General features: G+C 73.7%; 50 protein-coding genes and 3 pseudogenes (1 of these 53 only partly in view). 33 read left to right on the forward strand and 20 right to left on the reverse strand.

Annotation, left to right across the window (positions count from 1 at the left end):
• Both ribA and KCH_RS35070 read right to left on the reverse strand, forming a co-directional pair.
• Positions 1-666, reverse strand: a 666-nt coding sequence (ribA, locus tag KCH_RS35065; protein WP_244305576.1) for a GTP cyclohydrolase II RibA, incomplete at its 3' end; no start/stop codon positions are given.
• Between the two features lie 8 nt (positions 667-674).
• Complete coding sequence (locus KCH_RS35070) at positions 675-2387, reverse strand: WD40 repeat domain-containing protein (protein WP_035870047.1); 1713 nt, start codon at positions 2385-2387, stop codon at positions 675-677.
• A gap of 559 nt (positions 2388-2946) precedes the next feature.
• Between KCH_RS35070 and KCH_RS35075 the strand changes: the two genes are divergently transcribed.
• Together KCH_RS35075 and KCH_RS35080 are read left to right on the forward strand one after the other, a co-directional pair.
• On the forward strand, positions 2947-3978 hold the full coding sequence (locus KCH_RS35075) for a questin oxidase family protein (RefSeq protein ID WP_051653791.1): 1032 nt from the start codon (positions 2947-2949) through the stop codon (positions 3976-3978).
• Between the two features lie 45 nt (positions 3979-4023).
• Positions 4024-5625 carry an alpha-amylase family glycosyl hydrolase gene (locus tag KCH_RS35080; protein WP_051653792.1) on the forward strand — a complete coding sequence of 534 codons (1602 nt, stop codon included), beginning with the start codon at positions 4024-4026 and terminating at the stop codon, positions 5623-5625.
• Between the two features lie 75 nt (positions 5626-5700).
• Here the strand turns inward: KCH_RS35080 and KCH_RS35085 are convergent, their stop codons facing one another.
• On the reverse strand, positions 5701-7110 hold the full coding sequence (locus tag KCH_RS35085) for a M1 family metallopeptidase (protein ID WP_051653793.1): 1410 nt from the start codon (positions 7108-7110) through the stop codon (positions 5701-5703).
• Positions 7111-7139: 29 nt separating this feature from the next.
• Entirely contained in the window at positions 7140-8084 is a 945-nt protein-coding gene (locus tag KCH_RS35090; protein WP_035870050.1) for a M28 family peptidase, read from the reverse strand.
• 156 nt (positions 8085-8240) lie between these two features.
• On the opposite strand from KCH_RS35090, the gene KCH_RS35095 reads away from it, so the two are divergent.
• From KCH_RS35095 to KCH_RS35105, 3 genes and pseudogenes are all read left to right on the forward strand, one after another.
• Positions 8241-8957, forward strand: coding sequence for a response regulator transcription factor (locus KCH_RS35095; protein WP_035870053.1), 717 nt, complete (start codon positions 8241-8243; stop codon positions 8955-8957).
• Positions 8947-10773 carry a sensor histidine kinase gene (locus KCH_RS35100; RefSeq protein WP_051653794.1) on the forward strand — a complete coding sequence of 609 codons (1827 nt, stop codon included), beginning with the start codon at positions 8947-8949 and terminating at the stop codon, positions 10771-10773. Before KCH_RS35095 ends, KCH_RS35100 begins: the two co-directional genes overlap by 11 nt.
• A 98-nt stretch (positions 10774-10871) precedes the next feature.
• Positions 10872-11911, forward strand: a pseudogene (locus tag KCH_RS35105) (LacI family DNA-binding transcriptional regulator).
• Between the two features lie 53 nt (positions 11912-11964).
• Here KCH_RS35105 and KCH_RS46910 read toward each other — a convergent pair.
• Positions 11965-12342, reverse strand: coding sequence for a hypothetical protein (locus KCH_RS46910; protein ID WP_341865461.1), 378 nt, complete (start codon positions 12340-12342; stop codon positions 11965-11967).
• Positions 12339-14837, reverse strand: coding sequence for a glycosyl hydrolase (locus KCH_RS35110; protein ID WP_341865462.1), 2499 nt, complete (start codon positions 14835-14837; stop codon positions 12339-12341). Before KCH_RS35110 ends, KCH_RS46910 begins: the two co-directional genes overlap by 4 nt.
• Positions 14838-15135: 298 nt before the next feature.
• Here KCH_RS35110 and KCH_RS35115 point away from each other — a divergent pair, with 298 nt between their 5' ends.
• The 4 genes and pseudogenes from KCH_RS35115 (at position 15136) to KCH_RS35130 (ending at position 19888) form a co-directional block, all read left to right on the forward strand.
• A complete protein-coding gene (locus KCH_RS35115; protein ID WP_035870055.1) occupies positions 15136-16440 on the forward strand; it encodes an ABC transporter substrate-binding protein in 1305 nt (434 codons plus the stop codon).
• Between the two features lie 92 nt (positions 16441-16532).
• Positions 16533-17474 carry a carbohydrate ABC transporter permease gene (locus tag KCH_RS35120; RefSeq protein ID WP_035870069.1) on the forward strand — a complete coding sequence of 314 codons (942 nt, stop codon included), beginning with the start codon at positions 16533-16535 and terminating at the stop codon, positions 17472-17474.
• Positions 17475-17478: 4 nt separating this feature from the next.
• Positions 17479-18381, forward strand: coding sequence for a carbohydrate ABC transporter permease (locus KCH_RS35125; RefSeq protein WP_035870071.1), 903 nt, complete (start codon positions 17479-17481; stop codon positions 18379-18381).
• Between the two features lie 56 nt (positions 18382-18437).
• Positions 18438-19888, forward strand: a pseudogene (locus tag KCH_RS35130) (glycoside hydrolase family 1 protein).
• A gap of 89 nt (positions 19889-19977) precedes the next feature.
• Here KCH_RS35130 and KCH_RS35135 read toward each other — a convergent pair.
• A complete protein-coding gene (locus KCH_RS35135; protein WP_051653795.1) occupies positions 19978-21183 on the reverse strand; it encodes a serine hydrolase domain-containing protein in 1206 nt (401 codons plus the stop codon).
• Positions 21184-21374: 191 nt separating this feature from the next.
• Here KCH_RS35135 and KCH_RS35140 point away from each other — a divergent pair, with 191 nt between their 5' ends.
• The gene (locus KCH_RS35140) at positions 21375-22325 is read left to right on the forward strand and encodes a hypothetical protein (RefSeq protein WP_035870075.1); all 951 of its coding nucleotides are present in this window, start codon (positions 21375-21377) and stop codon (positions 22323-22325) included.
• Between the two features lie 65 nt (positions 22326-22390).
• Here KCH_RS35140 and KCH_RS45585 read toward each other — a convergent pair whose 3' ends face one another.
• The 3 genes from KCH_RS45585 to KCH_RS35150 all read right to left on the reverse strand — a co-directional run bounded on the left by KCH_RS45585 (position 22391) and on the right by KCH_RS35150 (position 24037).
• Positions 22391-22852 (reverse strand): hypothetical protein, encoded by a 462-nt coding sequence (locus KCH_RS45585; RefSeq protein WP_244305577.1) that lies wholly within the window; start codon positions 22850-22852, stop codon positions 22391-22393.
• The gene (locus KCH_RS45590) at positions 22843-23166 is read right to left on the reverse strand and encodes a hypothetical protein (protein ID WP_244305578.1); all 324 of its coding nucleotides are present in this window, start codon (positions 23164-23166) and stop codon (positions 22843-22845) included. Before KCH_RS45590 ends, KCH_RS45585 begins: the two co-directional genes overlap by 10 nt.
• A gap of 106 nt (positions 23167-23272) precedes the next feature.
• The gene (locus KCH_RS35150; protein ID WP_035875282.1) at positions 23273-24037 is read right to left on the reverse strand and encodes a class I SAM-dependent methyltransferase; all 765 of its coding nucleotides are present in this window, start codon (positions 24035-24037) and stop codon (positions 23273-23275) included.
• A 414-nt stretch (positions 24038-24451) separates the two neighbouring features.
• On the opposite strand from KCH_RS35150, the gene KCH_RS35155 reads away from it, so the two are divergent.
• The 8 genes from KCH_RS35155 (at position 24452) to KCH_RS35195 (ending at position 30768) form a co-directional block, all read left to right on the forward strand.
• The gene (locus KCH_RS35155; protein WP_035870077.1) at positions 24452-24679 is read left to right on the forward strand and encodes a hypothetical protein; all 228 of its coding nucleotides are present in this window, start codon (positions 24452-24454) and stop codon (positions 24677-24679) included.
• On the forward strand, positions 24657-25175 hold the full coding sequence (locus KCH_RS35160; RefSeq protein WP_208866024.1) for a DUF6879 family protein: 519 nt from the start codon (positions 24657-24659) through the stop codon (positions 25173-25175). The genes KCH_RS35155 and KCH_RS35160 overlap by 23 nt, the downstream gene beginning before the upstream one ends.
• Before the next feature lie 4 nt (positions 25176-25179).
• Complete coding sequence (locus tag KCH_RS35165; protein ID WP_035870078.1) at positions 25180-26034, forward strand: helix-turn-helix domain-containing protein; 855 nt, start codon at positions 25180-25182, stop codon at positions 26032-26034.
• Between the two features lie 823 nt (positions 26035-26857).
• Complete coding sequence (locus KCH_RS38325) at positions 26858-27367, forward strand: NUDIX domain-containing protein (RefSeq protein WP_051653796.1); 510 nt, start codon at positions 26858-26860, stop codon at positions 27365-27367.
• 55 nt (positions 27368-27422) lie between these two features.
• On the forward strand, positions 27423-28334 hold the full coding sequence (locus tag KCH_RS35180; RefSeq protein ID WP_051653797.1) for a radical SAM protein: 912 nt from the start codon (positions 27423-27425) through the stop codon (positions 28332-28334).
• Complete coding sequence (locus KCH_RS35185) at positions 28331-29470, forward strand: 50S ribosomal protein L11 methyltransferase (RefSeq protein WP_035870083.1); 1140 nt, start codon at positions 28331-28333, stop codon at positions 29468-29470. Before KCH_RS35180 ends, KCH_RS35185 begins: the two co-directional genes overlap by 4 nt.
• A gap of 300 nt (positions 29471-29770) precedes the next feature.
• Positions 29771-30103, forward strand: a complete 333-nt coding sequence (locus KCH_RS35190; RefSeq protein ID WP_035875295.1) for a hypothetical protein — start codon at positions 29771-29773, stop codon at positions 30101-30103.
• Complete coding sequence (locus KCH_RS35195; RefSeq protein ID WP_051653799.1) at positions 30103-30768, forward strand: ankyrin repeat domain-containing protein; 666 nt, start codon at positions 30103-30105, stop codon at positions 30766-30768. The genes KCH_RS35190 and KCH_RS35195 overlap by 1 nt, the downstream gene beginning before the upstream one ends.
• A 601-nt stretch (positions 30769-31369) precedes the next feature.
• Here KCH_RS35195 and KCH_RS35200 read toward each other — a convergent pair.
• Positions 31370-32104, reverse strand: coding sequence for a TetR/AcrR family transcriptional regulator (locus KCH_RS35200; protein WP_244305579.1), 735 nt, complete (start codon positions 32102-32104; stop codon positions 31370-31372).
• A gap of 150 nt (positions 32105-32254) precedes the next feature.
• On the opposite strand from KCH_RS35200, the gene KCH_RS35205 reads away from it, so the two are divergent.
• From KCH_RS35205 to KCH_RS35215, 3 genes are all read left to right on the forward strand, one after another.
• Positions 32255-33415: an FAD-dependent monooxygenase gene (locus KCH_RS35205; protein WP_035870086.1), complete on the forward strand. Its 1161-nt coding sequence runs from the start codon at positions 32255-32257 to the stop codon at positions 33413-33415.
• 58 nt (positions 33416-33473) lie between these two features.
• Positions 33474-34028 (forward strand): GNAT family N-acetyltransferase, encoded by a 555-nt coding sequence (locus KCH_RS35210; protein ID WP_035870089.1) that lies wholly within the window; start codon positions 33474-33476, stop codon positions 34026-34028.
• A gap of 116 nt (positions 34029-34144) precedes the next feature.
• The gene (locus KCH_RS35215; RefSeq protein WP_035870092.1) at positions 34145-34705 is read left to right on the forward strand and encodes a hemerythrin domain-containing protein; all 561 of its coding nucleotides are present in this window, start codon (positions 34145-34147) and stop codon (positions 34703-34705) included.
• 96 nt (positions 34706-34801) lie between these two features.
• Here KCH_RS35215 and KCH_RS35220 read toward each other — a convergent pair whose 3' ends face one another.
• Complete coding sequence (locus KCH_RS35220; protein WP_035870097.1) at positions 34802-35746, reverse strand: GlxA family transcriptional regulator; 945 nt, start codon at positions 35744-35746, stop codon at positions 34802-34804.
• A 153-nt stretch (positions 35747-35899) separates the two neighbouring features.
• On the opposite strand from KCH_RS35220, the gene KCH_RS35225 reads away from it, so the two are divergent.
• From KCH_RS35225 to KCH_RS35265, 9 genes and pseudogenes are all read left to right on the forward strand, one after another.
• Entirely contained in the window at positions 35900-36805 is a 906-nt protein-coding gene (locus tag KCH_RS35225) for an NAD-dependent epimerase/dehydratase family protein (RefSeq protein WP_035870099.1), read from the forward strand.
• A gap of 221 nt (positions 36806-37026) precedes the next feature.
• Positions 37027-37230: pseudogene (locus KCH_RS45595) on the forward strand (ArsR/SmtB family transcription factor); the annotation flags it as partial.
• A 206-nt stretch (positions 37231-37436) separates the two neighbouring features.
• The gene (locus KCH_RS45600) at positions 37437-37727 is read left to right on the forward strand and encodes a rhodanese-like domain-containing protein (protein WP_244305735.1); all 291 of its coding nucleotides are present in this window, start codon (positions 37437-37439) and stop codon (positions 37725-37727) included.
• 355 nt (positions 37728-38082) lie between these two features.
• On the forward strand, positions 38083-38466 hold the full coding sequence (locus KCH_RS35235) for a WXG100 family type VII secretion target (RefSeq protein WP_035870102.1): 384 nt from the start codon (positions 38083-38085) through the stop codon (positions 38464-38466).
• Between the two features lie 167 nt (positions 38467-38633).
• Positions 38634-40676 (forward strand): WXG100-like domain-containing protein, encoded by a 2043-nt coding sequence (locus KCH_RS41990; RefSeq protein WP_157032331.1) that lies wholly within the window; start codon positions 38634-38636, stop codon positions 40674-40676.
• Positions 40677-41742: 1066 nt separating this feature from the next.
• The gene (locus KCH_RS40575; RefSeq protein ID WP_244305580.1) at positions 41743-43710 is read left to right on the forward strand and encodes a toxin glutamine deamidase domain-containing protein; all 1968 of its coding nucleotides are present in this window, start codon (positions 41743-41745) and stop codon (positions 43708-43710) included.
• 30 nt (positions 43711-43740) lie between these two features.
• Positions 43741-45864 carry an SUKH-4 family immunity protein gene (locus tag KCH_RS35255; RefSeq protein ID WP_035870114.1) on the forward strand — a complete coding sequence of 708 codons (2124 nt, stop codon included), beginning with the start codon at positions 43741-43743 and terminating at the stop codon, positions 45862-45864.
• A 42-nt stretch (positions 45865-45906) separates the two neighbouring features.
• Positions 45907-47670, forward strand: coding sequence for a hypothetical protein (locus KCH_RS35260; protein ID WP_051653800.1), 1764 nt, complete (start codon positions 45907-45909; stop codon positions 47668-47670).
• A gap of 128 nt (positions 47671-47798) precedes the next feature.
• Positions 47799-49091 (forward strand): SUKH-4 family immunity protein, encoded by a 1293-nt coding sequence (locus KCH_RS35265; protein WP_035870116.1) that lies wholly within the window; start codon positions 47799-47801, stop codon positions 49089-49091.
• Between the two features lie 7 nt (positions 49092-49098).
• On the opposite strand, the gene KCH_RS38330 is transcribed toward KCH_RS35265, so the two are convergent.
• Positions 49099-49800, reverse strand: coding sequence for a DUF6193 family natural product biosynthesis protein (locus tag KCH_RS38330; RefSeq protein WP_051653801.1), 702 nt, complete (start codon positions 49798-49800; stop codon positions 49099-49101).
• 144 nt (positions 49801-49944) lie between these two features.
• Positions 49945-50559: a hypothetical protein gene (locus tag KCH_RS35275; protein ID WP_035870117.1), complete on the reverse strand. Its 615-nt coding sequence runs from the start codon at positions 50557-50559 to the stop codon at positions 49945-49947.
• Positions 50560-50918: 359 nt separating this feature from the next.
• Here KCH_RS35275 and KCH_RS35280 point away from each other — a divergent pair, with 359 nt between their 5' ends.
• Complete coding sequence (locus KCH_RS35280) at positions 50919-52385, forward strand: glycoside hydrolase family 6 protein (RefSeq protein ID WP_084224109.1); 1467 nt, start codon at positions 50919-50921, stop codon at positions 52383-52385.
• A gap of 62 nt (positions 52386-52447) precedes the next feature.
• On the opposite strand, the gene KCH_RS35285 is transcribed toward KCH_RS35280, so the two are convergent.
• The 3 genes from KCH_RS35285 to KCH_RS35295 all read right to left on the reverse strand — a co-directional run bounded on the left by KCH_RS35285 (position 52448) and on the right by KCH_RS35295 (position 55277).
• Entirely contained in the window at positions 52448-52834 is a 387-nt protein-coding gene (locus KCH_RS35285) for a hypothetical protein (protein WP_035870121.1), read from the reverse strand.
• 633 nt (positions 52835-53467) lie between these two features.
• Positions 53468-54388 carry an oxidoreductase gene (locus KCH_RS35290; protein ID WP_035870123.1) on the reverse strand — a complete coding sequence of 307 codons (921 nt, stop codon included), beginning with the start codon at positions 54386-54388 and terminating at the stop codon, positions 53468-53470.
• A gap of 421 nt (positions 54389-54809) precedes the next feature.
• On the reverse strand, positions 54810-55277 hold the full coding sequence (locus tag KCH_RS35295; protein WP_035870126.1) for a MarR family winged helix-turn-helix transcriptional regulator: 468 nt from the start codon (positions 55275-55277) through the stop codon (positions 54810-54812).
• A 94-nt stretch (positions 55278-55371) separates the two neighbouring features.
• Here KCH_RS35295 and KCH_RS35300 point away from each other — a divergent pair, with 94 nt between their 5' ends.
• Complete coding sequence (locus KCH_RS35300; RefSeq protein ID WP_051653802.1) at positions 55372-55968, forward strand: hypothetical protein; 597 nt, start codon at positions 55372-55374, stop codon at positions 55966-55968.
• Here the strand turns inward: KCH_RS35300 and KCH_RS45605 are convergent.
• From KCH_RS45605 to KCH_RS45615, 3 genes are read right to left on the reverse strand one after another with little or no spacing between them, the layout of a single operon-like run.
• Entirely contained in the window at positions 55940-56380 is a 441-nt protein-coding gene (locus KCH_RS45605) for a hypothetical protein (protein WP_244305581.1), read from the reverse strand. The genes KCH_RS35300 and KCH_RS45605 overlap by 29 nt on opposite strands.
• Positions 56347-56916 (reverse strand): amino acid permease, encoded by a 570-nt coding sequence (locus tag KCH_RS45610; RefSeq protein WP_244305582.1) that lies wholly within the window; start codon positions 56914-56916, stop codon positions 56347-56349. Before KCH_RS45610 ends, KCH_RS45605 begins: the two co-directional genes overlap by 34 nt.
• Complete coding sequence (locus tag KCH_RS45615) at positions 56886-57209, reverse strand: hypothetical protein (protein ID WP_244305583.1); 324 nt, start codon at positions 57207-57209, stop codon at positions 56886-56888. The genes KCH_RS45610 and KCH_RS45615 overlap by 31 nt, the downstream gene beginning before the upstream one ends.
• Before the next feature lie 105 nt (positions 57210-57314).
• Here KCH_RS45615 and KCH_RS35310 point away from each other — a divergent pair, with 105 nt between their 5' ends.
• On the forward strand, positions 57315-57450 hold the start of the coding sequence (locus tag KCH_RS35310) for an Lrp/AsnC family transcriptional regulator (RefSeq protein WP_035875314.1). Its footprint extends 359 nt past the window's final position; the window shows 136 of its 495 coding nt (coding positions 1-136); the start codon lies at positions 57315-57317; its stop codon lies beyond the right edge, outside the window.

Here is a 57450-nt window from a genome sequence, read left to right on the forward strand (position 1 = left end):
CAGGCCGAGGGCGCCGAGGTGGCCCATCCGGCGGTCCTTGACCTCCAGGTAGCCCTCGTTGAACGGGGTGCGGAAGCCGCCGATCGGAACCCGGTCCTTGACCACGATGCCCTGGGCGGTGAGCTGTTCCACCTTCTCCGGGTTGTTGGTCATCAACCGCACCCAGGAGATGCCGAGTTGGCGCAGGCAGTCGGCGGCCGTGGTGAAGTCCCGGCTCTCGGCGGGCAGTCCGAGGGCGAGGTTGGCGCTGATGGTGTCGTGCCCGGCGGACTGGAGGGCGTAGGCGCGGATCTTGTTCGCCAGGCCGATGCCGCGGCCCTCCTGGCGCAGCATGTAGACCAGGACGCCGTTGCGCGAGGCGATGATGGCGTCCACCGCGGCGGCCAGCTGCGGCCCGCAGTCGCACTTCTCGGAGCCGAGGACGTCCCCGGTGAAGCAGGCGCTGTGGATCCGCACGATGGGCGGCTCCTCGGACTCGCTGCGCGGGTCGATCGTGCGCAGCGTCACGACCTCCTCGGTGTCCTCCTGCCCGGCCGCGCCGATCCGCCCGAAGACGGTCAGCTGCATCAGGGTGGAGCCGACCGGCACGGGAGCGCTGGCCAGCCGGAGCACGGCGTCCCCGGCCGGGGCCCGCCCGGTGGTGCCGGTTTCCTGAGTCGTCGTCATGGTGGCCCCTATCGCTTGGAGTGCCCGGAGGTGTCGGCGTCGATCTCGTAGACCCGTCCGTCGTAGGAGGAGGCGAGGAAGCGGCCGGGCGCGCCGGCCGGGGCGAGCGAGGAGATGCCGGCGACGGTGGGCCGCAGGTCGGCCACCCAGGAGGCGGTCTCCGGGTCGTAGACGGCGACCCGGCCGTGGTAGCCGCCGGTGGCGACGACCCCGGTCAGCGGGTCGACGGCGACGCACTTGATGCTGTTGCGGTGCGGGGTGGGCACCGCGGCCTGCTGCTCGCCGGAGGCGCTCCAGATCCGCAGCGTCAAGTCCCGTCCGACGCTGGCGAAGCGGCCGTCGGGCAGCGCGGCGGCGCCGTTGGCGATCCGGGCGTGGGCCTGCTCGTCGACGGCGATCGGCTCCATGGACGGCAGCGCGTGCCAGGCGGCGGCGCCGGTGGCGCAGACGCTGAACAGGACGTCGCCCTGGACGGCGATGCCCTTGATGGCGTTGTCGTGGATGCGGTGGGTGGCGGCCAGTTGCAGGCCGGTGCCGGTGTCGTCGCGCAGGACCAGCACCTCGCCGGTGTAGGTGCCGACGATCAGCGCGTCGCCGGTCCGGGAGCTGTGCACGGCCGCGCAGTTGAGCGGGGAGCGGTGCTGGTGCACGGCGGTGCCGGCGGCGGCGTCGAAGACGGTGCCGAGCTGGCCGCCGCCGACCACGGTGGAGCCGACCTGGGTGACGAAGTTGCAGCAGCTGCCGAGTTCGGCGACGACCTTGCCGTCGCGCTTCACGGTGCCGCTGTCGCCGACCGTGTAGCGGCCGTCGGTGGTCAGCGCGACCGCGTTGAGCCCGGGGGTCGGCTCGACGCCGGTGAGGTCCCAGCTGCCGTCCTTCCGGTCGAAGACGGCGTAGCCGGAGCCGAAGGTGCCGAACACCCAGCGGGTGTCGTCGAGCTTGGCGCACGAGCGCAGCCAGACGTCGGCCGGCACCTCGCTGGTCAGCAGGTGGACCGGGTCGGCGCCCGGGTCGAGCTGCCACAGCCGCACGGTGCGGTCGTAGCTGGAGCTGAGCAGGATGCGGTGGTCGGCGTCCCAGGCGAGTCGCTTGATGCCGGCGTCGTGGACCTGGTGGCGGCGGGTGCCGCGGGGGTCGATCAGGATCAGCTCGCCCTCGTCGTTGCCGAGCGCGAAGCTGTCCGGGCCGAGGACGGCCACGGTGTCGGTCTCGATGTCGCCGAGGTCGACGGTGCTGAGCAGGGCGCCGGTCTCCGGGTTCCAGCGGCGGACCGTGCCGTCGTCGCTGGTGGTCACCAATTCGGCGCCGCCGCGCACCCATTCGACCGAGAGCACGTCCGCCTGGTGGCCCTCCAGGCGGTGCAGGAGCCGGCCGTCGAGGTCGTAGACGCGGGCGACGTGGTCGCGGGAGGCGGTGGCGACGCGGGTCTCGTCGGGGGAGAGCACCGTCATCTCGACGTCGTCCTTGTGGTCCGTCAGGACGGTGATGAGGCGCAGGTCCGGCACCGACCACAGGCGCGCGGAGTAGTCGCTGCTGGAGGTCACCACGATGCGGCCGGAGGCGGAGAAGCGGCACTGGTTGGCGAGGTGGTCGTGGCGGGCCTCGGCGACGGCCGTGCGGGTGACGGCGTCCCACAGGATGACGCGGTTGTCGTATCCGGCGGTCACCACGAGGTCGCCGTGGGCGTCGATGCCGCTGATCGGCGAGGAGTGCTTGATCACAAGGGTCCCCTTGGGCTCGTTGGAGCATGGCCGCGACCGGGCGCGGTCCGTGAGTGGGCGTGACGAGGCGCCTCGGCGCAAGGCGCGCTGGGATCCGACCTGATGACGCGGGATCAGCCTGGTGCGGTGGAACGGCCGGACGCACCGGAGCCCCGGTGCGGGGCTCGGAGCCGACCGGCGGTCGACACAGGAAACGCCGGCCGCGGGGCCGGTGCGGGATCGCCGGATCGCAGGCCGACGGGAACGGCCCATGACTGGGCCACGGCAGGACGCTAGTTCGCGTGCATGTCCGCGTCAACAACCCGGCGCACATGTCTCGATCCCGACCGGAAGCGCGCCTTCCCGGATGACGGTCGCCCGACGCCGGCGTGAACGCGCTCCCCGCGCACGCCCCGCCGATCCCCGCCGTGACCGGCGGATTCCGGAGCAATCCCGTCCGCCCCCGGCACACCCCGCCACCACCCCGCACAGCGCACCGATCGAGCCAAACCGTGGAGGCCGTGTTGCTGAAACGACGTCAGAACGCATTCGATGAAAGGGAATCGACCAAGGAGGCGCAGTGAACGAACTGGACGGCGCACTGGAGTTCCTCGACGACTCCGGCCCCGAGTTCGGACCCGGAGTCAGCAACCACGGCCCGATGGCCGCCGAGGCACTCGCCCGGCTCGGGCACGCCGACGCCATCGCGTCCTGGGTCAGCTCCTACCGCAAGCTGCTCTACCAGGACACCTACAGCCACTTCGACACCCTCACCGAGGACAACTGGCGCCCCGCGCTCGGCAACATGCGCCTGATGGGCGACTGGGTCGAGTTCTTCCGCCGCGAACTCGACGGCGCCCCGTGGACCGAGGTGCTCGCCAAGTGGTGGCCCCGCCTGCTGCCAGGCTTCTCCGCCGGCGGCGGCCACGGCGTCATCCGCACCGGCCACGCCGTCCGGATGCTCGACGAGGCGCACACCCCCTGGCGGATCGAGGAACTCGCCCGCGGCCTCGGCTACTGGGCAGCCCGCTTCCAGGAACTCCCCGAGGGCACCGCCGCCCACGACCGCGACCTCGACCAGGCCTGGGCCGCCGTCCCCAAGCTGCGCAGCGGCCAGGGCGACGGCATGATCTTCCGGATCCGGCTCGAATCGCTGTGGCTGGAACCGGACTTCGCCCCCGCCGTCGACTCCCTGCGCCTCGACGGCGACCCCGGGCAGCTGCTCAGCCGGCTCACCCGCACCACCGCCACCAGCTACCTGACCGACGACCACGACCGGCCGATGGCCTTCGTCCACGCCCTCACCACCCCGGCCGCCGTCCGCCTGGTGCTGCCCCACCTGCCCGCCGAACTGCACTGGCCGAGCGTCGCCGCCGCCGTCCGGTTCAGCGCCGCCATCCGCTGCGCCTACGGCACCGGCCGCAAGGAGCACCGGCCCTTCGAACCCGTCCAGGACTACGCCACGCTCGCCGAACGCGCCCTGGCCTCGGAGGACCCGCACGCCATCAAGTACGTGGAGGCCTGCCGGCGCGAGGACGCCCTCAGCCCCGACCCGGTGTACGGGCTGGCCGCCACGCACTGGGTGCGGCTCTGCGAGACCCAGACGTACTGACCCGCCGTACCGCGCCGTACTGGACCCCCGACCGACGGACCGGTGATGGAACGACTCTGGTGGCACGACGCCGTCATCTACCACGTCTACCCGCGAAGCTTCCTCGACACGGACGGCGACGGCGTCGGCGACCTGCCCGGCGTCCGCCGCCGGCTGCCGCACCTCGCCCGGCTCGGCGTCGACGCGCTCTGGCTGTCGCCGTTCTTCGCCTCGCCGATGGACGACTTCGGCTACGACGTCCGCGACCACACCGCCGTCGACCCGCTGTTCGGCACCCTCGACGACTTCGACGAACTCCTCGACGCCGCCCACCGGCACGGCCTGCGCGTCCTCGTCGACTACGTCCCCAACCACACCTCGGACCGGCACCGCTGGTTCCAGGACTCCCGCGCCGACCCGCACGGCCCCCGGCGCGACTGGTACGTGTGGCGCGACCCCGCGCCCGACGGCGGGCCGCCGAACAACTGGATCACCCTGTTCGGCGACCGCGCCTGGACCCTCGACCCCGCGAGCGGCCAGTACTACCTGCACTCCTTCCTGCCCTCCATGCCGGACCTCGACTGGCGCAACCCCGCCGTCCAGGACGCCATGTTCGACGTCGCCCGGTTCTGGCTCGACCGCGGCGTCGACGGCTTCCGGGTGGACTGCGCCCCGCTCATCGCCAAGGACCCGAAGCTGCGGGACAACCCGCCCGCCGCGCAAGGCAGTTCGGCCCACCACCGGGAGATGGGCGGCTTCGACGACCAGCTCCACCTGCACGACCAGGGCCACTCCGACCTGCACCCCCGCTACCGGGACTTCCGCGCCCTGCTCGACTCCTACGGCGGCGTCGCCCTCGGCGAGGTCCACGAGTACGACTGGCCCGCCTGGAGCCGCTACTTCGGCCGGGACCTCGACGAACTCCACCTGCCGATCTGCTTCGGACTGCTCGGCGTCGACTGGCGGCCCGACCCGATCGGCCGCACGGTCCGCGCCGTCCTCGACGCCGTCCCGCCCGGGGCGTCGGCGACCTGGGTGATGGGCAGCCACGACGACCCGCGGGTCGCCTCCCGGGTCGGCGCCGCCCAGGCCGCCAACGCGATGATGCTGCTGCTCACCCTGCCCGGCACCGCGATCCTCTACAACGGCGACGAACTCGCCATGCCCGACGCCGACATCGCCCCCGACCGGATCCGCGACCCCTGGGGCCTGCGCACCCCCGCCCTCAGCCGCGACCACGCCCGCTCGCCCATGCCCTGGACGCCCGACGCCCCGTCAGCGGGCTTCACCGCCCCGGGAGTCGAACCCTGGCTGCCGATCACCGTCCCGCCCGCCGGCACCGTGCAGGACCAGGAGGCCGACCGCGACTCCCCGCTGTCCCTCACCCGCGACCTGCTCGCGCTGCGCCGCGCCACCCCGGCCCTGCGCTCCGGCACCCTCACCCTGCTCGACGCCCCGGACGGCGTGCTCGCCTACACCCGCTCGGCCGGCGCCGGCCCCGACCTGCTCGTCACGCTCAACCTCACCGACCGCCCCGCCCCGATCGGCGGCCTGCTCGCGCAACGGCCGTCCTGGGACCGCCTGCTGTCCACCGCCCGCAGCACCGACACCCTCGCCGTCCTGGCGCCCGACGAGGGCGCGGTGTGGGCTTGGCCACAGTCCGGCTGAACGGCCCGGGAACGTGAACCTTTCACGCCGTCGCCGTCCCCGGGGGCCGCACGGCAGGCGGCACGACGGGCTGCACTACCGGCCGGCCAGGGCCGCCAGCGGGCCCGGGTACAGGTACTCCTTCGCGGGGACCGTCGCCCCGCGCACCCAGGCGTCGAAGAAGCCCGTCAGGTCCCGGCCGGACACCCGCGCCGCCAACTCCTCGAACTGCGGGAAGGAGGCGTTGCCGTAGGCGTGCTCGGCGGTCCACCGGCGCAGCGTGGCGAAGAACGCCTCGTCACCGACGGTGCGCCGCAGGGCGTGCAGCATCAGCGAGCCCTTGAAGTACAGCGCGGCGTCCAACTCCCGGCCCGCGCCGGGGTCGTAGAGCTTCGTCGACCAGTACGCCGGGTCGTCCCGGTTGGCGGCGACCTCGGAGGCGTAGAAGCCGGTGTCGAGGTCGGCGCCCTTGTGCTCCTCCCACAGCTGGTTGGCGTACTGGGCGAAGCACTCGGCGAGGCAGCCGTCCCGCCAGTCGCTGAACGAGACGCTGTCGCCGAACCACTGGTGGGCGTTCTCGTGCACCACCGGCGCGTCGAAGATCGCCCCGCCGTACGTGGGCCGGCTCTGCGTCTCCAGCGCCACCGGGCCCGCGTTCGGACCCTTGGCTTCGCCCACCACGATCGCGCCCGCCGAGGAGAACGGGTACGGGCCGAACTTCGAGGCCAGGAAGGCCAGGATGTCCCGCTGCTCGGCCTCCGCCGCCGGGTCGATCAGCGCGTCCGGGCTGTACGCCGTGATCAGCGGCGTGCCGTCGTCCAGCCGGTCCCGGTGCACGGTGAACCGGTCGACGGCGACGGTGCTCAGGTACGTCGCCAGCGGGCGGTCCTCCCGCCAGCGGAAGGTGGAGGTCCCGCCGGCCGTGGTGGTCGGCCCGGGCAGGCCGTTGCCGATCGCCGTCCAGCCCTCGGGGACGGTCGCGGTCAGGGCGAAGGTGGCCTTGTCGGACGGGTGGTCGTTGCACGGGTACCACGAGGTCGCGGAGTGCGGCTCGCCCGCCACGCTCGCCCCGCCGTCGGCCAGGGTGTGCCAGCCCTCCGCGTCGGGCGCCCCCGCGTACGTCACCCGGACGGTGAACACCACGCCCCGGGCCAGCTTCCGGGCCGGCACCACGTCCAGCTTGTGCGCGCCGGACCGCGCGAAGGACCGCGCCGGCACGCCGTCCACGGCCACCGAGGCGACCGTGAAGCCCTTCAGGTCCAGGCTGAACCGGTCCAGCGCCCGGGTGGCCCGCGCGGTGACGGTGGTGTCGCCGTCCAGGTGGTCGGTCCGGGCCGGGTCGTAGGCGATCCGGACGTCGTAATGCCCCACGTCGTAGCCGGAGTTGCCGTCCTCGGGAAAGTACGGGTCGCCGACGCCGGACGCCGCCGAGGCGGGCACGACGGACAGCGCGACACCGAGGGCGGTGCCGATGGCGAGCGTGGTGACGGTGCGTCGGGTGCGCATCTCTGGGAACTCCTCGAAGTGACGAACGGTCAGGAACGGGCCGCTGCGAGCTGCCACACCACGCCGATCAGGGCGTTGGTGCTGACGGTCTCGGTGGCCGGATCGACGTTGGCCAGGTCGTCGCAGGCCTCGTGGATGCAGTCCGAGATGCCGGTGCTGAACCCGGAGGACGGGATGCCCGCGGCGCCGAAGGACTCGTTGTCGGAACCGCCCACGCCGACGTCGAAGGTGGCCAGGCCCCGGGCGGCGAACCAGGAGGCGAAGGCCCGCCCGGCGGCCTCGTCGGCCCCCGGCCCGTCCTGCACCACCAGCCACTGCCGGGTGCCGCGGCTGCCGGTCTGGTCGAAGTTGAGGTACAGGTCGATCGCCCCGCGCTCCCGGTCGGACAACTTCCCGACGTAGTCCGCGGAACCGACCAGCCCGAGCTCCTCCGCGCCCCACCAGGCGAAGCGCAGGTGCCGGGCCGGCCGCAGCCCGGACTCCGCGACCCGCAGGGCGGTGGCCAGCACCGCCGCCGAACCCGAGCCGTTGTCGTTGATGCCCGGGCCCTCCGCCACGCTGTCCAGGTGCGCGCCCACCAGCAGCACGTGCTCCGGGTCGCCGCCCGGCCAGTCGGCGACCAGGTTCCAGCCCGCCCGGCCGCCGTGCTCGAAACGCCGCAACTCGGTGCGGAAACCCGCCCGGTCCAGCGCGCGCCGCACGTACGCCACCGACTCCGCGTACCCCGGCGTGCCGTGCGCGCGGGTGCCCCCGTTGCGGTCGGCGATCCGCTGAAGCGCCAGCAGATGGGGCATCACCTCCCGCTCCGAGACGGTCGGAGCAGTCGGGGCGGCCGGGGCCGCCGGGGCGGTCGGAGCAGTCGGGGCGGCCGGGGCCGCCGGGGCGGCGGACGCGGCGGAGCCCGCCGCCGGGAGCAGCGACAGGACCAGGGCCGCCCCGAGGGCACGGGCGGCGAGCGGCAGGGAGGACTTCACGCGGAGGCCTTTCGGAAGGAGACGCGGTGACCCCGCCACCCTCGCCGCCCCGTGTCAGGAAGTTGTCAGGAACCGGTGGGGAAGCGGTCCGGGAACGGCCGGCGGCCGACAGACCGTCAGGTCAGGGCCCCGCCCGGGCGTTCTACGATCGTCCGCATGTGCGCACACGTCGTCGTCGCGGAGGACGACCCCAAACAGGCCGACCTCGTCCGCCGGTACCTGGAACGCGAAGGACACCACGTCGTCGTCGTCCACGACGGCCGGGCCGCCCTGCGCGAAGCCCGCCACGAACGGGCCCGACTCCTCGTCCTGGACGTGATGATGCCCGAACTCGACGGCCTCGACGTCTGCCGCGCCCTGCGCGCCGAATCCGCCCTCCCGGTGCTGATGCTCACCGCCCGCACCGCCGAGGAGGACCTGCTGCTCGGCCTCGACCTCGGCGCCGACGACTACCTCACCAAGCCCTACAGCCCCAGGGAACTCGTCGCCCGGGTCCGCGCCCTGCTCCGCCGCGGCGCCCCGCCCGCCCAGCACCGCGACCCCGCCGCACCCCCGGCCCCGCTCCGGGTCGGCCCCCTCACCGTCGACCCGCTGCGCCACGAAGTCACCGCCCACGGACGGCCCGTGGGCTGCACCCCCGCCGAATTCACCCTGCTGGAAGTCCTCGCCGCCCAGCCCGGCCGGGTCTTCACCCGCGCCCAGCTCCTGGAACACCTGCACGGCATCGACCGGTACACCACCGCCCGCACCGTCGACACCCACGTGATGAACCTGCGCCGCAAGATCGAACCCCACCCGCGCCGCCCCGCCACCCTGCTGACGGTCTACGGCATCGGCTACAAGCTCGCGGAGGAACCGCGCGTTGCCCCGTGACACCCCGCTGCGCCGCAGCCTGACGGCCCGTCTGCTCGCGCTCTCCGCACTGGTCTCGCTCTGCTCCATCGCCGCGACGGCCTGGCTGGCCGCCCGCACCACCACCGGCGCCATCAAACAGGAACAGACCCAGGCCATCGCCGACCAGACCCGGATCTACCACCAGCTCCTCGGCTGGGCCGCCACCCACCCCGACTGGAACGGCGCCCAGGACACCGTCCGCCGACTCGCGGCCGCCACCGGGCAGCGCATCGTCCTCACCACCCCGCACGCCGAACCGGTCATCGACTCCGCCGCCCCGGCCGCGCCCCCGTCACCCGGCCCCGCCGCCGACCGGCCCGCGCCGCCCCGGACGCCCACCGCCATCGTCGACCCGCTCTCGGTCGACCTCGCGCTGCTGCCCGACGGGCCCGCCGACCGGATCGACGCCCGCGCGGCGGGCCCGTTCCGGCCCACCCCGGACGAGCACCGGGCCCGGCAGAACGACCTCCAGCAGCAGGCCGACTGCCTCCGCTCACTGCTCGGCATCGAGGCGACCGTCACCGACGACCTCGCCGGACGGCCCCAACTGCGCACCGCCGACGGCCAAGTGCTCGGCCGGCGCTGCGAGACGCCCATGGTGGTCAGCGCCGCCGACCGCACCGAGACCGCCGCCCTCGCCGACCTCACCGGGCTCGTCAACGCCTGCCTGGCCCGCCGGCAGGCCCGGGCCGTCACCCTGACGCTGGGACCGGACGGCATCCCGACCGGCGAACCGCGCCAGGACCGGGCAGCCTCCGAATGCCTCACCAACGCCCGCCGCCAGCAACTCGTCCCGTACGTGGCGCCGCCCGTGCTGCTGTTCGTCGGCACCCCCGCCGACCCCGCCGGCCAGGCCCCCGTGCTGACCGCCGCCCACCCCGGGCGGGTCACCGAGGTCGCCGCGCTGGTGCTGGCCGTGACCGTCGCGGTCACCGTCGCGGTCGGACTGCGGCTCTCCCAACCGCTGCACGCGCTCACCCACGCCGCCCGGCGGATGGCCGACGGCGACCTCACCGCCCGGGTCCGGGTCACCGGCCGCAACGAGATCTCCGGACTCGCCGCCGCCTTCAACGCCATGGCCGAGCGGCGGCGGCAACTCGAGGACCTGCGCAAGGCCATGGTCGGCGACGTCGCGCACGAACTGCGCACCCCGCTCAGCAACATCCGCGGCTGGCTGGAGGCCGTCGAGGACGGCGTCGCCACCGCCGACCGCGCCCTGACGGGCTCGCTGCTCGAAGAGGCCATGCTGCTCCAGCACCTGATCGACGACCTGCGGGACCTCGCCGCCGCCGACGCCGGCGAACTGGTGCTGCACCCCGAACCCGTCGACGTCGACGACCTGTTGACCCAGGTCGCCAACGCGCACGGGGCGCAGGCGAAGACCGCCGGCGTCACGCTGGCCGTCGAACCTTCACCCGCTGATCCCTCGCCCGCCGGCCCCGAGGTCCTCGCCGATCCGGTCCGGCTGCGCCAGGCCCTCGGCAACCTGGTGTCCAACGCCGTCCGCCACACCCCGGCCGGCGGCGTCGTCACGCTGCGGGCCCGGGCCGCGGCCGGCGCCGTGCGGATCGAGGTCGCCGACACCGGGCACGGCATCGCCGCGGCGGACCTGCCGCTGGTGTTCGAACGGTTCTGGCGGGCCGACCGCTCCCGCAACCGGCAGACCGGCGGCAGCGGCCTCGGCCTGGCCATCGTCCGCAAACTCGTCGAACTCCACGACGGGACCGTGCAGGTGGCCAGCACCCCCGGAACCGGCTCGGTGTTCACCGTGACCCTGCCTGCGGCGGAATTCTGAGAGCGCTCTCGGACGGGCCGGCGGGCGCTAGGCTGCTGGCAGCAGGAGCGCGATCACGGCCTGGTGCCTGGGCGTACGGCGGCGAAGAGGAGTGCACGGTGAGCGAGGCCGAGGCGGGAACGGGCGGACGCCCCACCCTGGAGTCGGTGGCCGAGCTGGCCGGCGTCTCCCGGGCCACCGCCTCCCGGGTGGTCAACGGCGGCGCCGGCGTGCGCGCCGCGCTGCGGGACAAGGTCCAACGGGCCGTCGCCGAACTCGGCTACGTGCCCAACCTGGCCGCGCGCACCCTGGTCACCCGGCGCAACCGGGCGATCGGCGTGGTCGTCGCCGAACCCGAGGCCCGGTTCTTCTCCGACCCGTTCTTCGCCCAGCACCTGCGCGGCATCAGCCGCGAACTCGCCGCCGCCGACAACCAGATGGTGCTGCTGCTGGCCGAGGACGAGCGGGACCACGAGCGGATCGGCCGCTACCTGGCCGGCGGCCACGTCGACGGCGTGCTGCTGTTCTCGCTGCACCGCTCCGACCCCACCCCGGAGACCGCCCAGCGCCTCGGCCTGCCGTTCGTGGTCGGCGGACGCCCCGGCTGGCCGGCGCCGAGTCCGACCGCGACCTGGTCTACATCGACAACGACAACCGCGGCGGCGCCCGGCTCGCCGTCCAGCACCTGCGCTCGCTCGGCCGGGAGCGGATCGCCACCATCACCGGGCCGCTCGACCAGACCTCCTCGATCGACCGCCTCGACGGCTACCGCGACCTGCTCCCCGACGGCGACGAGGACCTGATCGCCGTCGGCGACTTCACCGCCGACGGCGGCACCCGGGCGATGACCGAACTGCTCGACCGGCGGCCGGACCTGGACGCGGTGTTCGCGGCCTCCGACTCGATGGCCTCCGGCGCGATCCGCGCGCTGCGCGCGGCCGGGCGGCGGATCCCCGAGGACGTCGCGGTGGTCGGCTTCGACGACGTCGAGTCGATCGCGGCCTGGACGGAGCCGCCGCTCACCACCGTCCGCCAGGAGATCGAGGAGATGGGGCGGCTGATGACGCGTCAGCTGCTGCGCAGGCTCAACGACCCGGCGGCCTCGGCGCCGTCCTCGGTGATCATCCCGACCCACCTGGTGGTGCGGGAGTCCGCGTAGCGCGGCGCCTCCCGGGCCGGAGTGTTCCGCCGGGCCCGGGAGGCGTCCGCAGGTCAGTCGAAGGGGAGCCGCAGCACCGAGGCGTTGCCCTGGGACTGGGTGGCGCCGGTGCGGAGTTGGGCCGGGGCGCTGCCGAGGGCGGGCCAGACCTCGATCCTGACGGTGCCGTTGCTCAGGTTGGCGAGCGGGCCGCCGGTGCTGGACTGGAGCCCGGCGGCGGTGGCGCCGTAGCGCTCCCAGCCGGGGACCGGGTCGGTGGCGAAGTACCGGTAGGTCTCGGTCCGGTCGACGGTGCCGTTGCCGTCGAAGTCGTAGGAGACGCGGGCCTGCTGGGCCAGCGCGACGGTGGAGCCCGCGTCGACGTACAGGTCGAAGTCGGTGCTGCCGCCGGCCCGCAGGGTGCCGGTGAGGTGGCCGAGGGTGTACGTCACCGGCTGGTAGGGCGTGCCGTCGTGGTTGGCGCCGCCGCCGGACGGGATCGTGCTGCCGGTCGCGCCGGAGCCGAAGGCGGGGGAGAGGGTGCCGTCGGGCTGCAGGTACAGGGTGCCGGCGCGGGTCTGCGGGGCGGTGGGGGAGGCCGACGGCGAGGGGGACGAGGAGGCGGACGGGAGGGCGAGCCGGTGGCGCCGCCGGTGCCGCCGTCCGGCCTGCTGCCGCGTTCGGAGGCGGTGGAGCGGGCCGGGACGGTCAGCGCGTAGCCGTCGGAGAAGCGCACGGTGCGGGCGGCGGTGGTGTAGTTGTGCGCCACGTGGGTGCGGGTGGCGCCGTTCACGAAGACCGCGGCGGTGGGGGTGTCCGCGGTGGTGGCCGGGTCGAGCGTGCCGAGGGCGGCCAGGTCGTAGATCCAGTGGTAGGTGTGGGCCCGGGACTCGCCCTCCTCCGGGGTGTAGCCGGCGTTCCCGGCGTCCCAGTCGGCCTTCGCGGTGGCCGGGTCGGTCAGGGCCTCGGCCTCCCACAGCAGGTCGCGCCAGTCGGTGAACGCCCCGCCGTTGTTCGCCTTCAGCTCGGCCAGGTTGGCGGCCAGGTCGTCCTTCCGTCGCGCCAGGTAGAGCGAACCCGAGGTGACGGGAAGGAAGTTGATGCCGTGGATCATGCCGGGCGCGGCCGTCCACCAGGTGGAGTAGGCGGCGCCGGAGCCCCAGATCATGCCGACCGTGGAGTGCTGGAAGGCGGCCGGGAAGACCCGGTGGTCGGCGTCGAACCAGTACTGCTGAACGGAGTTGGCCTCGGTGGTGTACAGGTAGACGCCGAGGTCGCGCAGCGCGGTGTCGCCGGTCGCGGCGCCGAACAGCAGCAGGCCGGCGCTGAAGTTCAGCGACTCGGAGGAGGACTCCTCGTTGTTGCCCGCCGCGAACCCGGCGTGCCCGGACGCCCAGCCGTGGCCCGCGTACGGGTCGAAGGTGCGCAGCCAGGGGAAGCGGGCGTCGGCGCGGTCGGTGTTGGCGGCGTCCTTGGCCAGCAGCTTGACCATGCCGCCCCACTGGGAGTCCGCCGCCCAGGCGGTGTCGTAGCGGGCGACGGTGGCGGCGGCCTGCACGAAGTAGCCGTAGTGGAAGTGGTGGTCGTTGAGTTCGGCGTCGGTGCCGTAGGAGGCCGGGTAGCCGATCAGGGTCTTCCAGGTGGAGTCGTACGCGAAGCCCGGTGAGCCGGTGCCCGCGAACCAGGTCTGCAGCTTGCCCTTGATCAGCCCGAGCAGCTTGTCGCGGGCCGCGGTGTCGCCCAACTGGTCGGCGACCGGCACGAGTTGGGCGAGGCGGCCGAGGGCCTTGCCGACCCAGTAGGTGTCGGTGGCGCCGCTGAACGGGTCGCTCGCGTCGGAGACCTGGTGCAGGTAGCCGTCGAGCGCGGCGCGGTCGTACCCGCCGACGTCGGGCAGCGAGGGCAGCACGCCGGTGACCGACTGCACGGTGGAGAAGGAGGAGCCCTGACGGACCTTCATGGTGCCGCGCGGGGAGGTGTAGGCGAGCGGGGTCAGCGCGTCCGGGGTGGCCTGCCACTGCTGCGGGTAGAGCGCGAGCAGGGTGCCGGCGGCGCTGCCCTCCTGGGCGGCGGTGGTGGCGGTGAAGGTGGTGGTGAGCCTGCCCGCGGCCTGGTCGTAGCTCCAGCCGACCTTGGTGTCGGTGACGAAGTTGTAGGCGTAGGTGCGGAACTGGGCCAGGTCGGCGGCGGAGGGCAGCAGCGCGACCGAGTAGTAGTCCTTGCCGCCGAGGTTCGCCGTCAGAGTGCTGCCGTTGACGCTCCAGCTGCTGCCGGTGGGCGCGAACAGGCCGTAGTGGTGGCCGCCGACGGTGATGCCGAGCACGCTGCCCTGGTTGCTGAAGACGGTGGGCGCCGAGGCGGTGGTGACCTGCGCGGCGCCGCCGGTGGCGTGCGCGTACACGTACGGCAGGCCGTGGCCGACGGTCGCGCTGAAGGTGTGCGCGCCGTCCGCCCAGTACGGGGTGACGGTCCAGTCCGACCAGCCGTCGACCTTGGTGTCGGGGGAGTTCAGGCCGGCCACGCCGAGGGTGAGGTCCCGGGCGTGGGTGTAGTCGTACTGGCGGCCGTCGGGGGTGATGGTCGGCGTGGTCGGGTAGCCGACCTCCAGGCCCGCGGCCTGCGCCTTGAAGGTCATCGGGTGGGCGTACAGGTTCTCCGAGTACGGGTTGCCCGCGTAGCGCTGGTAGATCAGCGAGGACCACCAGTCGTTGGTGGGGGCGGCCTGGCCGGCCAGCCGCGGGGTGACCTTCGGGGTGACGGGCGCGCCGTCGGAATTGCTCGGGCCGACGGCGCCGGCCGGGCGGGCGTCGCTGTAGCCGCCGAGGCCGACCCGGACGGTGGCGGCGGAGGCGGTGCCGGAGCCCAGGGCGGCGGTGAGGGTGGCCGCGGCGGCCAGCGCCAGCGTGGTGAGGGCGGCGGTGGGGCCGCGCAGGGAGCGGAGCTTCATGGTCGTGTCCACCTTCGAGTGGGGGCGGGCGGAGGATGAGAGCGCTCTCAGCCAGCGGACCGTACGGGCGGGCCTGAAGGGGTGTCAACTGCCGTGGCGCAGACTGTTGCGTTCAGAAGTCGAAAGCCCAGCTCGCGGTCCGCCCGAGATTACGTTCAGGTTTCGAGGGCTTGACGGGGGAATCTCCGCCCGGCACTCTCTCGGCAGCGGTTGAGAGCGCTCTCAGAAATTCGGGCACCCACCGCTCCCTCGCTTTCGCACCCCGCCCACGCACCCGCCCCGCCCTGGAGGCCTTCGCATGGCTACCCCGAGAGTCCGCCGCTCCACCGCTGCCCTCGGCAGCACCGTCCTCGCCACCGCGCTCCTGCTCAGCGCCTGCAGCTCCGGCGGCACCGGGTCCGCGGACTCCGCCGGCGGCAAGGTGACGCTCACGGTGGACCTGTTCGGCACCTTCGGGTTCAAGGAGGCCGGGCTGTACGACGAGTACGCGAAGCTCCACCCGAACATCACCATCAAGCAGACCGACACCCAGGACGAGGGCCAGTACTGGCAGGCGCTGCAGACCAAGCTCGCGGGCGGCGGCGGCCTCGCCGACATCCAGGGCCTGGAGGTCGGCCGGGTGGCCGGCGTGGTGCAGAAGCAGGCCGACAAGTTCACCGACCTGAAGACCCTCGGCCTCGGCGACGTCAACGACGGCCTGGTGGAGTGGAAGGGCGCCGCGATCAGGACCGCCGACGGCAAGGTGCTCGGCGCGGGCACCGACATCGGCCCCGAGGCGATCTGCTACCGCACCGACCTGTTCAAGGCCGCCGGGCTGCCCACCGACCGCACCGAACTCGCCGCCAAGTGGTCCAGCTGGCAGGGCTACCTCGACCTCGGCAAGCAGTACGCCGCCAAGGCCGAGGCCGGCAACGCCTGGACCGACAGCGCCGCGGGCATGTTCACCGCCGAGGTCGGCCAGCAGAAGGTCCGCTACGCCGACGAGTCCGGCAAGCCCGTGTACGACAGCAGCCCGGCCGTGAAGACCGCCTGGGCCGACGCCACCGCGCTGGTCGCCGACGGCCTGTCCGCCAAGCTCGCCCAGTGGACGCCCGAGTGGAACAAGGCGTTCTCCACCGGCAGGTTCGCCACCCTCTCCTGCCCCGCCTGGATGATCGGCTACATCAAGGGCCAGGCCGGCGACGCCGGCGCCGGAAAGTGGGACATCGCCCCCGGCCCCGGCCGGACCGGCAACTGGGGCGGCTCCTACCTGACCGTCCCGCGCACCGCCAAGCACCCCAAGGAGGCCGCCGAGCTGATCAAGTGGCTGACCGCCAAGGAGCAGCAGGCCACCCTGTTCACCAAGCAGGGCTCCTTCCCGTCCTCCACCGGCGCCCAGGACGCCATCAAGGACGCCACCGACGCGTACTTCAACAACGCGCCGATCGGCCGGATCTTCAGCGAGTCCGCCAAGGCCATGCCCGCCCAGGTGCTCGGCACCGACGACGGCGTGATCGGCAAGGCGTTCACCGACGCCCTCGGCGAGGTCGAGCGCACCGGCACCGCGCCCGACACCGCCTGGAAGCACGCCCTGGACAACGTCAAGAAGGCCAACGGCAACTGACGGGCCCTCGCCCCACGGTAGCCGAACCCCGCTGCCCCGTCCCGCCGTTCACCCGGCGGCGGGACGGGCCGCCCCGTCGAAGGACCCCGCCCATGGCCCTCAGCTCCACCGCGCGGCTGCCCGCCGCCGAGCCCGCGAAGCGGCCCGCCCGCCCGGGCCGCCGACTCGCCCCGTACGGCTTCCTCGCCCCGTTCTTCGTGCTGTTCGCCGCGTTCGGGCTGTTCCCGCTGCTGTACACCGCCTGGGTGTCGCTGCACCGGGTCGAACTCCAGACCTCCGACCGGATGGACTGGCTCGGCCTGCAGAACTACACCCGGCTGCTCGACGACCCGTTCTTCTGGAACGCGCTGCGCAACACCTTCACCATCGGCGTGCTCTCCACCGTCCCCCAGCTGCTGATGGCGCTCGGCCTCGCCCACCTGCTCAACCACCGCCTGCGCGGCCGCGCCTTCTACCGGGTCGCGATGCTGATGCCGTACGCCACCTCGGTCGCCGCCGCCACCCTGGTGTTCGCCCAACTCTTCGGCCGCGACTACGGGCTGATCAACTGGGTGCTGAGCAGCACCGGCCTGCACCCGGTCGACTGGCAGGCCGGCACCTGGGCCTCGCAGCTCGGCGTCTCCACCATCGTCACCTGGCGCTGGACCGGCTACAACGCGCTGATCTACCTGGCCGGCATGCAGTCCATCCCCGGCGAGCTGTACGAGTCCGCGGCCGTCGACGGCGCCTCGCGCTGGCAGCAGTTCCGGCACGTCACCGTCCCCGGACTGCGCCCCACCATCGTGTTCACCGTGATCGTCTCCACCATCGGCGCCACCCAGCTGTTCGGCGAACCCCTGCTCTACGAGGGCAACTCCGGCGGCGGCATCTCGCACCAGTACCAGACCCTCGGCCTGTACCTGTACGAACAGGGCTGGACGTTCTTCCACCTCGGCCGGGCCGCCGCCGTCGCCTGGGTGATGTTCCTGCTGATCGTGCTGCTCGCCCTGCTCAACGCGGCGATCGCCGCCCGCCGCAACCGTACGGACCGGTGACCCGATGACCCACGTGACCACCCAGGCGCTCGACAAGCCGGCCGCGGGGAAGCGGAGTTCCGTGCGCGCCGGGGGCCGCAGGGCGCGCTCGCCGCTGCACGGCGGGCCGCTCGCGCACGCCGTGCTGATCGCCGCCACCCTGCTCGCGGTCCTCCCGTTCTACTGGACGCTGGTCGCCGCCAGCCGCTCCAACGCCGAACTCAGCGCCGCCACCCCCGCGTTGACCCCCGGGCCGAACCTGTTCCACCACATGGGCGAGGCACTCCGGCAGGCCGAGATCGGCAAGGCGCTGCTCAACTCGCTGCTGGTCTCCGGCACGGTCACCGCCGGCGTGGTGCTCTCCTCCACGCTCGCCGGCTTCGCCTTCGCCAAGCTGCGCTTCCGCGGTCGCGGCGCGCTGCTGGCGCTCACCGTCGGCACCATGATGATCCCGCCGCAGCTCGGCGTGATCCCGCTGTTCATGGTCATCGCCCGGCTCGACCTGCAGAACAAGCTGCCCTCGGTGATCCTGCCCTCGCTGGTCTCCGCGTTCGGCGTGTTCTTCATGCGCCAGTACCTGGTGCAGGCTCTGCCGGACGAACTGGTCGAGGCCGGCCGGACGGACGGCGCCTCGCTGCTGCGGATCTTCCGCTCGATCGTGCTGCCCGTCGCCCGCCCCGGCATGGCCGTGCTCGGCATGCTCACCTTCATGGCCACCTGGAACGACTTCTTCTGGCCGATCGTCGCGCTCAGCTCCCAGAACCCCACCGTGCAGGTCGCGTTGAAGTCGCTCGGCCAGGGCTACGTCCCCGACCAGTCCGTGGTGATGGCCGGCACCCTGATCGGCACGCTGCCCGTCCTGCTGGTGTTCGCCCTGCTCGGCCGGCAGATCGTCGGCGGCATCATGCAGGGCGCGGTCAAGGGCTGACCCGGATCCGGCTTGCTTTGCTGATGCACCCTCAACTCCTCCGGATGGAACCCGACATGACTGCCGACACGCTCGCCGTGACCACCTCCGCCCCCGCTGCCCCCGCCCGCTTCCCGGCCGGCTTCGTCTGGGGCGCCGCCACCGCCGCCTACCAGATCGAGGGCGCCGCCGACCGGGACGGCCGCACCCCCTCCATCTGGGACACCTTCGCCCGCCGCCCCGGCGCCGTCCGCAACGGCGACACCGGCGACATCGCCGCCGACCACTACCACCGGTACCGCGAGGACGTCGCCCTGATGTCCGAACTCGGCCTGGGCGCCTACCGGTTCTCGCTCGCCTGGCCGCGGATCCGGCCCGGCGGCCGGGGCCCCGCCAACGAGGCCGGACTCGACTTCTACGACCGCCTGGTCGACGAACTGCTCGCCGCCGGCATCACCCCCGTCGCCACCCTCTACCACTGGGACCTGCCCCAGGAACTCGAGGACCGCGGCGGCTGGACCGGCCGCGACACCGCCCACCGCTTCGCCGAGTACGCGAGCATCGCCGCCCGCCGCCTCGGCGACCGCATCCCCACCTGGACCACCCTCAACGAGCCCTGGTGCAGCGCCTTCCTCGGCTACGGCAACGGCGTCCACGCCCCCGGCCGCACCGACCACGTCGCCGCCCTCGCCGCCCACCACCACCTGCTGCTCGCCCACGGCCTCGGCACCGCCGCGCTGCGCGCCGAACTCCCCGACACCGCACAGGTCTCGCTCACCCTCAACCTGGCCGCCGTCCGCCCGCTCACCGCCGACCCGGCCGACCTCGACGCGGCCCGCCGGATCGACGGCCTCGCCAACCGGATCTTCCTCGACCCGGTGTTCCGCGGCAGCTACCCCGAGGACGTCCTCGCCGACACCGCGCAGCTCACCGACTGGTCCTTCGTCCGCGACGGCGACCTCGCCGAAATCTCCCGCCCCATCGACTCCCTGGGCATCAACTACTACACGCCGACCGTCGTCGCGGCCGAGGACGCCGGGGCCGCCGGGTCCGCCGGGGCGGGCCGCGCGGCGACGGGCACCAGGGCGGCAGCCCCTGGCCCGCCGACGGAGGCATCCGCTTCCTGCCCGCCCCCGGCGCCCGCACCGCCATGGACTGGCCGGTCGACGCCGACGGCCTGTACGAACTGCTCACCCGGCTGCGCGACGAACTCCCCGGCGTCCCGCTGCTGGTCACCGAGAACGGCGCCGCCTACGAGGACTACAGCGACCCCAGCGGCGCCGTCCACGACCCCGAGCGGATCGCCTACCTGCACGCCCACCTGGCCGCCGTGCACCGCGCCCTCGCCGACGGCGCCCCCGTCCGCGGCTACTTCCTCTGGTCGCTGCTCGACAACTACGAATGGGCGTACGGCTACAGCAAGCGCTTCGGCATCGTCCACGTCGACTTCGCCAGCCAGCGCCGCACCCCCAAGGACAGCGCGCACTGGTACCGGCGGGTGATCCGGGACGGCGCGCTGCCGAGGTGAGCGGCCGCCCCCCGGTCCGGTGCGAAGTCGCCCCGCCGGACCGGGAGGCACCGTCGGGAGCTGCTGTCGGATCAGGAGCAACCGGCGGATCAGGAGGCGGACTTCGGACCGCAGAAGGCGAGGTCGATCAGGTCGATCGCCGCCGGGACCAGTTCGGCGCCCTTCTGCTGGTCGTACGGGTTCGTCGAGATCGCCAGCTGGCGGGTGCCCGTGCGATCGCTGAACACGTACGTGAGGTAGCCGTAGATGCCGCCCGGATGGCCCCACACCTCGCCGCAGGACAGGCGCAGCTGCATCAGGCCCAGACCGTAGCGGGTCGGCGGCTGCGGGACCGCCGCCACCGTGTCCGTCATCGCGGCCAGCTGCGCCGGCGGCAGCAGCCGGCCGCCCAGCAGCGCGGCGTAGAAGCGGGACAGGTCGTCGGTGGTGGAGATGAGCTCACCGGCCGAGGCCGCCACCGACGGGTTCAACTCGGTGATGTCCGCCGGGCCTTCGGGCAGCGGCAGGTAGCCGTGGCTGTGCGGCCCGGGCACGGAGGTGGAACCGTCCGGCAGGAAGGTGTGCCGCAGGCCCAGCGGCCGGAGCACCCGCTGCCGCACCTCGGTCCGCCAGTCGTTGCCGGTCACCTGCCGGATCAGCTCGCCCAGCACCAGGTAGCCGGTGTTCGAGTAGTACCAGCCCTGGCCGGGTGCGAAGTACGGCTCGTTCGAGGTGCCCGCCGCGATCACGTCGCGGGGCTCGAAGGACTTCCACCGGTCCGTCGCGAGCAGCCGCCGCATCGCCTCCTCGGACTCGTACACGAACCGCGGGTCCTCCGTGTAGTCGTACAGGCCGGAGGTGTGGTTCAGCAGCTGACGGACCGTGATGTTCGCACCGTTCGGAACCAGGCCCGGCAGGTGGCGTTCGATCGGGTCCTCCAGGCCCACCCGGTGCTCGGCCACCAGCTGGAGCACGACGGTCGCCACGAAGGACTTGGTGACGCTGCCCGCCCGGAACTCCCCCTCCACCGGCGCAGGCTGCTGCGTCGTCAGGTCCGCGACACCCGAGTTCCCGCGCCAGACCGCCCGCCCGTGGTCGCGCACCTCGGCGATCGCAGCGCTGGCGCCCGCCCGGCCGGTCAGCGCGTCCAGCCCCTGCTGGAGCGCAGCCCGCTGCGGCACCGGCGCGAACCCGGGCGTGCCGTGCGCGCCCGCACCGGGCACGGCCGCGCCCGCCGAGGGTGTCAGGGCGATCACCGACGCGCCCGCCAGCACCCAGGACGCGGCCAGCCGCAGTACGGCTCGGTACTTCTTCACACGATGCTCCTTCGACAGAAACTCCGGCAGAAGGGGTTCGTCGCCCGCCAGCCTCACCGACCGGATGGCTCTACGGCGTCCCTCGCCAGGAGGAGAACCGGGCCCGGAGAATACGCCCCGGGACGGAAGCCGATGCCCCGTCACCCCGCCCGTCGGCGGGGCTGTCACCGCCGGCGGCTACGGTGGCGCGCATGACCGACCTCCAGCCGCACCGTCCCGTCGTCACGCGCGCGGTGGACGGGGCGATCTGCGCCTACCGGCCGAGCGGCAGGACGCCCGGGGAGCTCGCGCCCGTCGCCGTGTTCCGCCCGGCGGACGGCGACGCCGTGGTGAGCCGCGCGGTGCCGGCCGACCTCGCCCGCGCCTACTACGCCACGCCGGACGCGGTGGTGTGCGTGGCGGCCGACGGCGAACAGCTGTGGCGCGCGCCGTTCCGGCCCGAGAAGACCGAGGAGTGGGGACACACGGCGAACTGCGCGCTGTCCGCGGACGACCGGCAGCTGTGGGTGTACCGGCCGGACGCGATGGCCGGGCGCGGCGACACCGACCGCTGGGAGGTGCTGGACCCCGCCACCGGCGCCCTGCTCGGCCGGGCCGACCTGGAGACCGTCGGCCACGGCGGCGAGCACTGGGCGGACCCCACGAGCGGCACCGTGCTGCTCGACATCGGCGAGGGCCAGGACGGCACCACCGTGTACCGTGGCCGGCTCACCGCAGCGGGCCTGGACGTCGAACGCCTGCCCTGGGACGACCGGTGCCCGATCGGCCTGTCGCCCGACGGCCGACGCCTGCTGACGGTCGATCACACCCAGGAGGACGCCACCGTGCTCGACCTCCCCGGCGGCGAGCTGCGCCTCACCGTCGCCCTCGGCGACTTCGGCGCGGCGCCCGAGGAGCACGAGGCCATGGTCGAGTGGAGCGGCGGCTACCTCGACCCGGACACCCTGCTGCTCGTCCTGACCGGCGAGACCGAGGACGAGCAGGAATGGTTCCAGGCCTACCGCGTCGACGCCCACGACGGCCGGATCCTCGGCGAGTTCAGCACGCACGCCGCGAACCCGTACGACCTCCAGCCGCTGGGCGACGGCAGCTGGCTCACCACCGGCGCGTCCGGCCACCCCGTGCGGTGGTTCGCCGGCTGAGCGCTCGGCAGGCGCACCGCACAGGCGCACCGCACGGGGGCGCCGGGGTGCGGGGGTGCCGGCGGTCAGGAGTTCCACCAGGCCGGGCGGACCCGCAGCGAGTCCTCCTTCACGCAGCCCAGGCCGTTGACGATCTCCTCGGCGTGCAGGTCCCAGCCGACCACGCCGTTGCCCTTGCGATCGAGCTCGATCAGCCGGGACTCCTCGGTCTCCGCGCCGGCCGCCACCTGGCAGTGCAGCACCGTGTCCCAGGCCAGGCCGTCCAGCGCGGTGGCGAACGCCGTGAGCGGCAGCAGCACCACCGTCAGCAGCAGGGCCGCCCACTGCTCGGTCGCGACGAACCGCACCTGCCACGGGGCGAGCCCGGTACGGGCCGGGCGGCTGCCGCGGCGGCCCGCCCGGTACTCCCAGACGATGCCCTGACGCAGCGTCAGCGCGACCAGCGTCACCCCGAGCCCCCACCACGGGCCGTAGAACACCCAGCACAGCACGCCCATCGCCAGCGGGTTCACCAACGTCAGCGCCACCGTCCGGGCCGTCGAACCGAGCGAGCGGCCGCCCGGGACGGCGCCCGGGCCGCGAACAGCGCGAACACCACCCGGGAGGTGACCACCGCCACCAGACTCCCCAGCAGCGGACGGGTCGTCACCATGCCGACCAGCACCTCGCCGAGGTTCCGCGCGCCCATCGCACTGACCACCTCGCGGGTGTGCGAGCCGCCGCCCACCGTCCAGGCGATCTTCACCAGCGGGACGGCCACCACCAGCGCCAGCAGCACCGTGTGGCCCGGACCGCCCCTGCGGTCCAGCTCCGTGCGCTGCTCCTGCTCGTCCTGCGCCACCGCGACCGCCTCCCGCGCTCCCTCGGACCTCGCCCGGCCCATGCATAGCCGCTCGGGCGGTCCGAGCGGGGGACGCGCGCCGTCACGGGGGCCCGCGGGAGCTCGATCAGGCGGCGGGCTTGCGGGCCTCGATCAGGGTGCGGGACATGGTGGAGACGAACACGCCCTCGCGGCCGATCAGTTCGTGCAGCTCGCGCAGGCGCTCGCGGTAGCGGTCCACCGAGAAGTCCGGGACGGTCCAGATCACCTTGCGCAGGAACCACACCACCGCGCCGACGTCGAAGAACTCCAGCCGCAGCCGCTCGTTGCGGCACCGCACCACCTCCAGCCCGGCCGCCCGGGCCTGCGCCGCCTCCACCTCGTGCTCGCGGTCGCCGCCCGGCTCGAACGGGCCGAGGAAGAACGCGCTCAGCTCGACGTTGGTCCGCCCGCCGACGTGCTGCGCGAAGTAGCTGCCGCCCGGGGCGAGCACCCGGGCCAGCTCCGGCCAGTGCACGGTGGCCGGGTGACGGCTCGTCACCAGGTCGAAGGCGCCGTCCGCGAACGGCAGCGGCGCGTCCTCCGGGCAGGCGACCAGCACCGCGCCCAGCGGGTGCAGCAGCCGGGTCGCCCTCGCCGCGTTCGGCGGCCAGCCCTCGGTGGCGACCATGGTGCGAGGGAAGCCCCCCGCCGCCGCGCCGGCCAGCACCTCGCCGCCGCCGGTCTGCACGTCCAGCGCGGCCGAGGCGGCGGCCAGGCGCTCGCCCAGCAACCGCTGATAGCCCCAGGAGGGGCGCTGTTCGGTGGCCCGGCCGTCGAGCCAGGAGAAGTCCCAACCGTCGACCGGAGCGGCCTCGGCCTCGGCGAGCAGAGCGTCGAAAGAGCGGTCCATGCCGCGCATCGAAGCACGCGACCGGCCGGCCGGGCGAGCGAATTGGCACCCAACCCCGCAGGCGGCCCGGTGGCCGAGGCGGAATTGCCGTCGCGTCACCGGCCCGGGCACGCGACTCTTCACCCTCGACGCCGGATGCTCGCCGACCTCACCACGCACCACCACCCCCGGCACCTGACGGGATCGTTTCGCCGCTGGCCAGCCAGTCCGTCCAGTTACAGATCGCGTCGAGAGTCGCATCGGCGTCCCTCGGGCACTGGTGCGTCATCGCCACGGCGTCACTTCCGTTGACAGGCATGACGACAGCTCAAATCGGACACCCATCAGCAAGTTCGAGGAAGCCGGGCGCAACTGGCCAGCGGATGAGGCAAGCTCTGGCACATCGATCGCCCGCAACCGCCGAGGAGGGACACCATGGCACTGGTGAAACTGGGCCAAGACCCCGACAGCCCCGAAGGAAAGAGCCCGACCGTCTACCTGGACGAGGAGACCGGCAACTACGTGTTGCAGGGCTGGAAGGTGTTGGACTCGGAGAGGCTGTCCCAGATGGACATCCCCGACCACGAGACCGTGATCGAGTTTCCGCAGCGCATGATGCAGTTCTTCCCGGAGGTGAAGGGTGTCGGCAGCACCGACGCTTGAGGAACTGATCGGGTCAGCGCAGCGCTCCGCAGTTCACCTGGAGCTTCGGGACGGCTACATGCGCGATGACCCGATGTTCCTCAGCTGGCAGAGCGGCCACCGACACGACCAGAGCGACAAGACGTCCTGGTGGAGCCCCTGGCTCGACCTCATCGCCACGGCCACCAACCGCGGTGTCGTCGTGCGACGGTCGAGGGTCGTCTCGGAACCGCTCTCGGAGTACACGCGCTTCGAGTACGACGTGACGTTCCGCAACATCGCCTCCGGCGAGGACGTCCGGTGGCTCGCACGCCACCGAGCCACCGGCCTGGCGCTACCCCCGAACGACTTTTGGCTGGTCGACGACCGCATCCTGCTTGTCCATCACTTCAGCGGCGAGGGCGACTTCGTCGACGACGAGATCGTGGCAGACATCGACACAGTCGAACTCTGCCGATCGGCGTTCGACGCGGTATGGCGCCTCGCCGTCCCGCACGCGGAGTACAAGCCGAGCTGAGATCGTGTCTGCATCATCGTCATCGAGCGTCCAAGAAGCACGTCGTGCGCTCGGCCAGCGCCTGCGCAGCATTCGGCAAGACGTCGGGCTGAGCGCCCGTGAGCTGGCCGAGCGCGCCAACTGGCACGAATCCAAGTGCTCGAAGCTCCAGAGCGGCCGCACCACCCCCAGCGAAACCGACATCCGCACCTGGGTTGCCATCTGCGGCGTCCCTGAGCTGGCCGCCGACCTGATCGCCACCCTCCGGGGCATCGAAGGGGCTTATGTCGAATGGCGACGCCTTGAACGCTCCGGACTGAAACAGCCACAGCAAGCCGTTCGGCCGCTCTTCGACCGTACTCGCCGTTTTCGCATGTACCAGTCGTGGGTCATCCCTGGGCTGCTCCAGACCGCGGAGTACACGCGCGCCGTGCTGAACACCGTTCTCGCACTCCGCGGTGGCGGTCACGATGACGTGGACGACGCTGTTGCCGTCCGCATGGACCGGCAGGGCATCCTTCGATCAGGCGACCATCGCTTCGCATTCCTGATTGAGGAATGGGTGCTTCGGACAGTCATCGGCGACACCGAGACCCTCGCCGCGCAGCTCGGCCACCTCATCGCCATGTCGTCGCTCCCGTCCGTCAGTGTCGGGATCATCCCGATGGGAGTCGTCCGGGGTGCGGGGTGGCCTACAGAGAGCTTCACGATCTACGACGACGTACAGGTGAACGTGGAACTCGTCGCCGCACACCTGACAGCTACTCGGCCGGGCGAGATCGCCGAGTACAGCCAGGCGTTCTCAGAACTGGCCGGCCTCGCCGTGCACGGCACCGATGCTCGTGGGCTAATCACCTCTGCGATCAACGCACTTGGGTGACGACCGAGCAAGTTCGAGCAAGTTTCTGGCGACTCTCCGCGACCCGCTCTTAACGTCGTGTCACGAAGAAGAGACCTGACGGACGAACGGGAGCAGCCTCATGGAGACTCCGCCGCAGCAGTCGTACCCCACCGCAGCCGCAAGGCTCACCATCCGTGTCAGCACGGTGAAGCCCGACGGCACCCGCACCCTCCGGTCGACCACCTCGTCCGACGAGCTGATCGTGCCGACCCCGCTCTCCACGTTCGCGTGGCCCGCCTGTGAGTGCCCGCGCCACCGCCCTGTGACGGCGCGGCAGCCCACTGTCTGACGGGCCGCCATGGAGTCCTACGCGACCAGCAACTACGGGCTCGGCGGCTTCCCAAGGTTGTTCGGGCGGCCCGCAATGAAGTGCTCGTCGACGACCGCGCGCCTTGGTGGCTCGCGACCCGCCCCCTGCGCCGAGCGCGACGATGCTGAGCCGCCCCCAATTCCCGGCCCCGCCGGCCCACATCCGGCGGAAGGGCCGCGCGCGGGCGCGCCGCCAGGCCGCCCCTGGCCCCGCACTACGACAAACCCGGTCAGGGGCGCCCAGCCAATGACAGGTATGACGACAAGTCGGCATTTAAGAGCAACCGCGACACACAGGACCAAGCCGTCGCCCGAGCCGCCGAGTTCGCGAGACGCGCAGACTCCGATTCGGCCGCCCGCGACTACGACGGCGCACGGCAAGTGATCAACGCCGCCCGCCGAGCAGCGGAGGGCGAGCCGCAGGCCATGCGAAACCGCTACGCGGAGCACGATCAGCCCCACCCGCACACCGACTGAAAGAACGCCAACCACCGTGGCACACAGCGACATCCCGAACAACGCCCACCCGCGACGCCGCGCCGGATGCCTCGGCATCGCCCGCGACGAAGCCGGCCGCGTCCTCTTCGTCCGAACCCTCTACGGCAGGGGGCTCATCCTCCCCGGCGGAGCCGCCACCGAAGGCGAGTGGTTCGACGACGCAGCCCGCCGCGAGTTCGCCGAGGAGACCGGACTGCACGTGCGTCTCTGGGCACTCATCGCCATCGACCAGGTCGCCGCCGACCCCGGCACCGGATCCTGCGAAGGCGTCAACTTCGTCTTCGACGCGGGCGAGTTCACCGAACAGCAGAAGGCCGACATGCGCGTACCCTCCGGCGCCGTCTCCGAGATCGCCGACTTCGAATGGGTTCACCCCACCGAGTTCGACACGCACCCCGACATCGCCGAATACACCGCCCGGCGCGTCGCCCAGGCCCTCGACGCGCTCAAGTACGGGATGTGGCTGCCGCTGCTGCGCCACGGCCGGCCCGTCCAGCCCGCGTAGCCCCGAAGCTCCGCCGCGGCGGTCCAGCGCCACCCACTACGAAGGAGGAACCAGCGTGACCGTGATCATGGAACGACCGCACGGGGCGACGCTCACCGCGCCCGCCTCGGTCGAACTGGAGCTGACCGGTAAGTGCCAGCTCTCCTGCACCCACTGCTACAACGAGTCCGGCCCCGGCGTGCCGCACGGCACCATGACCCTCGACGACTGGAGGACGGTCATCACCGAATGCGCCGAACTCGGCGTACGGCTGGTGCAGTTGATCGGCGGCGAGCCCACCGCCTACCCCGGCTGGGCCGATCTCGTCGACCACGCCCTGGCGCTGGACCTCGGCGTCGAGGTGTTCTCCAACCTCTTCCACATCACCGACAAGGGCTGGGCGGTGCTCTCCAGGCCCGGCGTCCGACTCGGCACCTCGTACTACTCCGTCAATGCCGGAGAACACGACCGTGTCACCAACGTCCCGGGAAGCCACGCCAAGGCCCGCGCCAACATCGCCAAGGCCCTGAGCCTCGGCATCCCCCTCCGAGTCGGCGTCGTCCGCTGCCACGACGGGCAGCTCGAACAACTCGCCGTGCAGGAACTGCACGCGCTCGGTGTCGAGAACGTCACCCGCGACGACGCCCGCGGCGTCGGCCGAGCCGGCGGCGGCCAGGCGCCCACCCCCGACGCGCTGTGCGGCAACTGCACACGCGGCCGGCTCGCCGTCCTCCCCGACGGCCGCGTGGCGCCGTGCGTCATCGGCCGCTGGCTCGGCTCCGGCGACGTCAAGGACCCCGGCGGCCTGCGCGCCGTCCTCGGCGGCCCGGAGTGGGCGAAGCTCTCCGCGAGCATCCCGCCGAAGCGCGCGGCCACGGCTGGCTGCGTCCCCAACGACAGCAACGACTGCAACCCGGCCAGCACCGAAGCGTGCAACCCCGCCTACGGCATCGCACCCGCCACCGCGTCCGGAAAGGCGACTCGATGAGCTGGACGAAGCACGCCCACGACCTCGCCGAACGGACCACCGACCCGGACTCCCGCTGGCGACACCCCGTCAGCGAGGTCGCCCGGCACCTGCTGGTGCCCAAGTGGTGGGAACCCGCCGAAGCCGGCGGCTGGCGGCTGATCGACGGCGAGAACGACCCCGACCTGTGGTTTCGCCGCGCCTACGGCCACGCGTCCATGGTCACCAGCATCGCCGGACTCCACGCCGACCACGCCGGCCCGGAAGACAACCCGGCCGGACGGCCGACCAGTTCCGCCACCCTCACCGCACTCCTCGTCAAAATGCTCCGCCACGCCCGCATCGGCGACGACCACACCCTCCTCGACGTCGGCACCGGAGCCGGCGGACTGACCGCCCTCGCCTCCGTCCGGCTCGGAGCCGACCGCGTCACCAGCATCGACGTCGACGAGTACCTGACCTACGCGGCACGGGACCGCCTCGACGAGGAACTGGGGCTCCGGCCCAACGTCCTCACCGTGGACGCCACCGGCCCGATCCCCGGCACCTACGACCGGCTCGTGGCCACCGTCGCCGCCCGCCCCGTCCCGGTCTCCTGGCTCCAGGTGCTGCGGCCCGGCGGACGTCTCGTCACCACCATCGCCGACACCGCGCTGATCCTGACCGCCTGGAAGGACCCCGACGGCGGCGCTACCGGAATCGTCGAACGCGACTGGGCCGGATTCATGACCACCCGTCACGGCCCGGACTACCCGCCGGGACTCGACACCGTCTTCGAGACCGCCCGCGAAGCCGAAGGCGAACACGTCGCCACCTACCGCTATCCCGTCGCCGACATCCGCGACAGCTGGGAAGTCCGGTCGATGCTCACGATCACCACACCCGGTATCGAGATCGACTTCGAACAGCGGCCCGGCCGATGCACCGCCTACCTCGCCCACCCCGACGGATCGTGGGCCCGCGCCGAAGCCGAACGCTTCGAACCGCCGACCGTCCACCAGAGCGGACCCCGCCGCCTCTGGGACGACCTCGAACGGATCCGGAACCGGCAAGCCGTCGAAGGCGGCCTGCCCCTCTACGGCTGCAAAGCCAGGATCGACCCCAACGGCACGATCCACCTCAACCGCGGCCGCTGGTCGGCAACCATCCAGGCATAGGTGAAAAAACAATCGTGTGCGCACAACTCGCGGACGAGACCGGTCCCGTACGCGCGCACGGCGCCCGCGAGGTTCCGGGCGGCAGCGCCACCCCGAAGTCCGCTGCCCGGCACGGCGTTACCGTCCCGCTGGGTAGCAGCGCACCTGCCACAGGGCAGGGCAGGGCCGCTGTTCTCCGTCGGCTGGCGCGAGTACCCGCCGGGCCGTTGGAGGCTGAGGTTGGTGGGGTGGGAAGTGGTGGCTCGTCGTCGGGTGGGGCGGGGTGATGCGGGTTTTGTGGGCTCGGGCATCATCGACGGCATGAGCGACACGCACTCCGACCCGCTGGCCCGGCTGTGGGAGGACTTCCTCACCCTGCCGTTCCCGCGCAGCTGTTACCGTCAGGCCCCCGCCGGGGAGGACCTGGTCCTGCTCGACAGCCACCTGGCCGGCTGCGTGTCCGCCGCCCTGACCGGGCCGCTCGACCGGCGGCGCAGAGAGGCGCTCCGGCACGGCACGGCCACCGTCGACCGGATCCTGCCCGAACTCGCCGACGACGCCGAGGGCCGCGAGTACTTCACCCGCCTGCGCGAGCTGGCGGTTCTCGCGGCGGAACGCGCGGGCGAGGACCGGCCGGGCGACGTGAACGGCTGATGGATCGACAGAACGCCGTCCCGGCGGGGGCGGAGCGGCTCGCGGAGGCGGTGCGGGCCGGCGACCGGGAGCGCGTCGTCGCGTTGCTGGCGGACGGTGCCGATCCCGACGGCCGGGACGGGAACCGGACCGCGGCCATCGAGCACGCCGTCCGGGCCGGTCATGCGGACGTCGTCGCCGAACTGCTGCGGGCCGGTGCCGACCCGAACCAGCAGATCGGCGACTACCGGGAGTTGAAGCCGCTGAACCTGGCGCTCGGGTGGGGCTACCTGGAGGTGGCGAGGCTGCTGCTGGTCGCCGGGGCCTCCACCGGGATCCAGAGCGAGCGGACGCAGGAACTGCCGCTGGTGGTGGCCGTGATCTGCCCCGGGGCGGACCACCGCGAGAGCCTGATCGACCTGCTGCTCGAGTACGGCGCGGATCTGGAGGACCGTTCGATGAAGGGCATGACGCCGCTGGAGTGGACCGCCGGCACGCCCAGCCTCGGCGCCGTCCGCCACCTGCTCACCCGCGGAGCAACGCCCACCCCGGCCGCCGTCCGCCGGGCCCGCGACGCGGCCCGCTGGCGTCCGCAGCACGCCGCCACCTACGCGGCGATCGAACAGGCCGTCCTGCGTGCGGAGTTCCTCCGCCGGAAGCGGGCCGCCGAGCAGCGGACGGGGTGAGCGGGGCGGGGCCCGAGGCCGGCGCTGACCCGCCGTCAGGGTGAGGCGCGGCCCGGCCGGGTCCGATCTGCGGAGCGCGGGGGAGCGTGCGGGGGCGGGGCACGGCGTGTTCCCGGTGCTGCACGACCTGGCGTTCGCCGCCTGCGCACACCGACCGCGTCGCGGCGCCGGCCGTCGCCACCGGCCCCACCGGCGAGTTGTCGCCGTGCGGGGTGCACCGGCACCCCGTCGAGGTGCTGGCGCACCCGCGCAGGGGCGCGCCGATCGTGCTGCCCGAGCGCCCCCGCGAAGCAGATTGACGGATCGTCGGCCCGGGGAGATCCACTGCCGGGGGACGACCGACCGGGGGAGATCCGGGCCGCGAGGCGGTCCGGGCGGGTGATCCCGGCGGCACGGCCCACACGTCCGGGCCCGGCACGGGAACGGCACCAGCAGGAACCGGACCACCCGGAGGCACCGCATGCACCTGACCATGGTTCTGCTGCTCACCCCGCTCGTGCTGGCCGGCGCCGTCACGGCCCGCACCCCCGCCCGGCGCGGCCGGCACCGCGCCGGGCCGCGCCGCCCGCAGCCCTGAGGCGCGTTCGGGTCCGACGGCCCGTCAGAGCCGCCCCGCCCGGCGGGCGATCAGCGCCGCCAAGCCGTCCAGGATCCGCTCGATGCCGAAGTCGAAGGCGTTGTCGCGGCCGTCGCCCGGCTCCGCCAGGGCGGCGGCGAGGGCCGGGTAGCGCTCCGCGTGCGCCACCACCAGCCCGCCCAGCGCGCGCAGCATCTCCGCCTCGGGCGACCCCTCGCGGGACTGCCGCTGCTGCGCCGCGATCGCCCGCACGTGACCGACCAGCAGCACCGCCGCGTCCATCCGCTCCGCGCCGCTCAGGCCCTGGCCGTCCAGCGCGGCCACCACCCGCTCCAGCCAGGCGAGTTCGCGCGGGCCGGTGAGTCGCGGCGCGGACAGCGCGTCCAGCACCCACGGGTGGGCGGCGAGCACCTCGGCCATCCGGTGCGCCCAGTCGGTGAGTTGCTGGCGCCAGGGGGCCTCGCCCGGCGGCGGGGGCTCGCCGACCGCGTGCTCGATCATCAGGGCGATCAGCTCGGCCTTGCCCGGCACGTACCGGTAGAGCGACATCTTCGTGTAGTCCAGCAGCCCCGCCACCCGCTGCATGGACAGCGCGGCCAGCCCCTCGGCGTCCGCGACCTCGATCCCGGCCCGGGCGATCGCCTCCAGGCTGAGGGCCGGCTTCGGCCCCCGGGTCGGCCGGGCCGGCGGACCCCACAGCAGGCGCACCGCCGCCGCGTCCTGCCCGGCCTGTCCCGGCTGTTCCGACTGCTCCGCCACGGGCCCTCCCCGGTACTCCGCCGAACCGCCTTGCGTCCGGCCTGAAACTGCGTCTACCGTACACAGCAGAAACAGTGTCCATGGGACACACTTTCTGGCCCGGGCCCGGGGAGGGCCCGTTCCGGCCTGCCTTCCGAGGGGGAAACACCCATGCAGATCCTGATCTCCGGCGCCGGCATCGGCGGCCCCGCGCTCGCCCACTGGCTCGCCCGCTACGGCCACCGGCCCACGGTGGTCGAACTCGCGCCCGCGCTGCGGCCCGGCGGCCAGGCCGTCGACTTCCGCGGCCCCACCCACCTGACCGTCCTCCGGCGGATGGGCCTGCTGGAGGAGCTCCACGCGCTCGACACCGGCGGCAACCCGATGACCTTCACCGACCGGCACGGCCGCACCCGGCTCCGGCTGCCCGCCGACTTCGCCGGCGGCGAGATCGAGATCCCGCGCGGCGAACTCGCCCAACTCCTGCACCGGCACACCGAATCCAGCACCGAGTACCTGTTCGGCAACACCGTCACCGCGCTCCGGCAGGACGACCGCGGCGTCCGGGTCGCCTTCCGGCACGGCCCCGAACGCCACTTCGACCTGGTGATCGGCGCCGACGGACTGCACTCCCGGATCCGCGCCCTCGCCTTCGGCCCCGAGCGGGACTACGTCCGCCACCTCGGCTACTACGCCGCCACCTGGCAGTTCCCCAACACGCTCGGCCTGCCCGCCGGCAGCACCGGCATCAACACCCCCGGCCGGCTCGCCTCGGCCGGCGCCGACCCCCGCGACCCGGCCCGGGCCGGCGCCTTCCTGCTGTTCGCCTCGCCGCAGCTCGACCACGACCGGCACGACACCGACGCCCTCAAGTCCCTGCTGCAGCAACGTTTCGCCGACCTCGGCCGCCCCGTCCCGCACCTGCTGGAGACCCTGAAGGACGCCGACGACCTCTACTTCGACTCGATCAGCCGCGCCGACGTCCCGCACTGGTCCGACGGCCGGATCGCGCTGCTCGGCGACGCCGCCTGCGGCGCCACCATCGGCGGCATGGGCACCGGCACCGCCCTGGTCGCCGCGTACGTCCTCGCCACCGAACTCGCCCGCGCCGACGGCGACCACCGCACCGCCTTCGCCCGCTACGAACAGACCGTCCGCCCCTATGCCGAGCGCTGCCAGCGCGGCGGCGACCGCACCGGCCCGTTCCTCGCCCCGCGCACCGCCACCGGGCTGCGGGCGCGCAACGCCCTGCTCAACCGGGGCTGGATCCTGGAGAAGATGCTCGAACTCGGCAAGGACGTCTCCACCATGGACCTGCCCGAACCGGTCTGAGTCCGCCCGCCGCGAAATCCGCTTGCCGCCGATCTCCGGGGCGGCCCAAGATCGGCGGATGGACCACGTGATACGCCCCACCACCGTCGAGGACTGGCAGCGCACCAAGCAGCTCCGGCTGGACGCCCTGCGCGACCCGGTCGCGCACATCGCCTTCCTGGAGACCTACGAGACCGCCGTCGCCCGCCCGGACGAGGTCTGGCAGCAGCGCGCGGCCGGCTCCCGCGAGGAGCTGACCGCCCGTCAGTTCATCGCCGAACGGCCGGACGGCGGCCTGGACGGATCGGTCACCGTACTGATCGAACGGGCCGGCACCCAGGACGTCCTCGGTGGGGCGATCGAGGCCGACCAGGCGCACCTGGTCGGCGTGTTCGTCCGCCCCGAACAGCGCGGCACCGGCCTGGCCCGGGCCCTGTTCGACGCCGCGATCGCCTTCGCCCACGAGCTCGACGAGCCCCGGATCTCCCGCGTCCGCCTCTACGTGCACCAGGACAACGAGCGCGCCGAGGCCTTCTACCGGAAGATCGGCTTCGTCCGCAGCGGCCGGTCCGTGCCCGTCCCGGGCGACGAGTCCTCGATCGAGCACGAGCTCGTCCTCGCCCGGGAGGGCTGACCGCCCGCCCCGCCGCCCGGGCCGGCCGGCCCGGGGGTGTGCGCCGGGCCCGACGGGGCAGCCGAAGCCGTGGAGGCCCGCGAAAGGCGCGGCCCGGAGCGCGCGGGAGGCAGACCATGGCCGGCCACGGCGGCAACGTCATCCACGAACTGAAGACCGACCACCGGGAGATCGAGGCGCTGTTCGCCCGGATCCGCTCCGCCGCCACCGGCACCGAGCGCAAGGAACTGCTCGACGAGGTGACCGTCGAACTGGTGCGCCACTCCGTCGCGGAGGAGGCCCACCTCTACCCGGCCGTGCGCGACCGGGTACCGGCCGGCGAGGTGCTCGCGGACAAGGAGGTCGAGGACCACGCCCGGGTCGAACGGCTGCTCAAGGCGATCGAGAGCACCGCCGCCGAGGACCCCGCGCTGCCCGGCCTCGCCGCCACCCTGATCGAGGAGGTCACCTCGCACATCCAGGAGGAGGAACGCGAACTGTTCCTCGCCCTCCAGGCCGCCTGCGACGACGAGGAACTCGACCGCCTCGGCGACCGGATCCGCCGCGCGAAGGCCACCGCCCCCACCCGCCCGCACCCCGGTGCCCCCTCCTCGCCCGCCGCCCGCAGGGTGCTCGCCCCGGGCGTCGGCCTGGTGGACCGCGTCCGCGACCACCTCACCGGGCGGCCGGGCGCCTGAACCGGGGCCTGCCGAGCGTCTACGTCGGCCGGGCGTCCGGGCCGGGCAGGCGTCCGGGCCGGACGTCGGGTGCGCCGCGCTGCTGCCGCCGGGTTGTCACCGCCGGCGGGCGAAGGAGCTGCGGTAGGCGGCCGGGCTCATGCCGAGCCGGCGGTTCAGGTGCTGGCGCAGCGACTCGGCCGAGCCCAGGCCGCTGCGGTCCGCGACCTGGTCGACCGTCAGCCCGGTGGTCTCCAGCAGCTCACGGGCCCTCAACAGCCGCTGCTGGAGCAGCCATTCGAACGGGGTCACCCCCGTCTCGGCCGTGAAGCGGCGGGTCAGCGTCCGCACGCTGACCCGCGCCCGCTCGGCCAGCTCGGGCAGGGAGATCGGCCGGTCCAGGTGCTGGAGGGCCCAACTGCGGGCCTCGTCCAGCGGTGAGCCAGTCCGGTCCGGCAGCGGCGTCCGCACGAACTGCGCCTGCCCGCCGTGCCGGACCGGCGTCACCACCGCGGCCCGGGCCGCCGCATTGGCCGCCGCCGCCCCGTAGTCGGCGTCGATCAGGTACAGGCACAGGTCCAGCCCCGCCGCCGAGCCCGCGCCCGTGACGATCCGCCCGTCCTGCGCGAACAGCCGGTTCGCGTCCACCCGGACCGCCGGGAAGGCGCGCTGCAACTCCTCGGCCAGCGCCCAGTGCGTGGTCGCCGTGCGGCCGTCCAGCAGCCCCGCCTGCGCCAGGACGAACGCGCCGCTACAGATCGACGCGATGCGCTTTCCCGCCGCGGCCGCCGCCCGCAGGGCGTCCAGCGCGGCCGGCTCCGCGTCGTGCCGGCTGGCGGTCGAGGGCACGATCACGGTGTCCGCTGCCGCCACCACCTCCAGCCCGCGGCCCACCACCACCCCGATGCCGCCCGACGCCGCCAGCGTCCCCGGCACGGCCGTGCACACCGTCACCTCGTACCCCGGGCCGCCCCCGGACTCGACCGCCTCCAGCAGCACCGAGGGCATGGACAGGTCGAAGGGCTTGACCGGCGGGACGGCCAGAACGGCGACACGGTGCATGGCTGGATCCTTGGGGATCGTGGCTATCGGGCCACTGACCCTACCCCGCGAACGGCAGGCAGAGTAGGGCACGCGGACGGGCCCCCGCGCACCAACTCACCTTTCAACCGGCAGCTCTGACCAGCTGTCACAGCGGAACGGAGCCGGCACACCATGGCCGAATCTGTCGTCATCGGGGCCGGCGCGACCGGCGTCGCCACCGCCCGCCGACTCGCCGAGCGCGGACAGCACGTCCGACTCGTCACACGCAGCGGCAGCGGACCCGACCACCCCCGCATCGAACGCGTCGCCCTCGACGCGGGCCGCACCGCGGACCTCGCCGCAGCCCTCACCGGCGCCCGCACCGTCTTCAACGCCGCCATGACGCCCTATCACACCTGGCCCGAGACCATGCCGCCGCTGTTCACGTCGATCCTCGCCGCCACCGAACGGGCCGGCGCCGACTACGTGATGCTCGGCAACCACTACGCCTACCGGCAGAGCACCGGCCCGATCACCGAACGCACCCCGCTCGACCCGCACACCCGCAAGGGCCGCGTCCGGGCCGCACTCTGGCAGCAGGCCGAGACCGCCCACCGGGAGGGCCGGCTGCGGGTCACCGAAGTCCGGGCCGGCCAGTACCTCGGACCCGGCGCGGTCTCGGCGTTCACCCTGCTCGTCGCCCCGCGCGTGCTGGCCGGCGAACTCGCCCTCGTCCACGGCGATCCCGACGCCGAACACTCCTTCTCCGCCACGGAGGACGTCGCCGCCGCCCTGGTCGCCGTCGCCGGCGGCGACGAGCAGGCCTGGGGCCGGGCCTGGAACGCGCCGGTCGTCACCACCACGCCGCGCCGGGCCGCCGGCGTGCTCGCCGAGCTGCACGGCGCCCCCGAACCGCGCCTGGAACCGCTCACCGAACGGGACTTGACGCTGCTCTCGCTCGGCGACCCGCTGTGGCGGGAGTTCATCGAGATGAGCTACCTGTCCGACCTCCCGTTCCGGGTGGACGACAGCGACATCCGCGAGACCTTCGGCCTCACGCCGTCGCCGCTGCGGGAGGTGCTGGCCGCCGCTGCCTGAGCCACGCCTGTTCGACCGGACCGCCCTCCGCGCCGTGGGGGCGGTCCGCGTCCGTGCGCGTTGTGCGTTGCGCCTTGTGCGTTGAGCGTTCGGGTGTTTGTGCGTTGAGCGTTCGTGTGTTTGAGCGTTTGTGTGTTTGCGTGTTGAGCCTTGTGTCGGGCCGGGGGCGGTGCGGAGTAGGCTCTATTCCATAGATTTGTCGAGAAAGGGGCGCCGCAGGCATGGCGGACCGGGCCGCGAAGACCGAGCTCTACGAGGCGTTCGCCGCCACCGGCAAGGCCCTCTCCAGCGGGAAACGGCTCGAACTGCTCGACCTGCTGGCCCAGGGCGAACGCACCGTCGACGCACTCGCCAAGGCCGCCGGACTCAACCTCACCACCGCCTCCGCGCACCTCCAGACCCTCAAGCAGACCGGCCTGGTCGCCACCCGGCGCGACGGCGTCCGGATCCACTACCGGCTGGCCGGCGAGGACGTCGCCCGACTGCTCGACCTGCTGCGGCGGGTCGCCGAGCACCACCAGGCCGCCGTCGCCCCGCCCGCACCGCCTACCTCGGACCGGAGACCCTCGGCACCGCCGACGAGGAGCACGCGGTCGAGCGCGCCGTCAGCCGCGAGGACCTGCTCGCCCGGATCGCCGCCGGCCGGGCCGTCGCCCTCGACGTCCGCCCCGCCGAGGAGTACGCCGCCGGGCACATCCCCGGAGCGCTCTCCATCCCCGTCGACGAACTCGCCGACCGCATCGGCGAACTCCCCGAGCACACCGAGGTCGTCGTCTACTGCCGCGGCGCGTACTGCGCCCTCGCCTACGACGCCGTGCGGCTGCTCACCGCGCGCGGCCGGCGGGCGATCCGGCTGGACGACGGGATGCTGGAGTGGCGGCTCGCCGACCTTCCGGTGGACGCGGGCGGGGCGGCCGCCTGACGGTCCGTCATGCACGCGGCCTGTGGCGGAATGGTGAAGGCTCTGGGGTCGGGTGGTGGTGGGCCGGTGTGGGGGGCGGAGGACACGGCGGGGCGATTCGTCGGCGGACCACCGGGTTCGATGACGGTCGACGGGCCGTGGCCGGGGCGGTCCTCCGCGGTCCGGGTCAACCGCCGGACGGTGGAGGAGAGGTGACAGGTTTTTGCGCAGTCGGTAGGGGACGTGGCTCGGCAATGAATTCGGGTCCTATGATGCAGTGAGCACAATGGACCCACGGCCGTCGGAACCGACCCGGGGTCCGGAACTACGGGGCCGACAGTGCGAACGGCCCCGGCGGTCCGAAATGGGGGCGGGCATGTCGCAGCAGATCGTGGTGGATCCGGAGAGCCTCCGGGCCGAGGGCCGGAACATGTCCGCCGTCGGGCAGGACTTCCTCTCCGCCCTGCAGACCCTCTCCGGCCGGCTCGAAAGCCTCGAACAGGGCGACACGCCCCCCTGGGGCGACGACGACCTCGGCGAGAAGTTCGGCATCGTCTACGAAGGCCTGCGCGACGGCATGAAGGAGTCGATGGACTCCCTCGGCACCCGCATCGGCGAGATCGGCGAGAAACTGCAGGGCATGGCCAACAGCCACGAGGCCAACGAGAGTCAGACCGAGGGCGACCTGCACACCCTCGAAGCCCGCGAGGGCGAGGTCGGCGGCCAGGTCCGGGCGCTGTACCGGCCGCGGGGATACTGACCCGGTCCACCCGCGAGGCGCGGCCCGGTGCCGCTGTCGTTCTTCTTCGCCGTCCACCGCTGACGGCCAGTTCGTTCCGAGTCCGTTCCGAGTCCGTTCCGAGTCCGTTCCGAGGGCCTGTTGGTCCGGTTCCGTGAGGCGCAGGGGGTAGTGGCGAAGTGTCGCTGATGTTGCCGGACAGTGTCGAGTGGGTCCTGGAGATGCTCGGCTTCGACTGGCCGACCGCCGACGAGGACAAGCTCCGGGAATCCGCCCAGGTCTGGCGGGACTTCGCCGACCAGGTCGAGGAACTCCACTACCGGGGCGCGAGCGCCGCGAACAACGTGCTGTCCACCAACTCCGGCGACAGCATCGACGCCTTCGGCAAGACCTGGGAGAAGTTCTCCGGCGGCGGCTCGGACGGCTACCTCGCCGACGCCGCGATGGCCTCCCGGCTGATCGCCGCCGCGTTCGAGGCGGCGGCCGTCATCGTGATCACCTGCAAGATCGCGGTGATCGCCCAACTGGTCGCGCTGGCGGTCGAGTTGATCGCCGCGCAGGCCGCTGCGCCGTTCACTCTCGGACTCTCCGAACTCGGTGCGGCCGGTGCGACCGCGGCCACCAAGATGATCGTCCGACGCCTCCTGAAGGAACTCCGGGAAGCGTTGATGGAAGCGATCATGGAGACCCTGAAGGAGCCGGCGGTCTCGGCGATCCAGGGCATGATCAGCGACCTGATCGCGCAGACCGTCAACCAGGGCTTCGGCGCGCAGAACGGCTACGACCTCGGCCGCACCGCGAAGCGCGGTGCGGACGACTTCGTCGACGCCGCGAAGAACTCCGGCCAGACCTTCACCGAGTCCCTCCGCGACGGCCTCGGCTCCAAGGCCGGCGGCCACGCCCGCAGCGGCATCGACCACGCGGCGGGGCGGGGCGATTCGTCGTCCGGCGACCACGGGTCCGGGGAGTCGGGTTCGGGCTCCGGCTCGGGTTCGGGCTCCGGGAGTGACCGCTCCGGGGGCGGGAGTCGTCGAGCGGGTCGGGGTCCGGTGCTGGATCGGGGTCCGGTTCGGGTTCGGGGTCCGGTTCGGGTTCGGGTACTGGTGGCGGCGGTACGACGTCGTCGACCGGGCACGGGAACTCGTCCTCCGGGAGCGGGAGTTCGACCGGCGGCGGTTCGTCGCAGCACGGTGGGAGCGGCGAGGGTTCGACGCCCAACGGGTCGGGATCGTCCGGCAGCAGCGGGACGGACCACGGGTCGACCGGCGGCAACCAGTCGACCACGGTGCCCCGCCCGCGCCCCGACAGCGCCTCCGGCCCCGCACTCGACCCCTTCGGCACTCGAGTCGGCGCCGACCACGCCAACACCGGCGGCACGCCGACCCCGTCCCACGACGGTCCGACGCGGACGGGTGCGGACGGCACCAACTCGCCCAGCCACGACAGTGGTTCGGGGGCTGGCTCGCCGGCGCCGTCGCCCACGCACGACGGTCCGACGCGGACGGGTGCGGATGGTACGAACTCGCCCAGCCACGACAGCGGCCGCCCGGCGGGGCAGGACGGTCAGTCGCACCGGACCGAGCCGGATGCGGGTCGGCCTGCTGGGCACGATGGTCAGCCGCATCGTGGTGAGCCCGACACCGGTCGTCCGGCGGGTCATGACGGTCAGCCGCATCGTGGTGAGCCGGACGCGGGCCGTCCGGCCGGGCATGACGGTCAGTCGCGTGGGCCGGAGCACGATGCTGGTCGGCCTGCTGGGCACGATGGTCAGCCGCATCGTGGTGAGCCCGACACCGGTCGTTCGGCCGGTCATGACGGTCAGCCGCATCGTGGTGAGCCGGATGCCGGTCGTCCGGCCGGGCATGACGGTCAGTCGCACCGGACCGAGCCGGATGCGGGTCGGCCTGCTGGGCATGACGGTCAGTCGCGTGGGCCGGAGCACCAGCCGCGGCCTGGCGAAGGGCATCAGCCGCCGCGAGTGGACGGCGGGAGTCCTGCGCCTGGGCCCGTGCACGGTGGTGACGGGTCGTCGGGTCCCTCACACGGGGCGGATCCGGGGCGCCCGAACGAGGTGCCCCCGCCGCGGCACGGCGAGTCGCCGCACCATGAGCGGGCCGGGGTCGCGCCGGGTGAGCCGGGTCCGTCGGGCGGGACGCCCGGGCCGCGGCACGAGCCTGGCACGGACGGTTCGCAGCACGGCAGTTCGGGCACCGACATGCGGCCGCCGGTAGGTGCGCCCGTCTCGGCCGGGGAGCGCCCCCGTTCCGGGGCGACTCGCGGACGGGGGACTCCGACTCCGCGCCGCACACCCAGGTACCGCCGCGACTGGACGTGGCCGGCCTCGGTGGCACCGCCACCGCGCCGCCGCCGCACGCCGGCACCGATCAGCGGCCGGGCCCGACGTCCGGTCCGGACGGCACGACCGGTCCCGTGGGCGGGACGGGAGTGCCGGGCGGCGGCATGCCGATGGGCGGCGGTGCGATGCCGGGCGGTGGCACCGGATCCACGCCGGGCGGTGGCCGTCCGACGGCCGGACCGAGCTCCACCACCCCGACGGTGCCGGGCCCCGGCCGTCCCGGCAGGGCCAGCAGCCGGACGGGAACTCGACGTTCACCCCGCGCCCGGCCGCCAACCGTCCCGACCCGCGAGCCGCATTCGGTCAGCGCACGAGCCCCGACACGACCCGCCCCACCGGCGGCCGTCCGGACACCAGCCGCCCGGACACAGGTCGGCCGGACAGCAGCCGCCCGGACTCGGGTCGGCCGGACTCGGCACGCCCTGACGGCAACCGTCCCGACACGGCCCGCCCCGACGGCAGCCGTCCCGACAGCAGCCGCCCGGACACGGGTCGGCCGGATTCGGCACGCCCGGACGGAAGTCGCCCTGACGCGGCACGCCCTGAAGGCGGGCGTCCTGACGGCAGCCGTCCCGACGGCAGTCGCCCGGACACGGGTCGGCCTGACGCGGCGCGCCCCGAGGTGGCGCGTCCTGATGGCAGCCGTCCCGACACGGCTCGCCCCGACGGCGGTCGCCCCGATGGCAGCCGCCCGGACTCGGCGCGCCCGGATTCGGTGCGTCCTGATGGCAGCCGTCCCGACGGAGGCAAGCCGGATTCGGCGCGCCCCGACGGCGGTCGGCCCGACAACTCCCGTCCTGATGCCGGTGGTTCGGACTCGAACCGTCCCGACGGCAGCCGGCCCGACAGCGACCACGCTCCGGACTCGTCGCGTCCCGACGGCGACCGTCCGGAGGCGAACCGTCCCGACGCCGACAACCCGTCGGACTCGGGGCGTCCCGATGCGGACAGCTCGCACGACGCCGACGCAACGCACGGAGACACCAAGCACGGTGACGACCCGTCGCACGGCGGCCTCGCGGACAGCCGGCCGTACGACACGCCCGGCGGGTTGGAGCGGCCGGATCCGCAGCACCAGACGGACCTGGAGAGCCGGGTGCCGCGGAACCCGGACGGGACGCCGGAGCGGCATCCGGACCCGAACGGGGACTGGCCGGGGCGGTCAACGGCGACGGGCACCGCGCGCCGGGGCGGGACAACAACTGCCTCGACGTGGCGCTGTCGACCGCGGACACCTACAGCGGGAACCCGACGGCGGCCGCGCCGCGCAGCGACGGCGGGCCGGAGGCGAGCGGGGCGGCCGGGACCGGGCGGAGAGCCAACTCGGCGCGCCGTTCCGGGACATGGGCAACGGCGATCCGGCGTTCAAGCGGATCGAGGACCAGCTGCGGGACAGCGGGCACGGTTCGCAGGCGGTGATCATCACGCAGGACGCCAACGGGCGGGCCCACGCGTGGAACGTCGTCAATCACGACGGCAAGATCACCTACCTGGACAACCAGACCGGCCAGCGCAGCGACAAGCCGTTGCACAACGGCGACCACGGCGTCTTCGCGATCACCCTGGACCCGGACCGCAAGCCGACCGGCACCGATCACACGGGCGGCCCGGACCGCGGCGGTTCCGACCGGCGGCCCGAGGATCCGGCCGGCAAGAACAAGGCCGAGGACGACCCGGAGGAGGGTGCGTCCAAGAAGAAGGCCAAGCACAACGACGGCGACGGGAACGCCGAGGCGGGGCCGTCCTCGAAGAAGGACGACACGTCGAAGGACGACGCGTCGAAGAACGAGAAGCCGAAGACCGACAAGGAGATCATCGACGAGCGTCGGGCCAACGATCCCGAGCACCCGATCCACGAGGACGCCCGCAAGGACGAGAACCTCCGTCCCAGGGAGACCCCGGACGACAAGATCTACGGCATCTCGCAGGACGAGAACCAGAGGCCGCTCCGGAACGCCAACCCCGTCCGCGCCGTCGACATGAACCGGGTCAACCAGAACCTGGACGCGTGGGCGAGCAGCGGCGAGCTCGGGCACGTGCTGGACAGCAGCAAGGCGGGCAACCCGAAGACGTTCAACCGGTCGGACCTGGAGAACGCGCTGACCGGCTTCAAGGACATGAACCCGGGCGAGCAGGGCGCCGCCGTCGCGGCCATGGGCCGGATGAGCGACGAGTTCCACAAGAACCACGGCGTGGGCGCCAGCCCGGAGTCGATGCCCTACCCGTACAACTCCGACCCGCGGGTGGCGGGCAGCAAGCCCGGCGAGGCGGACCCGATCAGCCGCGGCGCCGCCGACCACGCCACGTCCAAGGGCGAGGAGGGACTCAAGCTGTCCCCCGACCTCAAGGACGTCCGCAAGGAGGTCAGGGAGGCGTTCGAGAAGCGCAGCATCAAGGGCGCGGCCGACGTCGCCGCCCACCGCCCCGACCTGAGCGCCCGCAACTACGCGGTGATCGAGGTGTACGACCCCAAGACGAAGCAGGTCAGCTTCGTGGTGGACAACTCGGTGCCGCCCAGCGGCCCGCGCGCCGGGATCACGCCGCTGCACTCCGAGACCCACCTCGGCGGCTGGATGGACCACCTGAAGGCCACCCGCGACCCGAAGGACCAGCCCGAGGTGCTGAGCCTGTACACCGAACGCGAGCCCTGCGGCAGCAAGAAAACCCAAGGTCACGCGGACTGCTCCGGCTACCTGGCGCGCGAGCACACCGGCGTCCCGGTCTACTATGCGACCGGGTACCGCAAGGGCCCCGGGTCCGATGTGAAGCCCGGCGAGGGCCAGCTGACGCCGAAGCAGGAAATGGACCGGGACTTCGGCAACCACGTGGCCAAGGTCGGCCGGGTCTGGCTGGCGATGGAGAAGAAGCGCATGGCCGACGCCGCCTCGGCGATGGACACGGGCGAGTGAGCACGAGCGAGTGAGTGAGGGAGTGGCCGGATGACCGGGCGCGACGAAGCGGCGGTGGCGGCGGCGATCGGTGCCGCCACCGAGCGGCTGGCGGGTGGCAAGCGGGGTCTGCTCTACGTGACCGGCCCGGCCGGTAGCGGTCGCAGCGCGGTGCTCGCCGGCATCGCCGAGGCCCTCCCGGAGGCGATCCTGATCGACGCCGCCGGGCGCACCGCCGAGTCGGTGGTGCGGGAACTGATCGACCGCACCGGCCTGTTGAGCCGGCCGGGCCTCGGCAGCCTGAACGAGCTGCGGCGCGCCATGCGCACCGACTCGACGGCCCGCACGGTGCTGCTCGCCAACACCCAGCTGGCCGGTTCGCTGGCCTGCGGCGGCGAGGGCGACCGGGTCCGGGCCGTCGGCGCGGCCATCGGCATCGCCGCGCAGGAGGGCGCGCTGCAACTGGTCGTCGAGCAGCCGCAGCCGCCCGAGCAGCCCGCCGACGAGCCCACCGGGTACTGGCAGGACGTGCTGCGGCTGCCCACCGGCCAGGGCCCCGAGGAGCTCGCGGCGCTGGCCGAGGCCGTTCCGGAGCGGACGCTCGCCGCGCTGCGGGTGCTGGCCGACGCCCAGCTGCGCCGGGTGCCCGTCGCCGCCTGGGCCGAGCTGTGCCGGGCCGCCGGACTCGACCTCACCGAGGCCGAGCTGGCGGCCGTCACCGCCGAACCGCTGGTGCGGGAGGCGGACGGCACCGTCGGCTTCGACCGGCCCGCACTGGTCGAGGAGCTGCGCCGGCCGGCCGTCGAAGCCGCCGAGTTCCACGGCCGGATGACGGACCGTCTGCTGGAGGCTGACCTGGCCGAGCCGTGGGCGGCCCGTTCGCTGCCCGGGCACGCCGCCGTGGCTGGACGCTTCGACGACCTGCTCGCCGACGCCCGCGCCCTCGCGCACGTCCCGCAGGACGCGCTGACCGAGGGCTTCCGCACCGCCTACGGCGACATCGACGGGTTCCGGCACGGCACCCACGCCGCCGCCCTGCACTACCTCGCCGGCTACGGCCTGACCGGGGCGCCGCACGGCGAATGGGTCGCCTGGCTCGCCCACGACGCCCACACCCGCGGCCAGTTCGACCGCGCCGAGGCACTGGCCGCCGCCTGCCCCGAACCGCTGACCTTCCGCACCGTGTGGTCCCGCTGGAGCCCCGTCGGCGCGTTCACCCCCCGCACCTGGCCCTGGCACACCGAGGAGATCGACCGGGTCTACCCCGCCGAACTCGACGGCCGGCCCGTCGTCGTCACCGAGGACGAGGACGAGAACGGCTACGTCAGCGACGCCGCCACCGGCGAGCTGCTCGGCGAGGCGGGCGACGAACTGGAGCGCGGCACGGCCACCCTGACGGTCCGTTCGCGCATCGAGTACGCCACCGTCCTCGACGGCCCGGACGGCGCGCCGCTCGGAGTGTTCCACCACCCCGACGCGGACGCCGCCGGCGCGGTCGGCGACCTGCTGGTGGCCGCCGGGCCGCGCGGCGCCTACGCCGTCCGACCCGACGTCAAACTGCTCCGCGACGGCCCCGACCACCGCCTGGTCCCGCTGGTCGGCGGCTTCGGCTGGCAGCTGCCCCGCCCGTACGACCCCGCCGAGACGCCCGACCTCCGCCAACTGCTCGAACAGGCCTTCGGAGCCGAGCAGTTGCGGCGGATCGAGGACGTCCCGGACGGCATCACCCACGGCCCGACCCGCGAACTGCTCGCCACCGTCGGCCTGCCCGTCGTCGACAGCCGCACCGGCTACTGGCTCACCCCCGACGAGGGCCTGCCCGCCACCCCCTGGCCCGAGGGCGTCGAACCGGCCGGCACCGGCCCGTACCACCTGATCGGCGGCTGGGTCGGCGCCTACCTGGTGCTCGACGGCTCCGACGGCCGGGTGCTGCGGATGCGGCCCGCGAACTGGCCCGCCGACACCCCGCCCGCCGAGCCGCTGATCGGCAGCAGCCTGCAGAGCTTCCTCACCATGATCGGCGTGCAAACCCAGTACCTGACGGTCTACTGGACCGCCGCCGCCGACAGCTACGACCTGCTCTCCGAACTGCGCACCCGGATCGCCGGGATCGACCCCGAGGCCGCCGCCACCGACAGCTGGCAGTACGTCCTCGAACCCGACACCTGGGCCTGACCCCCGCCCCCGCCCCCGACCGGAGAGACCGGAGAGACCCACGTGACCGACACCACCGCCGCCCACCAGCCCCACCCGCACCTCGGCGGGCGGGCGGCAGCGCTGCGCACCCTGGCGGCCTGGCGGGCCGGCACGGCCGACGTGCCGCGCACGGTGCTGATCACCGGAGACAGCGGCAGCGGCCGGACCCGGCTGCTGACCGCCTTCCTGATGCTCTGCGACCCCGCCGCCCGGGCCGGCATCGACACCGCCGCCCTCGACCCGGCCACCGTCCCGCCCGCCGACCTCCCCGCACCCCCCGTCTTCGACGCCACCGGCGTGACGGCCGTCCAACTCCGCTGGCTGCTCGCCGACCACTTCGCCCCCGGCACCGACCGGGCCGACCAGCTCCCCGCCGTCCTCGCCGGACTCGGCGCCGGCGGCCGGCCGCAGACCGTCGTCGTCGCCGACGCCGACCGGGCCGGGCTGCTCCCCGACACCGAGGAGAGCGCCCGGATCACCGGCGAGGTCCTGCTGCCGCTCGCCCTCAACCCCGGCGTGCGGCTGCTCGCCGACCTGCCCCGCGCCGAAGCCGAACGGCTCGCCAAGGACGTCCCCGACGGGCAGCTGCTGGTCCTCGACCTCGACCAGGACCCGTGGAGCGACCCCGAGGCGCTGCTCCGGCAGGCCGAACTCGCCGTCCCCGAAACCACCTCGGCCCGCCAGCTCGCCGCCGTCGCCGGCACCCCGCTGGTCGTCCAGCTGGCCGGCTGGTCGTTCAAGGCCCGCCCCGACGGCCCGCTGCCGCTGCCCCGCAGCGCCGGCGACGCCCTCGACCTGCACGCCGAACGCTGCGGCAGCGACGAACTGACGCTCCGTCGGCTGCTCGCCCCGCTCGCCCTCGCCGGCCCCGGCGAACCCCTCCCGCTCGACCTGTGGGCGCCCGTCGCCTCCGCCGTCGCCGGCAAGGACCTCGGGCCCGCCCTCGCCACCGGCCGCGAACTGCTGCTGCCGTTCTTCGACCTGGTCGCCGACGAGGACCGGCCGCCCGGCGTGCGCATCGTCCACCCCGCCGTCGCCGACGAGATCCGCGAACGCCTCGGCCGCACCGCCCGCGAGGTCCACCGCCGGATCGCCACCGCCCTGCTCGCCACCCTCGACGGCGACCGGCCCGGACGCTGGGCCGACGCCGCGCCCTACGTCCGCGAACAGCTCCCCGGACACGCCCTCCACGGCGGCCTGCTCGACCAACTCCTCACCGACCCCGGCTTCCTGCTGCACGCCGAACAGGACCGCCTGCGCGCCGCCGTCGACCGGCACGCCGCCGAAGGCGCCGAACTGCCGCCGCTCGGCCGCACCTGGCTGCGGCTGGCCCCGCTGTTCACCCGGCAGGAACTCGGCGTCGAACTGCGCGCCGCACTGCTCGACCACGCCGCCCGGCAGGACGGCCTGCCCGGCATCGACACCGCCGGCGTGGACGTGCCCTGGCGCACCCTGTGGGCCCGGCCGCTCACCGGCGTCGGCGCCGTCACCGCCGCCGTCCGCCCCGACGGCAGCCACCTGCTGGTCGCCCACCGCCCCGGCCAGGAACCGGAGTTGGCGGCCCACGACGCCCGCACCGGCGAACCGGACCACACCGACCCGAGCAGCTCGCCCGCCCCGACGGCGAGCAGCGCGCCGCCGGGGCCCTCGGACTCAGCACCGGCAGCGACTACGTCCGGCTCTGGCAGCGCCACCCCGACGGCACCGTCACCGGGCCGATCGCCGCCTTCCTGTCCGCCGGACCGCTGGCCGGCGCCGACCTCACCCCCGACGGCCTGCTGCTGATCGCCGACGCGCGGGGCATCGCCGCCCTGCAGCCGGTGCTGCCCGGGGCCGCGCAGCCGGCCGGTCAGTGACCGGCCACCGTCGACTACTGTGAACACGACCAACCGGCCCCGAAGGAGAACGAGCGCGTGACGACCCGTGAGCAGGCCATCGAGGCGGCCCACCAGTGGATCAACGGTGCCCGGCCCGAGGACCAGTGGCACCGGATCGGCGTGCACGAGTTCGACCTCGGCTGGGTGCTGTGGCCGATCCCCGCCGCCGAGGCCGAGCAGCCCGTCGGCGAACGCCGCGCGCCCGCCGAGATCGGCACCGCCTGTGCCGTCGTCGACCGGGAGACCGGCGAACTCACCCACTGGCCCTCGGTGCCCGTCGACGAGGTCGTCCAGCTCTACCGCGACAAGCTCGGCGCCGGAACCCACGACCCGTCCCGCCCCCCGGCGACCGGCCCCGGCACCTCCGCCGTCCTCACCTACCGGGACGCCGCCGGCGAGCAGCAGACCCTGTTCCAGCTCTCCTCGCCCGGCCTCGGCCACCCCGAGGTCCGCGCCTGGCGCACCCTCCAGCAGCAGGGCGTCCGGCCCGAGGACGTGCTGTCCGTCTACACCGACCTGCGGCCCTGCGAACTCCCCGGCGGCTACTGCGCGCCCGTGCTGCTCGCCGAACTCCCCGCCGCCACCTTCGACTACGGCCACGACTACGGCCCGCGCTACGACCGCCGGGCCGCCGCCGTGCGCGCCCTCACCGACGCCACCGAGGACACCTTCCGCCGGGCCGGCCGCCCCGCCCCGATCCGGCCCAACCGGATCCCGTTCCCGCGTGCCGTGCCCGCCGCCGCCCCCGAGAGTGACCAGGAGCTCGGCGCCCGGCTGGACGCGCAGTTCGGCGCCGAGCGGATCGTCCGCGTCCAGGGCGACACCCCCGCCGCGCTGCCCGCCGCCACCGCCGCGACCCTCGCCGTGGCCGGACTGCCCACCGCCGTCCCCGAGTTCTTCCGTCACCTGCCCGGCCTGCCCGAGGTCGCCGCGCACCTGGCCGCCACCGGCCGCGGCGCCCGCGTCCCCGAGCGGACCCGTGCCGTGCTCGCCGACTACCTGGTGCTCGGCGACGACGGCCGCGCGCTGATCGCCGTCCAGTGCGGCGACGGCGGCACCGGCACCGGAGCGGGCGTCGGCCGGATCTGGGCCGTCGACCCCGACACCGGCGCCGGCCGCTACCTCAACGCCGACCTCGCCGCCTACCTGCGCTGCCTGTCCCTGCTGGCCGCCCGCCACCCCGCCCTGCGCGGCCTCGACCCGCAGGCCGCCGGCCTCGCCGTCGACGCTCTCCAACGCGAACTGGCGGCGCTGGACGGCACGGTGTTCGGCGACCCGGAGAACTGGTGGGCCGTCGTCGTCGAGCAGCTCTGGGACGGCCTGCTCTGACCCGCCGTCAGTAGCCCGTCGGCAGGCCGTCCACCGCGAGGGCGACGGCCTGCTCGGCGGTGGCGACCTCGACCGGCTCGCCGCCCTGGACCCGGACCAGGAACGTCCCGTCGTACCGCGGCTCGACGGCCGGGCCGACCCGCTGGTACGGGTGTCTGGTGGTGGTGGCGAACCACAGGGTGTGATGGCTGGTCACCGGCGTCAGCCGGCGCAGCCGCGGCTCGGCGAACGCGGCCCGGAACATCGCCCGGTAGCCCGGCGGGTACCGGTGGGGTCCGCGCAGGTCCAGGTGGCCCAGGCGCTGACGCCAGGTCAGCTCCACCTCGTCGAGCGGCGCGCGCTCGTGCGCGAACGCCCAGTCGTGGACGGTCAGGAACGGCGCGACGGTCCGCACCGCCGCCAGGTCGGCGCCGCCGAGCCAGGCCGCGGTGACGCGCACGGCCGCCGCCAGGTCCGGCGCGTGGCCGTTGACGAGGGTGACGTGGGCGCGGCTGAGCGAGACGGACGGTCCCGCCTCCGGAACCCAGGTGCGAATCCACGCCCGGTCCTCGGTCCGGGCGTCGGCGAAGGCCGCGGAGAAGCGGTGGAGCCGCTCCGGCACGGGCAGCGACACCCCCAGATCGGCGGCGATCCGGGCGAGTTCCGCCCCGAAGGCGGCCGCTGCGGCCTCCCGCTCGGCGGCGTCGGGGTCGGTGCGCGTGTCAGTCATGGCGCGCAGTGTAGGGCCCACGGCAACCAGCCGACGACCGCCGGACACCGGCGGCCCGCCGGAAGCCGGCCCAGGCGGTCGGGTTCACCGGTGGGTCACGATCCACTCAGGCCCTCCGCCGGTTTTCGCCGGTGAGGCCGCGGGTCAACGTCGGGTGCGTTTGCGGGGTTTGCGGATCCGGTCCAGTGCCCAGCCGGCGGCAGGGAAGATCATCAAGGCGGCGATGGCGTCGTCGGCGCGGGTGGTCCAGAGTTGGGCGGTGGCGCTCGGCAGGGTGCCGAGGTCGGGTGGGACGTGGCCGGTCGGGTCGGTGATGACGGTGACGGTGTCGCCGATGCGGTGGGAGTCGGTGAGGCCGCCGTCGACCGTGCCGTTGATGGGCGGGCCGTCCAGGGCCTCCAGGGTGTACCGGGGGTAGGAGGTGTTGTCCGCGTTGAAGTGGGTGGTCACCTCGGTGATGCGGGCGTGCTGTTCGGTGCCGTGGTCGCGCAGGGCCCGAACGTCCAGGAGGTGGGTGTGGGCGATCAGCATGGCGACGCCGAGCACGGCGAGCACGATCATCCATCCCGTGGGGTCCTGGCGGGACGCCGACCAGCCGGCGAAGAGGATGAACAGGGCGGCGATCACCGTCGCCGGCATCGCGATCTGCAGGCTGTGCCGGTAGGAGAACCCGGCCAGTCCGCGCACCGCGAAGAACACCGCGGCCCACAGCAGCGCCCCCAGTACCGTGGTCCCGACCGCCCGCCCCGCTGTGCGCATCGTCCGCCCCCAGTTTCTTCGCACGTCCCCGGCCCACGGTACGCGCCCGCACCGTCGCCGCGGCAGGGGCCGCCGAGCGCCTTCGGCGGAAAGTTACACGGCGGGAGGGCCGCGACGGCGGCCCGGACCGGGGCCCGCCGGGTGCAGGTCGCGGCGGGTGTCGGGGCGTCAACGGCGAGGGTGGCGGCGGACGTTCGTGGTGCACGGAGCCTGCCGCCGGGGCGGGTCCGGCCGCTACCATCGGCCCGACCCGTTGCGGGAGCGCTCCCACGCTCCGGCTTTCGCATCGGCCCCGGTCAGCGGGCCCCACCCGGCTGCCGTCCACCCTCTCCCACCCGAGAGCACCCCCGGAGGACACCGTGCACACCCCCGACCGCCGCCGGCGCGGCACCGTCCCGCCGTTCCCCGCCGCCCGCCAGGGCCGGCCCACCCGCCGGGCCGCCGTGCTCGCACTGGCCGCCACCGCTACCGCGCTCGGACTGGTCGCCGGCGTCCAGGGCGGCGCCGACGCCGCCGTGCAGGGCAGCCTGCCGGCCGGCACCCAGTTCTACCGAGACCCGGCCTCCCAGGTCGTCAAGTGGGTGGCCGCCAACCCCGGCGACTCCCGCACGTCCGTGATCTCCAAGCGGATCGCCAGCCAGCCGCAGGGCATCTGGTTCAGCAACTACCGCCCCAACACCGTCACTTCGGACGTCCGCGCGGTCACCTCGGCGGCCGAGCAGGCCGGCCAGACCCCGGTGCTGATCGCCTACGCCATCCCCAACCGGGACTGCGGCGGCGCCTCGGCCGGCGGCGCGCCCGACCTCTCCTCGTACGACGCCTGGGTGACCAAGTTCGCCGCCGGGCTGGGCAGTTTGCGGTCCATCGTGGTGCTCGAACCGGACTCGATCGCGCTCACCACCTGCCTCAGCGCCCAGCAGCAGAGCGACCGCTTCGCCTCGCTTTCGCGCGCCGTCACCGCCATCCACAGCGCCAGCCCGAACGCCAAGGTGTACCTGGACGGCGGCCACTCCACCTGGAACACCGCCAGCGAGCAGGCCAACCGGCTGCGCAGCGCGGGCGTCCTCAACGCCGACGGCTTCTTCACCAACGTCTCCAACTTCAACACCACCGCCAACGAGACCGCGTTCGCCCGCAACCTGCTCTCCGCGCTCGGCAACCCCGGCAACCTGCACGCCGTCATCGACACCAGCCGCAACGGCAACGGCCCCGCCGGCAGCACCTGGTGCGACCCGTCCGGGCGCGCCATCGGCAACTACCCCACGGCGAACACCGGGGACAGCGCGGTCGACGCCTTCCTGTGGATCAAGCCCCCGGGCGAGGCGGACGGCTGCGCGGCCGCCGCCGGCACCTTCGTCCCCGACATCGCCTACCAGCTGGCCGTGAACGCGCCCGACCCGAGCAGCCCGCCGACCTCCCAGCCGCCCACGTCGCAGCCGCCGACCTCCCAGCCCCCGACCTCGCAGCCGCCCACCTCCCAGCCGCCGACCTCGCCGGCGCCCGGCGGGGCGTCCTGCTCGGTCGCGTACCGGGCCAACTCGTGGAGCGGGGGCTTCACCGCCGACATCACGGTGAAGAACACCGGCAGCACCACCATCTCCGGCTGGAAGCTCGGCTGGACGTTCCCGGGTGACCAGAAGATCACCAGCGCCTGGAACGCCACCGTCACCCAGAGCGGGGCCGCCGTGACCGCCACCGACCTCGGCTACAACGGCACCCTGGCCGCCGGGGCCTCCACCGCGTTCGGCGTGCAGGCCACCTTCGGCAGCAACAACAGCACCCCGACCGCGTTCACGCTCAACGGGGCCGCCTGCACCACCGCCTGACCATCCTCCCCAGCCCCGCCGGCCACCCCCCACCCAGAGGGCCGGCGGGGCAACCCCTCTTCTCACGGCCGCAGTTGAACGGCCGTCACCATCACATAGCCGACCAGCAGCCCGAACAGGCACACTGCCGTCGCGTACCGGGGCGTGAACGGCAGCCCCGCCAGCGACGGGTACAGCAGCACCGCGCCGCCGGCCGCCAGGTCCGCCAGGTACAGCCCGTCCGGCGGGACGACGCCCGTGCTGTGGGCGGCCCACCCCGTGGCGATCAGAAACCCCGTCAGCAGGGTGAAGCCGGACAGCAGTCCGGAGCCGATCGCGCCCAGCGTCGGGTGCGGCTCCGGCGGCGGCTCGCCCTCCGGAGGCTTGGGGCGGACCCGGTGCGCCACCGCGAGCGCGCCGACGGCGAGGGCCGTCGCCGCGAGGGCGCCGAGCAGTGGAGCGGGATTCATCGGCTCCTCCTGGAGAACACGAGATGCTGCCCGGCCAGCGCGGCGAGCGCCGCCGGCAGCAGAACGGTGAGAACCACGACGGTCGCCCACACCGACGGCTCGATCGCCCCGGGCGGTGCCGCCGGCGGCGGCGCGGCCACCGCCGTCCAGGGCGCGACGACCGGTGGCGGCGGGGCGGATTCGAGGTGGCCGGGGCGGGCGCAGGGGCTGCGGCCTTCGGCTCGGCGACCGGGGACTGACGGGGTGTCGGCGCGCGGGTCGGTGCGTGCATTGGCGAGGCGTGCGGTGTCGACGGTTGCGGTGCCGGCGGGTGCGGTGCCGGGGCGGCGGTCGGGGAGCGGTTGTCGGGCTGGGGACGGGAGTTGGGCTCGGGCTCGGGTTGGGTGTCGGGGTCGGGGTCGGGCAGTGCCAGTGCCATGGCGGTGGGTGCGGGTGCGGGCGGAGGGGCAGGGGCAGGGGACCGGCGGGAGGGTCGGAAGGGGCGGGAGGGGCACCGGGAACGCGCCCGAGGGCTGGTCCATCGCCCGATCATCGGACCGTCGCCGCCGTCCCCGCTGCCCGTCCGCGCCGAAACCCCACCGGGCGGTGAACTGCCCACGCCCACAACGGAATGCCCGAACGAGGAGGCGGGTGTCAGTTCGAGCCGGGGTCCTCGGCGGGCCGCAGCGCGTCCAGGCGCGCCAGTTCCCCGTCCGAGAGCCGCAGCGAGCCGGCCGCCACGTTCTCCGCGAGGTGGTCCGGATCGCCCGTCCCCGGTATCGCCAGTACGTGCGGCCCCTGCTGGAGGGTCCAGGCCAGCCGGACCTGCGCGACCGACGCGCCGTGCGCCCGCGCGATATCGCGCACCGCCGCGCCGTCGCCGATCCCCGGACCGTTCTGGTGTCCGGCGCCCGCGATGGCGAAGAACGGCACGAAGGCGACGCCGAGTTCACCGCACTGCCGGAGCAGCGCCCGGTCCTGGTCCGGGGCGCCGATCCCGTACGGGTTCTGCACGCAGACCACCGGCGCGACGGTCCGGGCCTCGGCGAGCTGCGCGGCGGTGACGTTGGAGACGCCGAGGTGCCGGATCAGTCCGGCGTCGCGCAGTTCGGCCAGCGCGCCGAAGTGCTCGGCGATCGAGCCGGACCGGCGGCTGGGCGGCACCCGCAGGTTCACCACGTCCAGGTGGTCGCGGCCGAGTTGACGGAGGTTCTCCTCGACCTGCCCGCGCAGCTGCTCCGGCGCGGCCCACCACCACGCGCCCGACGGGTCACGGGCCGGCCAGACCTTGGTGGTGATGACCAGGTCCTCCGGGTACGGCGCCAGCGCCCGGTTGATCAGCTCGTTCGCCGAGCGGGTCGCCGAGAAGTAGAACGCGGCGGTGTCGAGGTGGTTCACACCGAGCTCGACCGCCCGCCGCAGCACCGCGATCGACCGCTCGCGGTCACGCGGCACCCCGCCGTGGAAGGGCGCGGTGCCCGTCAGCCGCATCGCGCCGAAGCCGAGACGGTTGACGGTGCGGTCGCCGAGCCGCCAAGTGCCAGCGGCGGGCGGGGTGTTCGTACGTACGCTCATAGCAGGGTCTCCTCTTGCAGGCAGGTAGGAACCGGCAGCCGTGCGGCCTGGCCGTGGCCTCGGAGCGGCCCCACGACGGTGCGGGTCCTGGCCTCCGGGCATGAAAAAAGCCTCCTCGGCGGACCGGAGTCCACGCCGAGAAGGCTTGCGTATGACCATCATTCTAGCAGCCGGCGACTGGCACGGTGCGGGGGTTGGCGGTGGAGGCCAGTCGGGTGGACGTGGGCATCGGGATCCTCACGCCCCATCTCGGGGAATGGCGGGCTGCGGACGAAACTGGCCGACGTGACGGTGGGCCAGGACCGGGACGGACCAGGTGCCGACCCTGCTCGCGCGGGAGCCCGAACATCCGGACGGCCACTGGCGGATCGGCCTGGAGCGCCGGCAGATGCGGGCCAGTGGCCGGTCGCCGATTCGAGGGCTAAGCGGTGGCGCCGCCGGTGTTGCGGATCAGTTGCCGGAGCACCTTCAGCGTGGTGACGTAGTCCGCGTCGGAGATGCCCTGGTGGATGGCGGCGCGGATGGCCGGGGCGTGCTGCTTGAAGTCGACGCGGGCCTGCTCGCCCTGGTCGGTGAGCCAGAGGCGGCCTTGCGGGTCGCGGGTGAGCCAGCCGCGTTCGAGGAGGACTTCGGCTTCTGCGGTCAGGTCGTCCTCGGGGCGGAGGTAGGACCTCATGGCGTGCTGGAGTTCGGGGACGGTCATGCCGTGGCCGTCGGGGGAGATGTCGTTCTTCGACAGGTTCCGCAGCAGCCAGAACTGGGGCTGGGTGAAGCCGAGTTCGGCCTGCCTGGCGCGGGTGAAGGCGATGAGGGACTCGTAGGCCAGGCCGGTCCAGTACGCGGCGGGCTGGCCGGCGAGTTCGGCGTCGGACAGGTGATGGGTCGTCATGGTGGTGCCCCCTACCGGAGAATGATCGCTGGTGCGAGCACCGTAGAACGTGAAGTCGACTTGAAGTCAATCGGTGGGGTCCGGGGAGGATGCCGTGCTGGTCGGGTCGCGGGACGGGTTCGGTCTGGAGTTCCATCTCGAACGGGACCCGGAACTGCTGTGCGTGGACGTGCACATCGGCGGGCTGTGGGTGGACGCGCGGGACAACGCGTTCTACCCGCCGCTGCTGGTCAAGAAGCTCAAGGAGGAGCTGGCCCGGTACCGCGCCCCCATCGCGGCCCCGGCGGGGTTCGGCTCGCCGGTCGAGGCGCTGCGCCTCGCCGAGTGGGCGCGGTACGGGGAGGCCGCTCCCGGCGTCGGGGACGGGACCGGGGAGGAACTCGCGCGGTGGGTGTTCCTGGAGTGGGGCGAGTGCACCGACGACGTGTCGGTGTTCGCCTTCCCGGACGGGGAGTCGGTGCACCTCGCCTGCCGGACCTGGGAGGGAGGCGGCGCCGCCTGGGGCACCGTGCCCCGGCAGGAGCCGACCGTGGTGTCGGTGAGCCGGGCGGAGTTCGTCGGGACGCTGGAGCGCGGCCTCGCCGTCGCCGAACGCGAGTGGGCCGTCCGGCTGGCCGCACTCCGGGCCGGCCGGGGCGAGGAGTCCGCCACCCCCGGAGCGCTCAGCGAGGGTTCAACTCGCGTTCCGTGACCGGCACTCCGTGCGGAGCGGCGGAGTCGTTCGAGCGCTGGCCGAGGAAGGCCGCGGCCAGGGCGACCGCCGCCGCGGCGAGGACCGGCCAGCCGGTGCCGAGGAGGAGGGCCAGGACGGCGGGGCAGCAGACGGCGGCGGCCAGCCGGGCGGGGCCGTCGAGGACGCGGATCGCGGCGGCGGTGCAGGCCAGGTAGACGGTGAGGAAGAGTGCGGTCGGGACGGCCACCAGCTGAGAGGTCGTCAGGGCGCCCGAGCCGACCAGCAGGATCAGCGGGGCGCCGGTGACGGCGGTGGTGGCGACCACGGCGTAGGAGCCGCGGCGGCCGGGGTTCGGCCGGGGCGGGAGCAGGGCCTCGGTGAGTTCGGCGGCGCCCGTCAGGTAGGTGTTGGTGGCGGCGAGGGTGAGCACCAGGGCCGCGCCGGCGGCGAGGATCCGGCCGCTGTCGCCGATCGCGGCTCGCAGCAGGTCCGCCAGCGGGACGGCGCCGCCCGCGCCCGGCCGAGCACCGCGACGGTGGCCGCGGCCAGGCCGAGGCAGAGCAGCGAGGTCACCACGAAGGCGATCAGCACCACCAGGCGCAGCTGTCGGCGCGGGTCGCGCAGGCGGGTGGTGAGCGAGGCCGCGGCCTCCCAGCCGACGAAGGCGAACATCAGCGGCGGCGCGGCGCGCGCCACGCCCGCCCAGCCGTACGGCAGGAACGGCGTCCAGTGCTCGGCCCGGGAGTGCGGCGCGGCGCCGAGCACCGCGAACAGGACCAGGGCCACCAGCACGGAGACCAGGACCAGTTGGAGTCCGGCGCCGGTGCGCACGCCCAACAGCCGGACGGCCAGCACCAGTCCGAGCAGGACCAGCGCCGCGCGGACCGCCGTCGAGTCGCCCTTGCCGAGGGCCGCCGCCGCGTAGCTGCCGCCGATCAGGCAGACCACCGGCGCGCCCGCGACCACGCCGGCCAGGAAGCACCAGGCGGCCGCCCGTCCGGCCCGCTCGCCGAGGCCGCCGCCGTGTAGCCGGCGACGCCGCCGGTCGAGCCGAGCCGGGTGCCGAGCGCGCAGAACACCACGGCTATCAGCCCGGAGAGCACCAGCAGGGCCAGCCACACCAGCAGCGAGGCGGGGCCGGCCGCACGGGCGGCGAGCCCCGGGAGCAGCAGCAGACTCGGGCCCAGCAGGGCCCCGATGTACAGCGCGGACGCGCCGGCGGTGGACAGGTGCGAGCGGCCTTCGGTGTTCTCTGACATGTCCCGATTCTGGCTCCGATCGCGCGGCACGCGCTGGCAAATTCCCCCGCCCCCGGTGCCCGTGGTGGCAGGATCCACCGCGTGGGGCCGGATATGGTGCACGGCATGCCGAGCCAGCAGTACGACCGCATCGACCGTGCCATCCTCGAACACCTGCAGCGCCACGGCCGGACGGCCAACGTGGACCTCGCCGAGGCCGTCCGCCTCTCGCCGTCCTCCGCGCTGCGGCGGACGAAGGCCC

Source organism: Kitasatospora cheerisanensis KCTC 2395 (genome assembly GCF_000696185.1).
Lineage (GTDB): Bacteria > Actinomycetota > Actinomycetes > Streptomycetales > Streptomycetaceae > Kitasatospora > Kitasatospora cheerisanensis.

What these genes read in the sequence shown, in the direction of transcription:
- KCH_RS35080 (WP_051653792.1), top strand. Translation starts at nt 4,024, where the DNA reads ATGGAACGACTCTGGTGGCACGACGCCGTCATCTACCACGTCTACCCG.
- KCH_RS35085 (WP_051653793.1), bottom strand. Translation starts at nt 7,110, where the DNA reads ATGCGCACCCGACGCACCGTCACCACGCTCGCCATCGGCACCGCCCTC.
- KCH_RS35095 (WP_035870053.1), top strand. Translation starts at nt 8,241, where the DNA reads ATGTGCGCACACGTCGTCGTCGCGGAGGACGACCCCAAACAGGCCGAC.
- KCH_RS35110 (WP_341865462.1), bottom strand. Translation starts at nt 14,837, where the DNA reads ATGAAGCTCCGCTCCCTGCGCGGCCCCACCGCCGCCCTCACCACGCTG.
- KCH_RS35115 (WP_035870055.1), top strand. Translation starts at nt 15,136, where the DNA reads ATGGCTACCCCGAGAGTCCGCCGCTCCACCGCTGCCCTCGGCAGCACC.
- KCH_RS35120 (WP_035870069.1), top strand. Translation starts at nt 16,533, where the DNA reads ATGGCCCTCAGCTCCACCGCGCGGCTGCCCGCCGCCGAGCCCGCGAAG.
- KCH_RS35125 (WP_035870071.1), top strand. Translation starts at nt 17,479, where the DNA reads ATGACCCACGTGACCACCCAGGCGCTCGACAAGCCGGCCGCGGGGAAG.
- KCH_RS35140 (WP_035870075.1), top strand. Translation starts at nt 21,375, where the DNA reads ATGACCGACCTCCAGCCGCACCGTCCCGTCGTCACGCGCGCGGTGGAC.
- KCH_RS35150 (WP_035875282.1), bottom strand. Translation starts at nt 24,037, where the DNA reads ATGGACCGCTCTTTCGACGCTCTGCTCGCCGAGGCCGAGGCCGCTCCG.
- KCH_RS35155 (WP_035870077.1), top strand. Translation starts at nt 24,452, where the DNA reads ATGGCACTGGTGAAACTGGGCCAAGACCCCGACAGCCCCGAAGGAAAG.
- KCH_RS35185 (WP_035870083.1), top strand. Translation starts at nt 28,331, where the DNA reads ATGAGCTGGACGAAGCACGCCCACGACCTCGCCGAACGGACCACCGAC.
- KCH_RS35190 (WP_035875295.1), top strand. Translation starts at nt 29,771, where the DNA reads ATGAGCGACACGCACTCCGACCCGCTGGCCCGGCTGTGGGAGGACTTC.
- KCH_RS35195 (WP_051653799.1), top strand. Translation starts at nt 30,103, where the DNA reads ATGGATCGACAGAACGCCGTCCCGGCGGGGGCGGAGCGGCTCGCGGAG.
- KCH_RS35205 (WP_035870086.1), top strand. Translation starts at nt 32,255, where the DNA reads ATGCAGATCCTGATCTCCGGCGCCGGCATCGGCGGCCCCGCGCTCGCC.
- KCH_RS35210 (WP_035870089.1), top strand. Translation starts at nt 33,474, where the DNA reads ATGGACCACGTGATACGCCCCACCACCGTCGAGGACTGGCAGCGCACC.
- KCH_RS35215 (WP_035870092.1), top strand. Translation starts at nt 34,145, where the DNA reads ATGGCCGGCCACGGCGGCAACGTCATCCACGAACTGAAGACCGACCAC.
- KCH_RS35220 (WP_035870097.1), bottom strand. Translation starts at nt 35,746, where the DNA reads ATGCACCGTGTCGCCGTTCTGGCCGTCCCGCCGGTCAAGCCCTTCGAC.
- KCH_RS35225 (WP_035870099.1), top strand. Translation starts at nt 35,900, where the DNA reads ATGGCCGAATCTGTCGTCATCGGGGCCGGCGCGACCGGCGTCGCCACC.
- KCH_RS35235 (WP_035870102.1), top strand. Translation starts at nt 38,083, where the DNA reads ATGTCGCAGCAGATCGTGGTGGATCCGGAGAGCCTCCGGGCCGAGGGC.
- KCH_RS41990 (WP_157032331.1), top strand. Translation starts at nt 38,634, where the DNA reads ATGTTGCCGGACAGTGTCGAGTGGGTCCTGGAGATGCTCGGCTTCGAC.
- KCH_RS40575 (WP_244305580.1), top strand. Translation starts at nt 41,743, where the DNA reads ATGCGGACAGCTCGCACGACGCCGACGCAACGCACGGAGACACCAAGC.
- KCH_RS35255 (WP_035870114.1), top strand. Translation starts at nt 43,741, where the DNA reads ATGACCGGGCGCGACGAAGCGGCGGTGGCGGCGGCGATCGGTGCCGCC.
- KCH_RS38330 (WP_051653801.1), bottom strand. Translation starts at nt 49,800, where the DNA reads ATGACTGACACGCGCACCGACCCCGACGCCGCCGAGCGGGAGGCCGCA.
- KCH_RS35275 (WP_035870117.1), bottom strand. Translation starts at nt 50,559, where the DNA reads ATGCGCACAGCGGGGCGGGCGGTCGGGACCACGGTACTGGGGGCGCTG.
- KCH_RS35285 (WP_035870121.1), bottom strand. Translation starts at nt 52,834, where the DNA reads ATGAATCCCGCTCCACTGCTCGGCGCCCTCGCGGCGACGGCCCTCGCC.
- KCH_RS35290 (WP_035870123.1), bottom strand. Translation starts at nt 54,388, where the DNA reads ATGAGCGTACGTACGAACACCCCGCCCGCCGCTGGCACTTGGCGGCTC.
- KCH_RS35295 (WP_035870126.1), bottom strand. Translation starts at nt 55,277, where the DNA reads ATGACGACCCATCACCTGTCCGACGCCGAACTCGCCGGCCAGCCCGCC.
- KCH_RS45615 (WP_244305583.1), bottom strand. Translation starts at nt 57,209, where the DNA reads ATGTCAGAGAACACCGAAGGCCGCTCGCACCTGTCCACCGCCGGCGCG.